This is a genomic window from Pseudomonas sp. FG86, from assembly GCF_057808775.1.
The window spans coordinates 1-56560 of sequence record NZ_JBMDIS010000032.1 but is presented as its reverse complement, the minus strand read 5'-3'; the positions used below and the strand labels follow the sequence as shown (position 1 = coordinate 56560).

Genomic DNA, 56560 nt, shown 5'->3' with positions numbered 1-56560 from the left:
GCTGTCGAGGTCGGCGTCGGCAAAGATGATATTCGGTGATTTACCGCCCAGCTCCAGCGATAACTTGGCGAAGTTCTCGGCACTGCTGCGCACCACATGGCGCGCCGTGGCTGCACCGCCGGTAAAGGCGATCTTGCGCACCAGCGGATGGCGGGTGAGGGCGGCCCCGGTGCTTGGGCCGTAGCCGGTCACCACGTTGACCACGCCCGGCGGAATCCCGGCTTCAAGGGCCAGGCGCGCGAGTTCGAGGATGGTCGCCGAGGCATGTTCCGACGGCTTGATCACGATGGTGTTGCCCGCCGCCAGGGCCGGCGCCAGCTTGATCGCCGTGAGGTACAGCGGGCTGTTCCAGGGAATGATCGCGGCGACCACGCCCATGGGTTCATGCACGGTGTAGGCAAACAGGTCGGGCTTGTCCAGGGGCAGGGTGCCGCCTTCGAGTTTGTCGGCCAGGCCTGCGGTGTAATGGAAGAACTCCGGCAGGTAACTGACCTGGCCACGGGTCTCGCGGATCAGCTTGCCGTTGTCGCGGCTTTCCAGCTGCGCCAGGCGTTCCTTGTTGTCGGCGATCAGGTCACCCAGGCGGCGCAGCAGTTTGCCCCGCGCGGTGGCGGTGAGGCCGCGCCAGGCCGGGCTGTCGAAGGCCTGTTGCGCAGCCTGCACCGCGCGTTCCACGTCGGCTTCATCGGCATCGGGCAACTGTGCCCAAGGTTCGGCCAGGGCCGGGTTGAGGCTGTCAAAGGTCTTGCCGGACAAGGCATCGACCCATTCTGCGCCGATGCACATCTGGAAGCGTTCAAGCGTCATGCCACGATCCCCTTTATCGGGTGTTGTTGGGAGTGCGCCGTCTGGAGGAAGTCCAGCAGCAGCTGGTTGACCAGGCGCGGCGATTCAACCGGCATCATATGCCGTTGCTCGGGCAATACCGCCACGGTTGCGCCGGGAATACGCTCCGCCAGTTGGCGGGCCATCTGCGGTGTCGAGCCGGGGTCCAGCTCGCCGGTGGCCACCAGGGTCGGCACCTGGATGCTGCCCAGGTCGTCGGCGCGGTACATGTCCTGGGTCGCGAACAGCTCGTAGGTGGTCAGGTAGCCCTGGGGGTCGTTACCGGCCAGGGTCTGGCGCAACGCGGCGATCTGCGCCGGGTTGGCCGCCTGGTATTCACGGCTGAACCAGCGCGAGAGGGCCGCTTCGGCATTGGCATCCGGCCCATGCTCGGCGGCCTGGGCGGTGCGCGCAATCACCCCGGCGCGCTGTTCGGGGCTGCGGTTGAACACGCTGTTGAGCACCACCAGGCTGTTGAGGCGTTCCGGGTAGTGCAGGGCAAAGGCGCGCGCCACCAGGCCGCCCATGGAGAAACCGATCACCGTCGCCAGGGGCAATTGCAGGTGATCGAGCAGCTCCAGCAGTTGGTCGGCATAACCGAGCAGCGGTGTGCCGCTGTCCGGGCGCGGGCTGGCGCCATGGCCGAGCATGTCATAGGTGATCACGCGGTAATTGGTGGCCAGGCCAACCACCTGGCCGCCCCACATCTCTTTATTCAGGCCCACGCCGTGGATCAAAACCACAGGCTGGCCTTGGCCGGTCGCCAGGTAACTGGTGCCAGCCGGGGTACGTTCAGCGGTGAGCCGAATCATGGAGCGCTCCTGCATGCCTTTTTGTTGGAGTGACGGTCTTGGCTTACTGGGCTTTTTCCGCCGCCAGCTCTTCGAGGTCGATGTAACGGTTGCCGATGCGCGGGTGCAGGCGGCCACCGTCTGCGCAGCCCAGCACCACCACGATTTCATCGGCGCGCGGCGCGTCTTCGATCTGCATTTCCAGGGTGATGTAGTGCGAGCGCAGGCCTTCGTCGTCCTTGTGCATCATCGGGATCTGGATCGACGTGCCCGGGCCGCCGCGCTTGTTGGTGAAGCTCAGGTAGCTCTTGGCCTTGACCGCTTCGCGATAGTGGTTGCCGAAGCGCAGGGTATGGATGATCGCCGACGCGTGTTCGATCTCGCCGTCAGCCCCGACCACGGCGGCCTTGCCATAGGCTTCGATCTTCTGCGCGCCACCGATGATGCCCACCAGGCGCTCTACCATCAGTGCACCGAGGTCCGAGCAGTTGGCACGGATCTCCGGTTTCAGGTCTTCGACAAACCCGCGACCCAGCCAGGGGTTTTTCAACACGACCGCCAGGCCAACCATGGTGACGGGAGTGTCAGAGGCCTTGCCGCCTTCAATAAAGGTTTCTTCTACGTAGCTGACGATCTTGCGGATTTCGAAACTCATGAGCTGCTCCGTCGGGTGTGAGTGGGTCCGTGTATGATGGTATACCATAATACCTTAAGTGCAAGAGCCAGCGATGGGCCGTCGATAAATACCGCGACAAAAGGTCAGGTGGTACACCTTTTCAGGGGGGGGGCGAGGCGTGTGCTCGGGACGCCTGGCTCAGCAGGGCGAGGGAGCGCCAATGAGCGCGGACCGCCCAGCGATGATCACTGGGCTTGCGGGTGGGCTGGAGGCGTGCGTCAGGGCTGCGCGCGCGAGGCCGGCATGGCCGTGGCGCGGATATAACGTGCCGGCGACGTGCCCAGGGTCTTGCGGAACATGCTGATGAATGAGCTGACCGACTCATAGCCAAGCGCTTCAGCGGTGCGCTGTACCGACTCGCCTTCGGCCAGGCTTTGCAGCGCTACGATAATTTGCCATTGCTTGCGCCACTGACCGAAGGTCAGCCCGGTTTCACGTTTGACCAGGCGGGCCAGGGAGCGCTCGCTCATGGCCACTTGGCGCGCCCACTGGGCCATGGTGCAGCGGTTGGACGGGTCCTGGGCCAACCCGCGCGCGATCACGCGCAACTGCGCCGTCGCGGGCAGCGGCAGGTACAACTGTTCCGTCGGGGCAAGTTCCAGCTGTTCGAGCAGCACACTGGCCAAGCGCGCGTTGGCACATGCTGGCGGGTAGTCCTGCGCCTGGGCGCTGAGGTGCAGGATCAGTTCCAGGATCAGCGGTGACAGCACCAACGTACAGCACTGTTGCGGTAGCGCCGCCGCGCCGGGCTCCACAAAAACAAAGCCGACTTTACCGTTGGCCGTGACCCGGTTGCTGTGGGCCACGCCACCTGGAATCCACACGCCGAACCCGGACGGCACCATCCACACCCCATCCTCCACCGTGCACACGATGCCGCCGTGATAAGCCACTACCAGCTGGCCTTTGCGGTGGGTGTGTACGGGAAACTCGGTGTCGTTGCGCTGGGCGCCCAGCATCAATGCCACGGCAGGTTGGTCGAGGCGATCGAGTTCGAACTGTTCAATCGTGGCGTGATTTGTCTCGTGCATGCCCCATCACCGCAATATGGCTGAATTTGATTATATTCTGGCAGCATACTCAATATCGGCAAAGGTGCGTATTACCTAACATCGTCAGCAAGGCCATCGCGTTGATGGTCGACGGCGAGACCCACCGATGCTCAGCGAAATCACGATTGCCAACCTCTATATCCCGCCTTTGCTGGTTTACCTGGGGGTTTCAGCCTTGGTCTACGGGCTGCTGGAACGCACCATCCGCCGCTGGCTGGAGTGGGCCTGGCACCCGAGCCTGGCGCGTTTTTTTGTCTCGCTCATCATCCTTTCGACGTTAGTCCTGATGGTCTAAGCGAGGCGCCATGTCTATCAATAACCTCTTCAAGACGCTCGCCACGCTGGTACTGGGGCTGGTTGCGCTGCTGTTCTGTACGCAGTTGTGGCGAGCCTACGTATTGGCGCCCTGGACGCGCGACGGACGTGTCAGTGCGCATGTCATCCGGATGGCCCCGGAGGTGTCCGGCCAGGTCGAACACGTCCTCGTGGGGGATAACCAGTGGGTCGCCAAGGGCGCGTTGCTGTATCGGATCGATCAGCGCGCCTATCTGCTGGCCCAGCAACAGCGCGCCGCAGAGCTGGCAGAGGCACGTAGCGTGTTCGCGCAACGTACGGCACAGCTCCAGCGTCGCAGCCAACTCGGCGATGCGATTGCACGGGAAGAAACCGATAACGCGGCGCGGGACCTGGCAGTGGCCAAGGCCCGCCTAGGGGCGGCCCAGAGCCAGTTGGCCCAAGCCCAGCTGGACCTCGAGCGTACGACCATTCGTTCGCCGGTCGATGGTTACGTGACTCAACTGCGCCTGCAGCCAGGTGACTACGCCGTCGCCGGCACGACCAATGTGTTTGTGGTCGATGCGCACAGCTTCTGGGTCACTGCTTACTTTGAAGAAACCAAGCTCCCCGGTGTGCGACTGGGGGCCGCCACGTCGATCAAACTCATGGGGTTTGCGCCTTTGCTTGAAGGCCATGTCGCCAGTATCGGGCGGGGCATCGCCGATGGTAACGAGCTGCGCAGCGAGGGCGGTTTACCCCAGGTGGCCCCGACGTTCAGTTGGATACGACTCGCCCAGCGGGTGCCCGTACGGATTGAATTGGACAGCGTGCCCCCAGGCGTGGAGTTGGCGGCGGGGATGACGGCCAGTGTCGAAGTGAGTGAGGCCGGCGCCGAGCGACATTGGCGGCTGTCACGCTGGCTTCAGGCATTTATGTGATGAAGGGCCGCGTGTTGAGTGGGCTGCCGCTGCCATGTACGCCGCAGACGCTGGGCTACGTGTCGCGCAGTGTCGCGGCGGCCACCCTGGCCCTGTGGCTGGGCTTGCAACTGCACCTGGATGCGCCGTTCTCGGCGGCGTCGACGGTGTTGCTGCTGATTCACCCGATCCAGGGCGCCGTGGTCGGCAAGGGTTTCCATCGTGTGCTGGGCACGCTGGTGGGGATCGTCGCGGCCTTCGTGCTGACCGCCCTGTTCGCCCAGAAAATGCTGCTGTTTATCCTTGGGGTCGGTGTGTGGCTCGGTCTCTGCGTCGGTGCCATGACGGTGCTGCGGCACTATCACGCTACCGCGGCCGTGGTCGCCGGTTACACCGTATGCCTTGCCCTGGGCCCGGCGATTGTCGCCCCCGAGCAAAGCTTCGAGCATATCGTGACACGCGGGACGGCGGTGGTACTCGGGGTCTTCAGCCTGAGCTTGGTGGCGACGCTGTTCAGCCGCAAGACCGTCGAGCAGAAGCTCAATCGGCTGCTCATCAGCGTGACGTCCCGCACGATGCGCTGGCTGGCGATTCGGTTGAGTGGCGAGCAGGACGCGCACCCGAGCCTTGCCGCTCGGCCACTCTCGCTTGAGATCAGCCAGGTAGATGATCTGCTCGGCATCGGCCGGGGCGAGTCCGCGCTGATCCGCTCCCGGCTGCCGACGCTGCAGGCGGGGCTTGCGTACCTGCAGGGCGTGGTCCTGGCCGAGAGTACGTCCCAGCGGTCTGCATTACCCGCCATTGCCCGCATTGGCCGGGAGCTGCAACCGCTGGGCGAAGGGCTGGCCGACGCCACGCAGGATTTTTCCACGGCAGCTGAGCGCGTCAGGGCCATGCAACATTGGCTGGCGGGTGATCTTGAGCGGCACGCGAGCGATGCAGAGTACCTGCATGAATCCTTGGCAGACCTGTGCAGCGCCTTGTTGAGCTTTGCCAGCCTGCAACGCAATACCCAAGTGCCTGCCCGTGCAGTGGGCTTTCACCGACACTATGGGGACGCGCTGCGCAACGGCCTGCGAGCGTTGCTGGCGATTTTGGCGACGGCGGCCATCTGGTACCTCACCGGCTGGGACCAAGGGCCAACGCTGTTGGCGGTCGTGGGGCCATGTTGCACATTGCTGGCTACCAGCGCCGCACCCACCCAGGGCATGCGCGGTTTTATCAAGGGCACGCTCTACGGCATCCTGGCGGCTGCGGCCTGCAAGTTTCTACTGCTGCCTCACATCAGTGGGTTTGCGCTGCTCAGCGTAGTGCTCGCCGCGTTCTGGATATTCGGCATGCATGCCACGACCCGACCGCGCCATGCGCTGCAAGGCATTGCCTACCTGATCGCGTTCAATACCCTGGTCAGCACCGGGGAGACGGCGCACTACGACTTTGTCGAGTTCGCCAATCAAGCACTGGCCTGGATGGTGGCGCTTGCCGTTTGCCTGCTGGCTTTCCAACTGTTTCCGAAGAAATCCGCCAGCCCCATACGGGCACTCAGGCAGGCGCTGGAGAGGGACACACGACGCTTGCTGCGTCAGGGCAGCCGATTGGATAGGCTCGGATGGCAGGCGAAGCAACAACATCGAGTGGTGTCCTTGCAGGCCTTGTTGGGCGCAGATCAGCCACAGGCTGACCCAGCCGGCTATGTGTCGTTGCAATTGAGCCGGAGCCTGGGGCGGCTGCAACGCAAGACCGGCCAATTGGCGCCGGGGTCGGCGATTGCCGAATGCGCGCAAAGGGGCGCTCGGCGACTGTCCAGGTATGCCTTGAACACCGCAGTGAGCGCGGCCCAGGCCCGGCGAGCGGCGAAATCGATGCGCAGGCTGGGTGCCCCGCATCTCGCTGCGTGCTACGAGGAACTGGCTGGGTTGTTGGAACAGTACGGGCGCTTGAAACGAGGGAGGCCCTGATCAATGTCGACCGCCGCGTCATAACGCGCTGATGACATGCCCTACCTGCTGACAGTCAACTTGCGGCAAACGATAGCCGTTCTTTGAACCAGGTGACGGCCTGGTGCTTGAACGCCTCGGCCGGTGGCGTCAACGGGTAGCGCTGGTCGTAGGCTAATACGATGCGTTGGGCAGGCAGTTCTTCACGGACGGGGCGGCAGACCAGCGGTTGGCCGTCGTAGCTGTGGTCACCGAAGGGGCGGGTATAGGTCAGCGCCACGCCGAAACCATTTGCAACCAGGCTGCGCTGGAACTCGAAGCTGTGGGTACGCTGGACGCTGGCGGGGGTGAGCCCATAGAAGTTGAACAGGTCCAGCACGTGCTGCCAGCTGTGGATCTGATCGGTCACCACCAGGTTGCATTCGCTGAGCGCCTTGAGGCTCACATCGGCCTCGTTTGCCAGCGGGTGATCAGCGGCCAACAGGGCGTGGGCCTTCAATTGGCGCAGCTCGATGCAACCCATGTGTGCCGGCAGGCCCAAGTCGTAGGTCAATGCCAATTCCAGGCTGCCTTCGGCGAGGCGCTTGCCGAGGTACTCGAACCCGCCTTCGCGCATATCCACCGTGACCTGAGGATGTTCCAGTTGCAGGCGCCTGAGTATCTGCGGCAAGCAATAGGGCGCCAGGTCCTCATAGCACCCCAGCACCAACTCTCCGGAAAAGTCGCTGTCATCCGTCCCGATGGCGGAAAACGCCCTGGCCTCGGCCAGCACTCGCTTGGCCTGGGCCATGACCGTGCGCCCGAAAGGGGTCAGAGCGACGCCGAGCCCGCGTTGGCGAACGAACAGGGGCTGGTCGAACAACTGCTCCAGTTCGGTAATCGCCGTAGAAACCGAGGGCTGGGACACGTGCAACTCCTCGGCCGCCAGCGTGAGGTTGCCGTGTTTGGCCGCGGCGAGTGCATAACGTAATTGGCGCAGGCTGAACTTCATAAGATTTTCTTGGGTGATAAATCAATACATATTATTTTATCTTGGTTGGATGTCATGGAATATTTGCCCTGCGCCCCACCTTTATTTCTTGCTTGAGGGAGTTTCAGGTCATGACACACGGTTCATTCACCATCACTGAACAAGACATCGAGGCCTTTCAGCGCGATGGAGCGGTTTGCCTGCGGGGCATCTTCAGTGAGTGGGTCGAGACCATTGCCGCCGGCATCGAGCGCAACCTTGCCGAGCCGGGTACCTACGCCAGCCGCTACATCGACAAGGATGACAAACCGGGCGGTTTCTTCGATGACTATTGCAACTGGCAACGCATTCCCGAGTTTCGCGCGATGGTCGAAGAGTCGCCTGCGGCCTCTGTTGCTGCGGCTGTCATGCGCTCGCAGTCGGCACAGTTCTTCCATGACCATGTTCTCGTCAAGGAGCCGGGCGCGCAGAAGGCCACCCCCTGGCACCAGGATATTCCCTACTACTTTGTCGAAGGCAACCAGCACGTCAGCTTCTGGATACCCGTCGACCCGGTACGCGAGTCGACGCTGCGCCTGCTTGCTGGTTCACACCGTTGGGAGAAAGGCATAAAGCCGGTGCATTGGGCCGATCAAAGCGATTTCTACCGCGACGCCGATGGCTACCGCGACGCCCCCGATCCGGACTCGGAGCAAGGCATGCAAGTGCTCGAGTGGCAGATGCAGCCGGGTGACGCGGTACTGTTCGATTTCCGCACGGTCCATGGCGCCCGGGGCAATGCGTCGGCGCAGCGGCGACGCGTCTTGTCGCTGCGTTGGCTTGGCGACGATATACGTTACATCGAGCGTCCAGGGAGGACCTCTCCACCGTATCCAGGGCATGCGATGCAGACCGGTCAGAGACTGCGCGAAGATTGGTTCCCGACGATACATCAAGGCGCTTGAGCTTCATCTTGTTAACCACTGTTTGCCACAGTTGTGGCAACGACTTGCACTGCCATAACCCTGTTGACTGTGTTGGAGCGTGCGATTGTGAACATCCAAAAAAATAGCCTGGCCGCCACCCTGATTTCCCTTGGCCTGTTGGCCGCCAGTGGCGCGAGCCAGGCGGCCGGTTGGTGCGAGTCCGGCAAACCGGTGAAGTTCGCCGGGCTCAATTGGGAAAGCGGTATGTTGCTCACCGAGGTATTGGAGATTGTGCTCAAGGACGGCTATGGCTGTCAGATCGATACGTTGCCGGGTAACTCCATCACCATGGAGAGCGCCCTGGGCAGCAACGATATCCAGGTGCTGGCGGAAGAGTGGGTGGGACGCAGTGAAGTCTGGAACAAGGCCGAGCAGAGTCGGAAGGTCGTGGGCGTGGGCGCACCGATCATCGGTGCGACGGAAGGCTGGTACGTGCCGCGTTATGTGGTCGAGGGCGATGCCAGGCGTAATCTCAAGGCCAAGGCACCCGACTTGAAAAAGATCACGGATCTGCCCCAGTACGCCGCGCTGTTCAAGGACCCGGAAGAACCGAGCAAAGGGCGTTTTTACAATTGCCCGGCTGGTTGGACCTGCGAGCTGGAAAACAGCGAGATGCTCAAAAGCTACGGCCTGGAGGCCAACTACACCAACTTCCGCCCGGGGACCGGTCCTGCCCTGGATGCGGCCGTCCTGTCGAGCTACAAGCGCGGCGAGCCGATACTGTTCTACTACTGGTCACCGACCCCGTTAATGGGCCAGGTCGACCTGGTCAAGCTGGAAGAGAAACCGGGCGTCGACAAGAAGATCAGCATCAAGGTGGGGCTCTCCAGCGTGTTCCATGAGCAGGCACCCGAGTTGGTCGGTGTGCTGGAGAAGGTCAATCTGCCGATTGATCTGTTGAACCAGAACCTGGCCCGTATGAGCAAGGAACACATTGACTCGCCCAAACTGGCCCGGATGTTCTTTAAGGAACATCCAGAAATCTGGCACACCTGGGTCAGTGAGGCAGCGGCGAAAAAGATCGACGCCACGCTCTAGGACCGCCTGAATCAGGGCGGTGGTTGTATCAGGGGGCAATGATGCGCGTTGCCCCCTTTTTTTCGCCGGCAGCGTCTACAGAATATTCAACGGGTAACTCACAATCACCCGATGCTCATCGCTGTCACGCTGGGTGGAAACTTCGGTACGCAACGACGCATGGCGCAGGGCGATGCTCAAATCCTTGAACGGCCCCTGCTGCACCACATAGCTCACGGTCAAATTGCGCTCCCACTCGGTTTTATCGCCTGTCGGGGTGCGGATATTCGAGCCGCTTTCGTACATGCCCAGGAAACTCAGGCCAGGCACGCCCAGGTTTGCAAAGTCATAACCGTAACGCACTTGCCAGGTGGTTTCGCCGGCGCGCTGGAACTTGCCGATCATCGATTCGGTCATGAAGTAGGCCGTGGAGCCGTCGCCCTGGTTCAACCATACGGCGTCACTGTCGCCGCTGACTTGTTGCAGGCCGGCGGCGATCGTATGGCCGTTGACCAGGTAGGTGAATTGCGCGCTGCTCAGGCGGCTGTCGACTTTGCCCTTGGTGACGCCGTTACCGTAATAGCCGAAGGTGTAGAACGCCGGGTCATTGCCATTGGCGCCGTCAGAGCGGTTGTCGAAGTGGCGCAGGTCGGTGCGCAGGATGCCGGGGCCGACTTTCCAGTCGTATTTGAGGCCGAGGAAGTTCTGTTTGTAGAAGTCCTGCAGGTTGCCGTAGTAGTACTGCAATGTCAGGTCTTTGCTGGCTTTGTAGTCGACGCCGCCATAGTAGAACTTGTTCACGAACTCGCCAGTCTGCGCGTTGTTCGCGCCGGGGATCGACATGCCCATCTGGTTGCTCGAGCCGCGGCCCTTGACGTGTTCCAACTGGCCGAGGGTGAAGGTGAAGTTGTCGAGGTCCTTGGACTGGATCTGCCCACCGTTGAACGTCTGCTGCAACATGCGATCGGTCGACATCACCACCGGCAACATCGGCACCAGCGTGCCGTATTTCAACTCGGTGTTCGAGAATTTCGCCTTGGCCGTGAGGCCCAGGCTGCCGAACTCATCCACGGCGCGACCATCACTGTCGGTGGGGAAGATGTTGCCGTTGAACGCCGTGTGCTGAGGGTTGTAGTGCCGGCCCTTGCCCGAGTCCAATCGGACACCGAACATGCCAATCGCATCCACCCCAAAGCCGACCGTGCCCTGGGTATAGCCGGACTGAAAGTTGGCGATGAAGCCCTGGCCCCATTCCTGGGTGTAGTTGGGGTCGGCGGCGCCGCTACGGTTGTCGGCGTTACTGAAAAAGTTGCGCGCCAGCACATTGAGCTTGCTGTCTTCCACCAGACCTGCGGCGTAACCCTGTTGAGCGATGAGCAGGCCGCAAATGCCGGCCATTACTTTAGGTGCGCGATTGAAAAGCTCCATCGGAATCATCCCCATGAGTTGTGAAGTGTTGTAAGAGGCAGTCAAAAGCGGCAGTTAAGGTTTTTATTGTTTTTCAGGAGCAACGGTGGCCGGTAAGGCGTTCAGCTTTACCGGCGGCAAGCGGTACAGGATGAGCAGCGCGAATACGCCGAGTGCGGCGCACAGCAGCAGGCCGACGCCCACCGATTGGGCCAGGGCGTCACGGGCCAGGTTCAGCCATTGCGGGTGTTCGAGCAGCGCGGCGGCGGGGTGCAACAGCACTTGCGGGTCGGCGTATAACGCCAGGCCGTCCGCGTGGCCCTGGGCGACAAACACCCGTTGCAGGTTGGCGCTGTACAGCAGGTTGACCAGCGCGCCCATTGAAGCGGTGCCGAGCAGGCCGCCGACCAGGCGCAGGGATTGGGTCAACGCGGTGGCGATCCCGAGGAACTGCCGTTCAGCGAGTGTCTGGGTGAACACGGTCAGGTTGAGCAGGATAAACCCCAAGCCCAGGCCGGCGAGCAGGATCAAGCCGAGCAGGGTGTTGAACGAGGCAGCGCGCCCGGCGAGGGCTAGCCCGAGACATGCCAGCAGCAGCGCGACGAAACCACCCAGTGGCAACAGGTTGGGGTTGCGCAAGCGGGTTACGATGCGGCTGTTGACGATGGCGCCCAGGGTGATGCTCAACGCCAGCGGGGTAATCAGCAGCCCGGCGTCCTGGGGCGAGTAGCCATAACTGCCTTGCAGCAGCAGCGGCAGGTAGAACAACAACGAAAACATGATCGCCCCGGCCGCCATCGACAGCACGAACAGCAGGCGCATGCTCGGCAACCCGAGCAACGCCGCGGGCAGCAGCGCATGCCGGCAGCGGCGTTCCCAGCGCCACAGCGCCAGTGTCGCCAGCCCGCAACCCACGCCGAGGGCTGCACTGAGCATCAGGCTGGCATGCCCCAGCCATTCGACAAACAGTTGCAGGCTGCCCAGGGCCAGCGCGATCAGCAGGGCGCCGGGCCAGTCGAGGCTGATCTTCGTTTGTTGCAGCGGGCGGTAATACGGCAAGTAGCGCCAGGCGAAGAACAGCGCCAGGCAACCCAGCGGCAAGTTGATGTAGAACACCGAGCGCCAACCGTAGGCTCCGGTCAGATACCCGCCCAGTCCCGGCCCGATGGCGTTGACCACGCTGAACAGCGCACTGAGCAGCATCTGCCAGCGCAGGCGTTGGCGCGTATCGGGGAACAGCTCGGGGATGCAGGCGAAGGCGGTGCCGATCAACATGCCGCCGCCGACACCCTGCAACGCTCGGCCAAGTACCAGCCACAGCATGTCCGTGGCCAGCGCGCAGGCCAGGGAGGCCAGGGTGAAGATCAGCGTTGCCGCCAGCACAAAGGGCTTGCGCCCGTAGTAATCACCCAACCGGCCGAAAATCGGGATGGTGACGATCGAGGCCAGCAAGTAGCCTGTAGCCACCCACGCATACAACTCGAACCCGTTCAACTCGGCGACGATGCTCGGCAACGCATTACCGATCACGGTCTGGTCGAGGGCCGAGAGCATCAGCACCAGCGAGATGCCAAGCATCGCCAGCAAGGCTTGGCGGAAGCCCAGGGCAGGGTGGGTGGCCACGGTCATCATCGAGTCCTCAGCGCAACGCGGCAACGGCGGCGGCGATGCGCGAGCAGCCTTCATCGAGGGTGGTGATATCCGTGGCGATCGACATGCGAAAGAACGGCGCCAGGCCATACGCCGTGCCCGCCACCACCGCCACGCCTTGGCTTTCGAGCAGGTACATGACCACGTCGTAATCGCTGTCCAGGTGCTTGCCTTCAGGCGTTGAGCGGCCCAGCAACCCGGAGCAGTTCACATACAGGTAGAACGCCCCGTCGGGCTTACGGCAACTGAGGCCGTCGATCGCATTGAGCAGCCCCAGGCAGCGGTCGCGGCGTTGTTGGTAGACCTCCACACTGGTCTGGACGAAGGACTGGTCGCCATTGAGTGCTTCAACGGCGGCGGCCTGGCTGATGGAGCAGGCGTTGCTGGTCGATTGCGATTGCAGGGTCGCCATGGCGCCGATCAAGTCGGCCGGGCCGGCGGCGTAGCCGATGCGCCAGCCGGTCATGGCGTAGGTTTTGGACACACCGTTGACCACCACGCTGCGCTCGCCCAGGGCCGGTTCGATGGCGAGGATGTGCGGGTTTTCCAGGCCCTCGTAACGGATGTGTTCGTAGATGTCGTCGGTCATCAGCAACACATGGGGAAAGTCGAGCAGCACATCGGCCAGGGCGCGCAGTTCGGCGGCGCTGTAGCTGGCGCCGGTCGGGTTGCTCGGCGAATTGAGCAGTAACCAGCGGGTGCGTTCGGTGATCGCGGCGCGCAACTGATCCGGGGTCAGTTTGAAGGCGTGTTCCTCCAGGCAGGCGAGGATCACGGGTTCGCCTTCGCAGGCCAGCACCATGTCAGGGTACGACACCCAGTACGGCGCCGGGATCAGCACTTCATCACCCGCGCCCAGCGTCGCGGCGAAGGCATTGAAGATCGCGCTTTTGGCGCCGCTGGTGACCAGTACCTGGTTCGCGGTGTAAGCCAGGCCGTTTTCCCGTGCCAGCTTGTCGACGATCGCCTGGCGCAATTGGGGCGTGCCGGCGTTTTGCGTGTAGCGCGTTTCGCCACGCTCGATGGCCGCATTGGCGGCGTGCCGGATATGCGCCGGGGTATCGAAGTCCGGCTCGCCCACCACCAGGTTGATGATCGACTGGCCTTGCCGGCGAAGCTCGTTCGCACGGTCGGAAGCGGCGCTGCTGGGGGACGGCTTGATACGGTGCACACGGGCGGCGATGCGGGAGGCGGTCACGTGTCGTTCCTCGGTAATGACATTGACGAGGCCCTACAGTACGAGTCGCTCGCGCAGCCGCCATAAGACGATATCGTTCTGGTCGGATAGGAATCGCTTATGGCTGGAACTGAACACGCCCCGCACCCTGTTGGTGCGTCCAGGCCCGCATGCGTGGAACCGGTGTCGGTCACGCTCGGCATGATCGAGCCATAGCAAAGGCTTATGGGTAGGCCCCTGCGCACCTGGCGCATCGGCAGGCGTAAGGCTGGCCTGGCTCTTGCTAACCCCAGGGGGTCGTCTCCCTTTTTCGAGCAAGAGCACCGCCACCGTGAACCTGCGCCGTCTGAAGTACTTCGTGAAACTCGTCGATATCGGCAGCATGACCCAGGCCGCCGATGTGCTGCATGTGGCACAACCGGCCCTGAGCCAGCAACTGGCGACCCTGGAGGCCGAATTGCAGCAACAGTTGTTGATCCGCACCAAGCGCGGTGTCACGCCGACGGAGGCGGGCAAGGTGTTGTACGGGCATGCGCAAATCATCTTGCGCCAGTGCGAGCAGGCCCAGAGCGACATCAATGCCACCGGGCACGCGTTGTCCGGCCAGGTATCCGTCGGCCTGGCACCGGGCACGGCGGCGTCAACGCTGTCGTTGCCGTTATTGCGCCGGGTGCGCGAGCGGCACCCGGGCATCCTGCTGTACCTCAATGAAAACTTCGGCACCACCTTGAGTGAATTGATCATGAACGGCCGCATGGACATGGCCGTGCTGTATGGCGGCCGTGAAGTGCACGGCCTGAGCTTTGTGTCGCTGCTGCACGAGCACCTCTACCTGGTGAGCGCCGACCCCGCCATCAGCGCGCTGGAGCAGATTGCGCTGGCTGACCTGGCCGACATGGACATGCTGCTGCCGCGTCCCTACAACGTCATGCGTCGCTTGGTGGACGAGGCGTTCCAGCGTATCGGCCTGAGCGCGCGGGTGGTGGCGGAGATCGAATCATCGATCACCCTGACCGCCGCCGTGGCCGAGCACTTCGGTTCCACCATCCTGCCCGAGTCATCGGCGCGGGTGATGGTGGCGGCGACCTCGGTGCATATGTGCCGCATTGTCGAGCCCGAGGTGGATGCGCCCCTGGCCTTGTGCCTGTCCGGTCACCTGCCGCTCTCCGTGCCGGCCCAGGCGGTCAAGGCGATCCTGCTGGAGCTGGTCGCGGAGATGCGCGGCAGCCTGCTCTGAGGGGTCATAAGCACGGCTTATCACCCCAAAGCCAAAGCGTCTTGGTCGTTGGCGAACCGGCTCGCTACATTGGCTTCATCCACTCAGACACGCAGGGCAGGCAGGGGGCCAAGCATGGATTCCGAACGCATCAAGGGGCTGATCGATTTGCTCGCCGAATCCGATCTGCTCGAACTGAGTTTTACCGAAGGCGATAGCACGATTCGCCTTTTCAAGCAGGCCGGGCAAGCCGTGGTGCGCGAGTTACCTGGCGAGTCTGCCGAGCCTGCGCCGAGGGTGGTCGTGGCACCCGCCCAGGCCGTCACCGGGGTGGAAGTCAAGGCCAGCCTGTATGGCGTGCTGCACTTGACGCCCGCAGCCGGTGAAGCACCGTTCGTGGCGGTGGGCGATGCGGTCGAAGCCGGGCAAACCCTGGCGGTCCTCGAAGCGATGAAAATGTTCCACCCAGTCAAGGCCAAGGCCGCAGGCCACGTCATCGCGATCCTTGCCCAGAGTGGCACCGAAGTCGAAGCCGGCCAGGCGCTGTTTCGTCTCGGTTGATCCCCAGCCGCTTTTTTTAAGGTGAATTCAATGTTCGACAAAGTGCTGATCGCCAACCGTGGCGAAATCGCCCTGCGCATTCAGCGTGCCTGCCACGGCCTGGGGCTCAAGACCGTGGTCGTGCACTCCGAGGCGGACCGGCATGCGCAGTATGTGCAACAGGCCGACCAGGCGTTGTGCATCGGGCCGGCCTCGCCCACTCACAGTTACCTGAACCAGTCGGCGCTCTTGTTTGCGGCCAAGGTCAGCGGTGCCCAGGCGATCCATCCGGGTTATGGCTTTTTGTCGGAGAACGCGGGGTTTGCCGAGCGCATCGAAGCGGCTGGCCTGACCTTTATCGGGCCGAGCGCCGCGTGCATCCGCACCATGGGCGACAAAGTCGCGGCCAAGCGGGCCATGCGTGAGGCCGGGGTGCCGTGCGTACCGGGGCCGGATAGCGTGATGCCGAGCGACGACGCCAGCATCCAGGCAATTGCCCACGACATCGGCTACCCGGTGATCGTCAAGGCCGCCGGCGGTGGCGGTGGCCGTGGCATGCGCGTGGTGAACGAAGCCGGCGCGCTGCTCGACGCCATCGCCCTGACCCGTGAAGAAGCGCGCTTGGCCTTTGGCAATCCGGAACTCTACATCGAGAAATTCCTCGGCCATCCACGCCATGTGGAAATCCAGGTGCTGTGCGATGCCCACGGCCATGCGATCTGGCTCGGTTGCCGCGATTGCTCCCTGCAACGCCGCCACCAGAAGGTGTTGGAGGAAGCGCCGGCGCCGGGGATCGATCCGGCGCTGATCGCCCAGGTCGGCGAACGTTGCGCCGCTGCTTGCCGGCAGATGGGCTATCGCGGCGTCGGCACCTTCGAGTTTCTGTATGAGGACGGTGAGTTCTTCTTCATCGAGATGAACACCCGGCTGCAAGTCGAACACCCGGTCACGGAGATGACGACCGGCATCGATATTGTCCAGCAGCAAGTGCGCATGGCGCGCGGCGAAGTGCTGGAGCTGCGCCAGCAAGACGTGCAGCTCAACGGCCATTCACTGGAGTGCCGGATCAACGCCGAAGACCCGATCACCTTTATGCCGACACCGGGGTTGATCCAGCGTTGGGACGTTCCAGGTGGTTTTGGCGTACGGGTCGACTCCCATGTCACCACGGGCTACCGGGTACCGCCGTATTACGACTCGATGGTGGCCAAGGTCATCACCCATGGCGCGACGCGCGATGAAGCCATAGCGCGCATGCGCCTGGCCTTGAGCGAACTGTGCGTGGAAGGCATCAGCACCAATATCCCGTTGCACCGCGAGATTCTTGACGACCCGGCCTTTTGTGCCGGGGGCGTGGACATTCATCACCTGGAGCGCTGGTTGCAGCAACGGAGCCCGACATGAGTACTGCTTCTGAACCCCGTATCAGCCTGCTCGGCTCCACGGCGCTGTTGTTCGAAGCGCCGGGCGAGCTCGACCTGGCACCGCAGCAACGCATCTGGAGCCTGGCCTTGCAGGCCGGTACATGGCCCGAGATCCAGGAGGCGGTGCCCGGCATGAACAACCTGATGCTTACGTTCCTCCAGCCGCCGCGCAACCTTGAGCGAGTGTGCGAACGTTTGCTGCACGCCTGGGACAACTGTCCGCCATTGCCCCTCGAAGGGCGCATCGTCGAGTTGCCGGTGGTGTACGGCGGCGAGTTCGGCCCGCACATGGCGGACGTGGTGGCGCACACCGGGCTGGACATCGAAACCATCGCCAACCTGCATTGCGAACCGCTGTACCCGGTGTACGCCTTGGGCAGCCACCCGGGTTATTGCTACCTGGGCGGCATGGATGCGCGCCTCGCTACACCACGGCGCCAGGTGCCGGTGATCAGCATCGCTGCTGGCTCCGTGTCGATTGGTGGGGTGCAGACCGGGGTATCCGCCTCGGCCGGCCCCAGCGGTTGGAACACCATCGGCCGCACCGAGATGGTCTTTTTCGACCCGACCCAAAACCCGCCGGCGATGCTGCGGCCGGGTGACATGTTGCGCTTGCGTATCGAGAGGATCATTCGATGATCGAGATTGTATCGACTACCGCCCTGGCCACCGTGCAGGACTTCGGGCGCTTCGGCAGCCTGGGTTACGGCGTGGGCACTTCCGGTGCCATGGACCCTTTGGCGCTGGCGCTGGGCAACCTGTTGCTGGGTAATCCCGAGGACGCCGCGGCCATCGAGATTCCGATGTTCGCGTTCGACGTGCGGTTTATCCAGGACTGTGCCTTCGCCGTGACCGGCGCCGCCTGCGAAGCCAGTCTCGACGGCCAGCCCTTGCCGCCGAACTGGGTGGCGCAGGCGCGGGAAGGCCAAGTGTTGAGCCTGGGTTACCCGAGTTCCGGCAGTCGCGCCTACCTGTGCCTGGCCGGAGGCGTCGACGTGCCCTCGGTGCTCGGCTCGCGCAGCACCCAATTGCGCGGCGAATTTGGTGGTTTGCACGGCCGGGCCTTGCAACAGGGCGACCGCCTGGCTGTGTTGCGCCCTGGGGTGAGCACGCAGCCAACGGATTTCGGTGTTGTTTCACCGAGCCAGGCGCTGCCCTTGCAGTGCGACGGCTTGCCGGCCATGCGCGTGCTGCCGGCGGCGGAGTATGCGGGCTTTACGGATGAGTCTCGCGCGGCGTTTTGGGCCGGCGAGTGGAAGGTCACCCCCCAGAGCAACCGCTACGGCTACCGCCTCGAGGGCGCACCGATCCTGCCCAAGGTGCCGATGGAAATCCGCTCCCACGGCATCGTCCCCGGCGTGATCCAGGTGCCCCATGGCGGCCAGCCGATTATCCAGATGCGTGATGCGCAACCCAGCGGCGGCTACCCCAAATTCGGCACGGTGATCGAGGCCGACCTGTGGCGACTCGGCCAGGCGCCCATCGGCAGCAACGTGCGGTTTATCGAGTGCAGCTACGCCGAGGCCATTGCGGCCCTGGCAGACAATCAGCGCTATCTCGTGGAGGTCCGCCGTCTGGTCGACCTGCACGGGCTGGCTTCGCGTTAAGGACATCGACCATGACCAATCAAGACATCCGCCAGTTGGCGGCGTGGCTCAAGGAGACCCATCTGGCGGGGGCGGAACTGCGCCGGCCGGGCATGCACCTGGTGCTCAAGCGCGGCGACGATGCCGCGGTCGCGGTTGTTGCCGCCCCGGAGCCGGTGAAGGCAGTGGATGAGCGGTTGCTCAAGACGCCGGGACTGGGCCGCCTGCTGCTGACCCATCCCGATCAACAAGACGTGCTGGTCGCCGTCGGCAGCCCCGTGGAACAAGGTCAACTGGTGGCCTTCCTGCAAGTGGGCGAGTTGCTGTTGCCGGTGCGTAGCCAACTGGCCGGGCGGCTGGCGGCAGTGTTGACCCCGTGTGGCAGCACCGTCGGTTATGGCGAGGCGTTCATGCGCCTGGCCACGGCATAAAGGAAGAGGGCTGGTGATGAAGATCGATTTGAATGCGGACCTGGGAGAGGGCTTCGGGCCTTGGCGCATGGGCGAGGATGGGGCATTGATGAGCCTGATTTCCTCGGCCAACGTGGCCTGCGGTTTCCATGCCGGTGACCCGCTGATCATGGACACCACGGTGCGCCAGGCCAAGGCTGGCGGCATCGACCTCGGTGCGCATGTGGGTTTCCCCGACCTGATGGGCTTCGGTCGGCGGCAGATGAACATCGAGCTCAAGGAACTGACCACCTACGTGATCTACCAACTTGGTGCGCTGGCCGGGATGGCGGCGGTCAATGGCCACCGCATGACGCACATGAGCTTTCACGGCGCGCTCGGCAACCGGGTTGCGGCCGATGCGGCGCTGGCCGGGCCGTTGGTACGGGCCGTGGCGGCGTTCGACCCGACGCTGATCATCAGTTCCTCCAGCAGCCGCGCCATCGAAGACGCCGCCGAACACTGCGGGCTGCGCGTGGCCACGACCTTCCTGGCCGACCGGGCCTATGACGATGACTGCCTGCTGGTGCCGCGCGCTGTGGCCGGGTCCGTGATCAAGGAGCCGGCGGCGGTCTTGCAACGGGTTCGCCAATTGCTGGAGGAGGGCACCGTGACCAGCCTCAATGGCAAGCGGATCGCGGTGCCGGCCCATTCGATCCTGCTGCACGGCGATACCCCCGGCGCAGTGGAACTGGCGCGCACCATACGGCGTGAAATCGAACAGGCAGGTGGTTGCATCACGCCGATTTCGCAGCTGCTGGCGGCGTCATAAGCAGGGCTTATTGCCACACAGCCATTCCGTCTTGGTCGCCGACGCCCAGGCTGGATAGAGTCAAAGACATCGCGATCACGGGAGTGATCAGCACACGTACATGAGGACACCGACATGCCATTTTCAGACTACCAAACCGCGTTGGTCACCGGCGCTTCTTCCGGGATTGGCGCCGCTGTGGTCGAACGCCTGTGCCAGGAAGGCGTGCAGGTACATGCCCTGGCCCGCAGTGCCGACAAGCTCGAAGCTCTCGCCGCCAGGACCGGCTGCATCGCCCACGCCATCGACGTCACTGACCTGGCCGGGCTGACCCGTTTGTTCGCCACCCAACGCTTCGACATCCTGGTCAACAATGCCGGTGTCGATAAACCAGGCTCGATCCTCAAGGCCGACGCCGACGGCATCGACCTGCTGATCGACGTCAACCTGCGCGCGGTGCTGCACCTGGCGCGCCTGGCGTTGCCGGGGATGGTCGAGCGCGATTGCGGGCACATCATCAACATCAGCTCGATTGCCGCAGCCTACAACTTTGGCGGCAACTCGACATACCACGCGACCAAAGCGGCGGTGAGCATGCTCTCGCGCCAGTTGCGCATCGATGCGTTCGGCAAGCGCGTGCGGGTCACCGAGATCTGCCCCGGCCGCGTTGCCACCGACATCTTTGCCCATGTGCACGGCGATTCCGAAGAGACCTACAAACGCTTTGTCGAGGGCTTCGAATTGCCGCTGGCCAAGGATATTGCCGACGCCATTGCCTTTGCGATCGCTGCGCCGATCGCGGTGAACATCGGCCACATGGAAATCACCCCGACCTTGCAAGTACCGGGCGGGCTCTCCACCGCACGGCCCCAAGACTACCTGGGCTGAAACCCGCCCGTTAAAAACAGAACGGACCTATCCGTCGTCGCGTCACTCCACCACGGCCACGCCGGGTGTTTTTCAGTTCTGCCCTAGCCCAATGCCGATAGGGATTGACCATGAAGCATGACTTCGATTTGGCCGCGATTCTGCAAGGCGAGTACGCCGAGCTGATCGTCAAGGGCATCGAAATGACCTTGCAGCTGGCGGTGTTCGCCTGGCTGCTGGCGATGGTCCTGGCGCTGTTGCTGGTGACCGTGCGCCTGACTGGCCACGCGCTGGCCGACCGCCTGGTGGCGGGGTACGTGTCGTATCACCGCAATGTGCCGACCCTGGTGCAACTGATGTTGTGGTACTTCGGCGTGCCGACCTTGCTCAATGAGTCCACGCAACTGTGGCTGGCCAACCACAACACCGAATACCTGTTCTCGGTGATCGCCCTGGGGCTGTGCCAGGCCGCGTATTTCTGTGAAGACATCCGCAGTGGCCTGCGTGCGATTCCCGCCGGGCAGACAGAAGCTTCCAGGGCCCTGGGCCTGGGCTACGTGCGCTCGATGCGCTACGTCATCCTGCCCCAAGGCGTGCGCAACTGCCTGCCGTCGTTGATCAACCACACGGTGCTGCTGTTCAAGAACACCAGCCTGGCCATGGCCATCGGCGTGATGGAACTGACCTACGCCACCCGCGAAGTGGAGAACTACACGTTCCGTACCTTCGAGTCGTACCTGGTGGCCACGCTGTTTTACCTGGTGTTTTCCCTGCTGCTGATGGGCGCCGGAGCATTGCTTGCCCGGCACTTCAGCAAAGCCCTGGCGAGGTAGACGGCGATGTTCGATATCTTCTCGATCGTGCAGCAAAACTGGACGCTATTCCTCATCGGCCAGTACCCCCACGGCCCCTTGGGCGGGCTGGCGAGCACCCTGATCCTGGCGGCGCTGGCGCTGTTGCTGGCGTTCCCGTTCGGCCTGTTGCTGGCGCTGGCGCGGGTCTCGCCATGGAAAGGCCTGCGCCTGGTCGCCACGGTGTGGGTCTACGTGTTGCGCGGCATTCCACTGCTGATGGTGATCTTCTGGACTTACTTCCTGGTGCCCTTGTTGATCGGGCATAACATCACCGGGTTCATGACCATGCTGTGCACCCTGGTGATCTACCAGAGCGCCTACCTGTGCGAAATCATTCGTGGCGGCATCCAGGCGCTGCCGGCCGGGCAGTACGAAGCCTCCCGCGCCCTGGGCCTGGGCTATGTGCGCACCACGGTGTGGGTGATCCTGCCACAGGCGCTGTACAACGCGCTGCCCAGCCTGATCAGCCAGTTCATCTCGATCATCAAGGAAACCTCCCTGGGCTATGTGATCAACGTCCAGGAAGTGACCTTCGCCGCCAACCAGGTCAACAACCAACTGCTGACCAAGCCGTTCCAGGTGTTTTTCATCCTGGCGATCATCTACTACCTGCTCTGTTTCGGCCTGACCCACCTGGCCGGTTGGGTCGAGCGCCGCATCGCGCGCAAGCGCCTGGGCAATGGCGGGCAAACCGTGTCGAGCGGGCCGTTGCTGGCCACTGATAATTGAAGAGGGCTGCGTCCATGCATCCAATGATCATGTTTTCGAAAATCAATAAATGGTACGGCGAGTACCAGGCGCTCACCGACATCACCGCCGAGGTTCAGCCTGGGGAAGTGGTGGTGCTGTGTGGCCCCTCGGGTTCGGGCAAGTCGACCTTGATTCGCACGGTCAATCGCCTGGAAGACATCCAGAACGGCCAGATCCTGTTCGATGGCCAGGACGTGCATGGCACCGACGCGCAGATCAACCGCCTGCGCAGCCGGGTCGGCTTTGTGTTCCAGAGCTTCAACCTGTTTCCGCACCTTTCGGTGCTGGAAAACATCACCCTCGCACCGAACAAGCTGCGCAACCTCAAGGGCGCGGCGGCCAAGCAAAAAGCCATGGAGTTGCTCGACCGTGTTGGCCTGGCCCACAAGGCTGGGGCGTATCCGGCACAGCTCTCCGGCGGCCAGCAGCAGCGCGTGGCGATTGCTCGCGCGCTGGCCATGGAACCACCGGTGATGCTGTTCGACGAGCCCACCAGCGCCCTCGACCCGGAAATGGTCGGTGAAGTGTTGAATGTGATGAAGGGCCTGGCCAAGGACGGCATGACCATGATGTGCGTGACCCACGAGATGAACTTCGCCCGTGAAGTCGCCGACACCATCTGGTTCATGGACGCCGGTCAGATTCTGGAAAAGAGCAAGCCCGAAGCGTTTTTCGTGCAGCCCTCGCACCCGCGAGCCCAACGTTTTATCGCCGACCTGCGGGCCCACTGAGCCGCGGCGGCTTTGCGTCCTCTGCCATTTCGATTGACCACGTTCAGGAGTTTTTCCATGGGTATGAAGCATCTGTTTATTGCACTGGCCTTGGCCCCTTTGGCTGTCGCGGTGGCGCAGGCCGACCAATTGAGCGACATCATGGCCAAGAAGTCGTTGAGCTGCGGCGTGTACGCCGACGTGCCACCGTTCTCCGCACCCGACCCGACAACCCGCGAACTGGTGGGCATGGACGTCGATCTGTGCAAGGCATTGGCCAAGACCATGGGCGTGGCGCTGGAGCTCAAGCCGCTGTCCGTGGAAGCGCGGATCCCGGAAGTGAAGATGGGGCGTGTCGACGTGATTTTCGCCAACCTGGCCTACACCAAGACCCGCGCCGAACAGATCCAGTTCAGCGACCCGTACTACATCGCCAAGGAAACCCTGGTGGTGCGCGCGGCCAACGCCGACCAGCCGAAAAGCTTCTTCAAGGACAAGCGCATCAGCTCCACCAAGGGGTCCACGTCCGAGCAGTCGATCCGCATCGCCGGCGCCACGCCGGTCACGTTCCAGGACACCGGTTCGGCCTACATGGCCCTGCAACAGAACAAGGTAGTGGGGCTGGTGACCAACACCATGACCGCGCTCAAACTGGTCAACCAGGCCAAGGCCAGTGGTGTCGAGTTGGCGTTGGCCAAGGAGCCGATGGCCCTCGAGCCGATTGGCGCCGGCATGCGCCGCGACGAACCGGCCTTCCTGGCCAAGGTCAACGCATCGCTGATGGCAATGGAGAAAGCTGGAGAGATCGACGCGATCTGGGATCGCTGGATCGGGCCGAACACGGAGTACAAGATGGTGCGTGAAGAAAAGGTGCAAAGCCTGAGCGCACTGAAATTCGACCCGCTGCCGTAGGCGCAACTCCGGCGATCAAACGCCGCAGCAGTGGGCCCCGCTGCTGCTGGAGGTTTCATCGCCTGCCAGTACATTACCACCGCTTCGCTGACGTTCGCCGGCTCCCACAGGGCGCCGGTAGTGTTTGATCAATCCCTGGGCCGGCGCGTCGATCAAGTGCGCATCGCGCGCCTGATTCGCATCCACTCTCGATAGGCGGCGGTACGCTGGGCATCAGCGATTTGCTTGGCTTGGACAAAGTGCGCCCAGGTCGTCGAGTCGCCGTTGTAGGACTCGATAAGTGCGTAAGCCTTGGCCTCCAGGCGATCGGCTTCGAAGAACATTGCGGTGTTCTCGGCGATGGTGTCATCCCAGGTCTGTGTTGCCGTGTCGCTAAGCGCATGTCCATTCATTGTGTGACTCCTTGCGTTTATTGGAAGCCTCCTGAGGCCCCTGAACTCAATGAGTTTGAGTGCTCAAGAAGATTCAAAAAAAATCCCTGACCATTCGATGAACGAGCGGGCACGCCCTGCGCGCAAGATTATTTAAACCTTCTCACTGAGCGACAGGTCGATAGCTGGAGATACTTCGCCAGGTGAGGGAACGTCAATGATAGGGGTTGTGATACCTGCCCATAACGAAGAACGGCATATCAGCGAGTGCCTTGCTTCTGTGCGACTTGCCAGTGAGCATCCGGCGTTGCGGGGCCAGCGGGTTGAGATACTGGTGGTGCTGGACGCCTGCTCGGACGGCACGGTCGAGCAGGTGGCGGCGCGCGGGGCGAGCATGCTCGAGGTGTGCTTTCAGAACGTCGGCAAGGCCAGGGCCGTGGGCGCTGAGCACTTGCTGGAGGCGGGTGTGCAATGGCTTGCCTTCACGGATGCGGACACACGGGTGCCCTGTGATTGGCTGGTGCGCCAGATCGAATGTGGCGCTGACGCGGTGTGTGGCACCGTCGAAGTGGACAGTTGGAGCGAGCATGATGAAAGCGTGCGCTCGCGCTACCTGGAGCTGTACCAATTCATCGAAAACCATCGCCACATCCACGGTGCAAACCTGGGCCTGAGTGCCGATGCCTACCGCAACGCCGGTGGCTTTCAACACCTGGTCACTCATGAAGACGTGCGGCTTGTGGCCGACCTTGAGCGGACCGGCGCGCGAATCGCCTGGACCGCCACCAACCCGGTGATCACCAGCGCGCGCCGCGACTACAAGTGCCGTGGCGGCTTTGGCGAATACCTGATGTCCATGCTTGCGCCCCACGGCCCGGAGTTGCCTGCCGGCGGCCCGCCGCTGGTTACTCTTTGACGTCCATGAATTCCTTGGCCCATGCCACATAGCTTTCCGGCAGGGTGTAGGTATGCGTCAGCTCCGTGGCGCTCAGGTTCGAGGTGCTGTGGGTCAGCTGACGCTGGGCGCGCAGGCTGTCGTAGGTCGCCTTGATCGACGCAAAGTAGGCGCCATGGCCGGCCACGATCACGCGCACACCCAAGCGGGCCAGGCGCTCGGCGTCATTGAGCTTGGGGTTGCCATAGGTCACCAGCATCAACGGTACCGTGAGGTTTTCCGCGATTTTCTCCAGGTGCTCGAAGTCGCTGATACCCACCATGCAGATGCCGTCGGCACCGGCTTTTTCGTAGGCCTTGGTACGTTCAATCACGGCTTCGGTGGGCAGCACGCCGGCGTTGGTTCGCGCGATGATCGACAGCTCGGGGTCGACCCGGGCTTCGAGGGCGGCCTTGACCTTGCCGATACCTTCCTCGACGGAAATCAGGTCGGTCGATTTGCGCCCGAATTGCGCCGGCAGCAGGGTGTCTTCAATGGTCAACGCCGCGACGCCGGCACGTTCCAATTCTTCGACGGTGCGCATCACGTTCAAGGCGTTGCCGTAGCCGTGGTCGGCGTCTGCGATGAACGGTAACTGGGCGACACGGCCGATGCGGGTGGCCTGTTCGACGAATTCGCTCAGGGTGATCAACGCAAAGTCGGGCGCCGCCAGTACCTGCAACGAGGCGACGGAGCCGCCGAGGATACCGACTTCGAAACCCAGGTCCGCCGCGATTCGCGCGGACATCGGATCGAAAACAGATGCTGTCTCCACGCATTTTTGTGCGTCGAGCAGTTCACGGAAATTACGACGAAGAGCGGAGTGGGACATTTTTGGCATGATCTATCCTGGTGCTGGTCATCGTCGAAGTACGATCAATGCCTATTCATAAACCAGCGAGACTACCACGCGCCAAAATACAGAGTCATGACGTTTGAGAATAGGGTATGCGCCACGCACATACTGATGCACCGTTATAAAGCACGCCTGTTTTCCTGATGCCTGTCAGGCCCCTGCACTGCGCCCCGAAAGAGCGCACCGCGCTTTTTTCACTGATGATTTTTTGCCTGCCCCTGCGATGCTTCGCGACCTTGTCATGGGCGCGTGGGCGGTCGTGTGATGCCTGGAAATGGATGGCGATGAAGTGTTTGCGTGTGGATTGACGTGAAATACACAAAAGTCCATTATGGAATTATAAGTACAAAAAATGCTCGCCGGCGTCACCTTTTCTTCACTCTTGCCAAACCAACAACAACTTGCGAGAACACGATCATGAAGAAGCGCTCCCTTATCACCGCCCTGGCCCTGAGCCTGCTCGCTTCCAGCCATGTGCTGGGCGCCGAGAAAACCCTGCGCATTGGCATCGAGGCGGCTTACCCGCCGTTTGCCTCGAAGACCGAGGACGGCAAGATCGTCGGGTTCGACTACGACATCGGCAATGCGCTGTGCGCGCAGATGAAAGCCAAATGCGTGTGGGTTGAAGGCGAGTTCGACGGGCTGATTCCGTCGCTGAAAGTGAAGAAGATCGACATGGCCTTGTCGTCCATGACCATCAACGAGGACCGTAAGAAGTCGGTGGATTTCAGCCACAAGTATTACTTCACCTCATCGCGCCTGGTGATGAAGCAGGGCGCGGTGGTGGATGACCAGTACGCCAGCCTCAAGGGCAAGACGGTCGGCGTGCAACGCGCCACCACCACCGATCGTTATGCCACCGAGGTGTTTGAACCGCAGGGCATCAACGTCAAGCGCTACGGCAATAATGAAGAAATCTACATGGACCTGGCGGCAGGGCGCCTGGACGCGATCTTTGCCGACACCATCCCCCTGAGCGACTTCCTGTCCATGCCGCGCGGTCAGGGCTACGCCTTTGTCGGCCCGGAGCTCAAGGACCCGAAATACGTGGGCGAGGGTGCCGGGATCGCAGTGCGCAAGGGCAATACTGCGTTGGTCAGCGAGTTGAATGCGGCCATCGATGGCATTCGTGCCAGTGGCGAGTACCAGAAGATTTCCCAGCACTATTTCAAGTCGGATATCTACGGCGATTGAGCGTCTTAGGCGGGCAAAATGCGGGAGCAAGCTTGCTCCCGATAACCATAGGCATCTACACAACTTCTCCGCCCCTGACCAATCTCCCTGTGGCCAGCGAGCTTACTGTGGCGAGCGGGCTTGTGGCGAGCGGGCTTGTCCCGCGTTGGGCTGCGAAGCAGCCCCAGACAAGAAAAACGCGGTATATCAGACACCCTGTAGAGGCTGATTTTAGGGCTGCTACGCAGCCCAACGCGGGACAAGCCCGCTCGCCACAGTAAGCCCGCTCCACAGCAAGCCAGCCCGATCACCACACCAGCGCTATTTTCCGGGCGTTCAGCCCTTGAGTTCCTTCAAGTGCTTGTAGACCGTCGCCCGCCCCATCCCCAATACATTGGCCACATAGTTCGAGGCGCTCTTGCCCTTGAAGGCGCCTTCGGCATGCAGCGCCAGTACCAGCTCGCGCTTATGATCTCGGGTCAGCAGGTTCAGGCTCAATTGGCGTTCGCGCATCCACGCATGCAGGAAGGTGTTGATGCGTTCCTGCCAGTCATCGCGAAACAGCGAATCCGGTTGCGGGATCAGCTTGCTCGGTGACAGGAACAGGTCGAGCGCGGCCTTGGCATTTTCAAACAGCGAGATATTCAGGTTGATGCACAGCACCGCCAGCGGGCGACCTTTGTGGTCGTGCAGCACGGTGCTCAGGCTGCGAATTTTCTGGCCGTCCCAGTTGAGCTTTTCGTAGGGACCGATATTCACTTCGCGCACATCGTCGGACAGCATGTCTTCCAGCGCCGAGTCGTCGCCAATGGCGCGTTTCGACAGGTTGTTGGCGATGTAGTCGACCTTTTGCGTGCGCAAGTCGTGCAGCACGGCCTCGGCATGGGGAAAGAACAGCGTGGCGATCGCATCGGCGATCGCACGGAAGTTCTGCAGGACCTTGTCTTGTTCAGCGGTGTTCATCAATGGGGCTCCAGGCGCTCGGGGGAGAGCATACCAGCGTCCAGGCCGAACCGCGCCAGTGGCTCCGGCAACGCCGCGCCGCGCACCAGGGCCGCGCTGGCCTGGCCCATGGCGGGCGAGGTCTGGATGCCATAACCGCCTTGCGCCGCGACCCAGAACAGGCCGGGCACCCGAGGATCGAAGCCGGACAGCAAGTCACCGTCGTGCACAAAACTGCGCAGGCCGGCCCAGGTGCGGGTCGGGCGTCGGATGGTCAGGGTGGTGGCTTCTTCGATCTGGTAGATCCCCATGGCGATGTCCAGCTCTTCGGGCTGGATGTCCTGGGGTTCCACCGGGTCGGCGTTGGCCGGTGAGCCGAGGAACATGCCGGCGTCGGGTTTCATGTAGAAGGCTTCGTCGAGCGCAACCAGCATCGGCCAGGCGTGGCTGTCCACGCCCTCGGGGCCGGCGAAGATAAACGCTGAACGGCGCTTGGGTTGCAGGCCGATGGAAGCCGCACCGGCCAACCCGCCGATATGGTCGGCCCAGGCCCCGGCGGCGTTGATGATAATTGGCGCGGTGAAGGTTTCCTGTTGGGTTTGTACGTGCCACAGGCCGTCGGCGTCACGGCTCAGGCCCAGCACGTGGTGGTCGGTTCGCACCTCGCCCTGGTGGCGGCGGATACCGCGCAGGTAGCCCTGGTGCAGGGCGTCGGTGTCGATATCGCTGGCGGTCGGGTCATAGATCGCCCCGTGGACTTTTTCGCGACGCAGGATCGGCAGCCGCGCGCAGGCTTGGTCGGCACTCAGCTGTTCGACCTGCGGCACGGTGGCCTTGGCGCTGAGGTATTGGCGGTTCAACTCGGCCGGGTCGCCGATGAAGTCCACCGTCATCTCGCCCCGTGGCGTCAGCAGCGGGTGCTCGCAGAACCCGGCGGGCGGATTGTCGAAAAACTCACGGCTGGCCAGGGTCAGCGCCCGTACTTGCGGGGTGCCGTAGGCGGCGGAGTAGAGCGCTGCCGAACGCCCGGTGGAGTGATAGGCCGGGTGCGATTCACGTTCCAGCACCAGCACTTTGCCGTGGGGCGCCAGCCAGAAACCCGTGGAAGCGCCGGCGATGCCGCCACCGATGATGATGAAGTCTGCGTGGCTCATGCTCGTCTCCTGATAGGTGGGGTCAGCGCTGCAACTGATAGAGCGCATTGGCCAGTGCGATGTCTTCCAGGCCCAACCCGATAGAGCGGAAGAATACGTGGCGGTCATTGTTCGGGCGCTGCGCCATTTCCGTCAGCAGCTCGGGCAGGTCGCCCATGACGGCGCTGGCGTCCCAGCCGTGCTGTTCGCTGGCGATCAGCATGTCGCCCGCAGCGCCGGGTGTGGTCTGGCGGTAGTCGCAGAATACCTGCATGTCGTTAAGGGCGTGGGGCGGTACTTCATGGGCGCGAGGGGCGTTGGTGCTGATCGAGGTGATCAGTGCCGGTTTGCTCAAGCGCGCCGGGTCGAGCACCGGGCCGGCCGATGAGGTGCAGAGCAGGATCACGTCGGCATCCTCCACCGCGGCTGCGCAACTGCTGGCGATGACCAGGCGCGGATCGAGGCTGCCGAGCTGCGCGAGGGTCGTGGGGGAGGCGTTGGCCAGGCTTGGCGAAAACAGGCTGATGTGCTGCCAGTCGCGCAGGTTCTGCACGTAGCGCAGGTGCGCCTGGGCGACTTTGCCGCTGCCGATGATTGCCAGGCGCCGTACCGCCAATGGCGCCAGTGCCTCCACCGCCAGGGCCGTGGTGGCGGCGGTGCGAGCGGTGGTCAACTCACCGGCATCACACAGCAGCAACGGTTGGCCGGTGTGCATCGACATCAACAGCGTCCATGCGGTCACCAGCGGCCCTTGCTCGCGCACGATGTAGGGCGAGGTCTTGACCCCGTACACCCCGTCTTCGGCCAGCACGCCCAGGTAGTTGATAAAGTCGCCGGCGCCCTGGGGAAACTCCACCCGTTGTTGTGCGGGCTGCACCGCCTGCCCGGCGGCGAGGTCGTGAAACAACTTGCGCAGGATCTGCGGTACATCGACTTGAGCGAGTAACTCGCGGGCCTGGGCCTGGTTGATCACATAAGGCGTGCTGGACATGGGTTTGCTCCGCATTAAACTATTTTGTCCATTATGGACTTTTAGTTATGCGGAGCAATATCCCGGTGAAAAAAAGCTGTCAGGCCAGTTGCACCCGCCGCAGCCGGCCGCTCAGTGCCACCACGCTGTTATCCGGCGCCGGTATCGGCCGCCCCGTCAGCCCCATGCCTTCACTGATCACCACCGCATCCTGGACCCGGCACAGGTTGGACGGCGTATCCAGCCCGCGCGCCAGTACGGCGACTTGCCCGGTGTCCAGGTTGCAGCTCAACAGCCGCCCGCTGAAGCGGGTGAAGCCGCCGTGGAGGACGGCACCGTTCCAGTCCGGCGGCAAGGGTTGTTGCAGGTGGCTGCACAATTCCAGCACCAGCAGGTTGCCGTCCGGGCACCACGCCAACCCGGTGGGCAGTTGCAGCCCGTCAATCAGCACCTCGATCCGACCGCTGGCCGGGTGTACCCGAATCACCTGGCCGGCCCTGTCGGCAAAGTCGATGCCCTGGCGCGTCGGGTCGCCCCGCAATTCACCGGAGAACAGGCTGATCAGCACCGCGTCGGTCTGCGGTTCGTAGACCAGGGTCACCGGTACGGCCTCCTGGCCTTGTTCCAGTTCGGGCAGTTGCACCCGCACCTGCTCGTCCTGGCCGTCGCTGAACTCCACCAGTTGGTTGGTATCGGGCTTGACCGCCAGCCAACTGCGTCGGGTTGGGTGCCAGCACAGCGCATTCAGGTTGCCACGGCTGTGGAACACCGGTTCGGGCGGGCTGTATTGCAGGTCCAGCAACTTGGAGCCACTGACATAGTCGGTCTGGCTGACCATGCAGTGCCCGTCACCGCAGGCGATGTCTGACAGGCCCATGATTTCATCGCGCAGCATGCGTGCCTGCATGTTCATCGCGCGAAACCCTTGGGCAAGGCATTCACCGGGCAGGTAGGCGCCGGGTCGTTGCGGGTCTGGTTGCAGCAGGCTGATACGCCCGCTGAAGGGTTGGTCCGCCAGGCCCGAACCGGCCTCGGCCAGTAACAGGCTGCCATCGGCCCGCAGGCAGACGCCGCGCGGGTTGAGCAGCCCCTCGGCGATCAGTGTGCTGGGGCGCAGGGTTTCGTCGGGGTGGGCGGGGATATGCCAGGTCATGGGATCGCTCTCCTATTGGGGTGGCTGCCACGGTTCGCCGGTGAGATAGGCGCGCAACAGGGCGCGTTGGCAGGGCGACATCGAGCGCACCACCGGCATGAACAACGTGGTGCCTTTGTAGGTGTCGGCGGTGCGGGCGAGGATCGCGTTCTTGGCGCCCATCACCGCATCCGGTTGGTTCAATGCCACATAGCGCGACATGGCCGGGAAGGCCAGGTAGTGAAAGCGCAGGACATTTGGGTACATGAGTTCCCAGGTAATGGCTGTGCCCTTGGGAATGCCGAAGTCGGTCTGGGCGTACTTGCGGAAATTGGTGAAGTAGCCGCTGCTGTCAAGGCCATTGGCGGTGCAGGTCAAGGCGGCGAAACCCGCCTGGGCCGCGGTGCCGGGCTTGACGCTGACCGGTACGCTGACAGCCAGTTGCCCGGCCTTCACCGTCAGCGTGGTGGGGACATCGAGGAAGTCGTAGTTTTGCGGGTCGGTGTAGAGCGCCGGAGGCGTGACCGTCAGGCCGATATCGGTGGTGTCGGGCACCGGGCCACCCAGATAGCGGACCTGCAAGGTGATCGACAGGCCATCGGGGTAGTCCTCCAGGTAGACATTGCGCTGATCACCGTACACCCGGTAGGTCGATTCGATCGCGTTCAGCGTGGTCCCGGCCACCGTGCCCGGTGCGGTGATGGACAAGGGCGAGACCTGGGTCGCCTGTTGTTGGCTGGGGCTCAGGGGCACGTCGACGATACCGCCATACACGTAGTAGTCGACCAACGGGCTGCTGGTGGGGTCGAGGGTGGTCAGCAGGGTGGTGCCGGCGCTGATACTGACGGTGCCGTAATTGGCGTTCGGCCCGATCGCGCTGGTGATGTCGTCCCTGACCGCCCGGAAGGTTTCCTTGGGGATGACGTTCACCATGTCCAGGCTCAGCAGGCCATTGCTGGCCAACTCGGCATAGGCTGCATTGGACGTGCACTGGTTGACCAACTGCCGCCCCGGCTGGCAGGTCAGCGGCTCGTCGGCGAATGCCGGGGCCAGGGTGCCGATGACCCGGCCAATACTGGGGTTGGGCGTGTATTGGCCCAAGGCGTAATCGGCGTTCAGTTGTTCGGTGGTCATCAAGGGGCACATCTCGAACATCACGAAACGCAGCACGATGCCCGTCGCGCCCGGTGCCTGGATGATCGATTGCAGGCCAGGGCTGCTGGTGTTCCAGCTGACGATACTGCTCAGCGGGAAGGTCAGCTGGAACGTGCCACTGGCGTGGAACGAGCCCGGTGCGTCCATGGTGCCCGGCAGCAGCACGCGGCCCTGCACGTCGAAACTGCTGCACACGGTATCGCAGTGGATCAGCAATTGGACGTTGTCGCTGGCGCCGATCTGCAGGCCACCGACGAAGATCTGGGTGGTGGTGGACGCCGTCGGGTCCAGGTCCACCATCATCGGCCCGGAGTGAGGACCCTGGCCGGTCACCGGGTCTACCGAACCGAGCAGGTAGACCGCCTGGCCCACCAGGTCGCCGGTGGTGCTGATGCTGCCCGGGCTGCCTTGGGAACTGATCAAGGCGTCCTGGGTTTCCACCAGGTGCTGCCCGTAGTGGTTCCAGCCGCCGAGGGTGTAGCGTGTTCCGCCGGGGGTATTGAGCATGTCGTTCAACTGGTCGTCGCTGAAAGCCTCGGCTTGCGGCGCCAGGGTCGAGGTGGCCAGGTCAAACACCGGCCAGCTGTGTTCCGTGCCTTGGGGCAGGCATGGGGTGTTGTTCGACACGCTGACATCCGTGCTGATGCCGCCCCAGAAATTCAGGCGAGGTCCATTCAGAATACTCATGGTCTATTCCTTTTCCTTGGACGGGCGGGTACCCGGGGCATTGGCGAATTTGAACAGGTAGGAGAAATCGGAGGTGAACAGGCTCTTGGCCGGTGTGGCCATGGAGTGGCACGTCATGCAACTGCTGTTGGGCTGGATGTAGCTTTCCATGGTCACGTTGGCCGACAGCGCGGGCGTTGGCGTGCCCAAGGGGTTGCTCGGGTCGTTCGGCCGCAGCGGGCGCTGGGTGGTGATCAGTTGGTAGTACTTGAGCACGCTGTTTTGCAGGCCCGGCTCGGCGCGGTAGCGTTTGTTGACGTCGTCGGTCAGCGCGGCAATCGGGGTGAACCGGCTCAGCGGGTCGGGCGTCTGGAACGTGGTGCCCGGCAGCGGTACGCAGACCAGTTGGGCGCCCTGGGGCTGCCAGGTGCAGGGCGACTGGTTGACGTGGGCGGCGCTGGGGTTGAAGTAGCTGTAGGGCGGGCTGGTGGTCGCATTGGACGGCACGTTGTCGATCTGCTCGAACGTCGACCAGACCCACTGCGGGTAGCCGGCCGGCTTGGTGATGATGTGCAGGCCCACCAGCCCCAGGTACGCCTGCTGGGTACCGATGCGCTGGCCCTGCTCGTTGAACGTGGCAACCTGCGCCAGTTGGGTCAGGTAGCGGCTGGCATTGTCAGTGGGGGTCAGGATGCGCCAGCTGGATTTGATCTCGATGACCCCGTTGGGGAACTGGATGTTGTTGGCCTTGGACACCACATCGGCGTTGTAGAAGCGGTTGGCGACGATGTAGTTGTAGGAGGTCTCGTTGGCCGCGATGTCGTAGTAGGTCGGGTTGCCGGCCTGGTCGATCAGCCAGCCGCCGACGGCCTGGTCAATAAAGGTCTCCTGTCGCGTGTTTTTCAACGCGGCAATGTTGATGATGCCCAGGGTTCTGGCCGCCAGCGGGGTGTTCCATGGGCCAGGGTCGGCCGCATTCGGCAAGAAAATTTCCTCGACGGTCTTGTAGGTCTGCCACACGGTATAGCCCGCATCGCCGGGCTGTTGACTGCAATTGGGCGTGCCGCGTTGGCCGTCCTGGGCCGGCCAGTTCAAAGCGATGAACATCTGCCAGCTGTATTGATCGAACTGGTCCTGGCTGGCGGTGGCGACCGGTGCACTGCTGGGCGGCTGGCAGTTGAGTGGGGTGGCCAGCGCCGACGCCGCAGGCGTTTCCCTGGCCAGCGCCGGCGGGCTGGCCAGGCCGATGACTATCACGGCACAACAAACGAGGCTTTTCATGGCGATCCTTCCTTGGGGGTCAGGGTTTGCGCTGCATCAGCTGGTTCCACTGCGCCTTATGCCCGTTACTCTGCGCCGCCGGCGGCTCGAACAGTTGGCAAGGCGGCGGGTTCGACGGGCACATGGCGGCCACTTGTGCCCAGGTCTGGGCCGGGTCGGGGCGGGCGATGCGAAAGTTCGTGTAGTTCTGGCTCACGATGGGCGCATTGGCCACGGTGGTGTCCCCCGAAAAGAAGAACGACTGCGGCGAGCGGTAGGGCGGTTGTCCCGTCGACACTTTGTTGAAGGCATAGCCGAACAGGATCGGCCCGGCAGGTGAGTCGAGATCCAGCGCATAGGCCTGCACACGGCCGCCCAGGTTTTTGCTGCGCTCGGCGCTGTAGGGCAGGTGCTCGATAAAATCCTGGCGCGGCGGATGATTCAGCGGCGAAAACATGCAGCAGGCCGGCATGTCTTTGGGGCGGTCCTGCGGGTAGGTGAGGAAGTACGCCTTGTTGCCCAGGGACACGAAGGTGCAGGTGTAGTGGTTGTCCTTGATCGGGAAGATCGGCAGGCAGTACTGCTCGTAGTGCTCCATCATCGCGCCAAAGCCGTCGCCATCCGGCGGGATGTAGGTGGTGTCGTAGTAGCTGGTGCCCCTGGACACGGTGTAGTCCGCCGGGGTCAGGGTCGAGGGCGGGTTGCTGTAGGGCGGCGGGTTTTTCTCGTAGTTGTGCATCACCCGGTACATCGTCCAGTCGCTGATCCAGTACGCCGGGAAAAACGGGTCGGTAGGGTCGCTCGGGGCTCGTTTGGCGATGCAATTACCATTCTGCGCGTTGCACCCTGCGTTGTTGTGTACCCCATTGGTGAAGTACACGGCGCCGCTGTCTTGCCCGCCAAACGCCGCGGGGCTGAGCAGCAGCAGGAGCAGAAACAGTCGACTCAAGAGGCTGGTGTTCATATGACACTCCTTTGAAGTCCGGGTGACAGGTGCGTCACCCGGTGGTCCTGTCCGAGGCTTACGAGTAGTCGCTCATACTGAGCGGGACGGGTGGGTAATTGCGCTTCACCAGGGCCTGCGCCCACAGCTCCAGCACGGCGCGCCGGCTTTGCGGCATGTCGCGGGTGATGGGCATCGCCAGGGTGCTTTCCTCCTGGTACTCCTTGCTGATCAACACAATCAGCTGGTCGACGGCACCTTCGATGCGCGTCAGGGAATTGAGCGGCATGTACTTGCTCATGATCGGGTACAGGTAATAGAACGGTTGCAGGATGAAGGGGTAGATAAAGCTCTCCCAGATCAGTTGGCCGGCGTCTTCACGCTGGTAGACCTGGTTCCATGCGTTGACAAAGTCCTGCTGCATCTGCGGCTCCAGCGGCAACACGCGCAGTGGCGCGAGGAAGTCGGTGAAGGCCTGGTTGAGCGGGAAACTGAACGGGATCACCGGTGCCTGCTGGCCTTCCTGCACAAAGAAACGCAGGGTCGGAAAGCCAGGGGCCTGGGCGGTGACCGTCAGGTTGGCAATGCCGTTGGCGTCGGTCTGGATCTGGGTCACGCTGTACTGCACCGTGTTGCTGAGCGGGTCTTGCAACGTGCCTTGCCGGGGGATCGGGTTGGCGAACGACAGGCACGGGCTGAGGGCGACCGAGGCGGGTGTCGGCAGGAATTGCTGGTAGGTCACCGGCACCGTTTGATCGTCTGATTCGACGATCCGCGTGGCCATGAGCTGGCGACCGGTGCCCTCGGTGACTTCGGCGAGCAGTGTCGACGTGCCGTTGAATTGCGGGAGGTTGGCGCTGTTCTTGATCGGGTTTTGCGGGTCGTTGTTGAACAGCGTGAAGTCGGCCGCGTTGCTGAACGCCAGGTAGTAATCGGTGGTGCACAGCATGTAGGCATTGCTGTACTCCGCCACCCATAACACGGTCCCGGCCGGCGCTGGCAGGCCATCGTATTGCACCATGATCTGCAATGTCTTGGTGTCGCCCACGTCGATGAAGCTGGCGCTCTGCACCACTTCGGCTGTCCACATTTGCTGGGTGGCGGCGGGGGGCGTGGTGGCGCCTTGCAGTTGCAGTTCCAGCGTGCCGGTTTGCAGCTGCGCCTGGGCCTGGGCGGTGAGGGGCAGGTCGAGGATACCCGCACGTTGGTCGAACGCCGCCTGCTGGTAATCGTCATAGCCGAAGCTGGCCAACGGGCTGAATTGCTCGCCCTGACGGATACCGATCTGGTAGTTGCCGGCCTGGAACTTGGCCGCCACCGGGATGGGCGCGGTCTTGTCGACCGGGTAGAACGGAAAGGCGTTGCCCAGGTCCAGCGACAACGTATCGCCATGGGCCTGCGCCGAGATCACGCCGAGCTTGGCCGAGGTGGTTTGCGTGGGTGAGGTGATCGGCACCGGGTTGGCCGGGATCAGGCGCCGACCGGCCGGGGCGGTGGGGAATTCACCGTCCAGCCACAGGCCCAGGGTGCCGACCGTGCGGCTGTAGGCCGGGTTGAAGAAAATATCACCGACGTTATCCAGCCCTTGTTGATACATCGCCGTCACCTTGGCCAGGGCTTCGGGGCTGGAGGAGTGGGTGTCGATGGGTGGGTAGTTATTGAAAATACCGTTCCTGTCGTAGCACGTCAGGTAGGTGGAAAAGCGAAACATCAGCCCCTTGGCTTTTTGTTGTTCCATCTGCGCCTGCAGGTTTTGCAGCAAGGCCGAGTTGCCGATGACCCAGGCCAGGTTCTCTTTCGGGAAACAGGTCTGCCAGGTGGTGGTGACGTAGCTCAGCCCGCCAAGGTTGGCCCAGTTGAAGTTCAGGAAGCGGTCGAGCATGCGGTGCTCGCGCTTGAGCGTCAGGCCACATTGGTCGGTGCCCAGCACCAGTTTGTCGAAGTACAGCGCAGTGAAGGTGTTCTGCCAGGGGCTCACGTCGACAAAGCGCGCCGGTGTGGGCGCGTTGCTGCCAAACGGGTTGCCGAGCAATTGGAAGCTCTGGTTGATCAGCGGGTCCTGGCTCACATACCCCCCGGTGGGCAACTCGCCGCCGGTGACCACGGACTGGATCTGGTTGTAGCTCACGGTGCCGCAGGCGTTGTCCCCGAACAGGTTCCATTCGCCGGGGATCATCGGCGTGGTCAACTGCGAGGCGTTGCCCGGTACTTGCAGGACATAGCCGGGGATCTGGCTGTGTGGCAGTGGCGCGATCGTCCACGGCAGCAAGGTGCTGGCGGCGTTCTGCGGGGTGACGTTGAAGCTGTCCAGGAACCGCCAGTTCATCTGCATCTTCACCGCATCGTAGAGCGGGTACATGTCGTTGTTGTTAGCGGTCGGCGGGTTCCAGAACAGATGGCCGCCCAGGTAGATACGCGGGAAATTCAATACGCTCATGTCAGGCTCCTTAGCGTTGCCACTGGGCGCGTTTGAGCGACCAGACAAAGTCCAGTTTGTGGTAACCGACAAAGTCGGTGGCCGGCAGTAGGGCGGTGGGGTACACGATGCCGCCCTGTTCCTTGAGGGCGAAATTGAAGTAGCCCTGTTTCGCCGAGTACGCGGCTGTAGCGTGGCAGGCGAAACACGACGATTGGCTCTGGAAGGCCGACTCCAGCTGGGAATTGGCGAGCAGGGTGGGCGTGGTGTTGGACTGCACGCCAATCAACTCGTACTGCGCCAGTTCGGCGTACTGGGCCTGGAAGAGCGTGTTGACCGGCTGTGCCGCCGGTGTCGGCCCGGTGCTGTTGGTCATCGGCGTGGGCGGCACCGCATTGGTCACGGTGTACTGGCTGTTGTGGCGGTTTTCGAAGGTGGTCCAGACCCAGTCGGGGTTCAGCTTGTTGATCACATGCAAGCCGCTCAAGGCGGCATAGCCCACCTGGTACTGTTCACCTTGCTGGTAGTAGGCCTGGGCGATGTAGTAGCCATCGTTGGCCAGTTGCTGCTGGTAGCTGGGGTTGTTGCCGATCCACAGCCACGCGGCTTTCAGTTCCCAGGCGGTGGCGGGGAAGTTGAGATCGCTGGTCAAGGCGGCCTGGCCGTTCACGTTGTAGACCTTCTGCTGCACGATGTAGTCGAACGTGTCCGCGCCCATCAACAGCTGGAAGCGCACCGCCTGGCCTTGCTGGTCCTTGGGGACCTGGCCGCCCATTTCCAGGATCAGCCCGTCCACCTGCTGCGTGGCATTGAGGTTGTGAAAGGTGCGACTGAGGTTCATGCCCAGCGCCTTGGCCTGTTGCAGCACGGCGTCTGGCGGCGGCGTATTTTGGTTGTACGGCTGGGGCGGGGCGCCGTTGGCCAGGTACACCTGGTCCGAGGGTTTCAGGGTTTCCCAGACCCGGTCGGGGCTCTGCGCGCTGGCGGGCTGGTTCAGGCAGGCAAACCAGTTCCAGGCCAGGGTGTCCGGGCTTTGCACAAAGGCCGCCCGGGTCTTGTCGAGGTTGCCTCCAAATTGCAGGAAGTTGCTGCAATCGAAGGGGTTGGTGTCCTGTGCCTGGGCCAACCCGGCCAATGCACTGAGGACCGTTATAGAGAAGGCTCGCCGCATGAAAGCTCCTTGGCAATGGCCAGTTCGGTGTGTGGGCGCCCCAGGAAGTGTTCCAGGAGCAGTTGCTTCACTGCCGTCGCCGCAAGCTGCTGCGGTATCGGCAGATCACAATTGGTGATCAGCAGGGGGCCGGTCTGCACGCTGGTCGGTAGGCGCCCGTGGCTGCCGCGGACCAGGGAGGTGTCCAGCGGGATCAGGTCCATGTAGTAGCGAAAGCCGAGCTTTTTTTGCAGCAGGCGGCGCGCCACTTTCAGCATGGGGAACCGAATCGCCGGGTCGATAAACAGCTCGACCGGGTCGTAGCCAGGCTTGCGATGGATGTCCACGGTGCGGGCAAAGTCGGGGGCCTTGCGGTCGTCGAACCAGTAGTAGTAATCAAACCAGCTGCCGGCGGCGGCCACGGCCACCAGCTCGCCGCTGCGCGGGTGATCCAGTTGCCAGGCGCGTTGCTCGGTTTTGTCCAGCACTAGCTCGATGCCAGGCTGGCGCTGCAACAGGGCTTTGACTCGAGGGATGTCCTGCGCCTGCTTCACGTAGACATGCGCAACCTGATGATCAGCCACCGCGAAGGCCGCGCTGGCGCCGGGGTCGAGCAGCTCCCAGCTCAGGGATTGGCGCACCTGCAACCAGCCTTCGGTGCGCAATACACGGTTGATCGACACCGATTGCTCGACGGCCTCGATGCCATATTCCGACAGCAGCATCACCGCGGCGCCCTGCACCTTGGCGAAGGCCAGCAGCCGGCCGACTTCACGGTCGATGGCCCGCACTTCGTCGGCGATCGACGGGTGATCCGGGCCCAGGCGCTGCAAGCTGTAGTCGAGATGGGGCAGGTAGACCAATTGCAGGTGGGGACGGTTGATCTGGAACTCGGCAATGGCGCAATCGACGATCCAGCGGCTCGACGCGATGCCGGCCGCCGGGCCCCAGAACCCGGGAAACGGGAACTCGCCAATCTGCTGTTCGATCTGTTCATGCAGCCCGGGCGGTGACGAGTACAGGCCGAACTGTTTACGCCCGTCCGCCGGGTAATGCGGGCGCGGGGTGATGGCGGCGTCCACGTCGGCGTACATGTTGTACCACCAGAACAATTGGCTGCAGCGAAAAGCCGGGAACTCGCGCTTGAGCGTGTGCCAGACCTTTTCGCCCTGGACCAGCGCATTGGGTTGCAGCCAGAAGCGCACTTCGGCCTGGTCGCGAAAGTACCAGCCATTGCCGACGATACCGTGTTGCGACGGCGGTGCCCCGGTCAGGATCGACGCCTGTACCGTCGACGTCACCGCCGGGAACACCGGTTGCAGGTGGGCCAGCTTGGCAGTCTTGAGCAGGGCATTGATCTGCGGCGTGGCTTCGCCCAACAACGAGGGCGTCAAGCCCACCACATTGATCAACAGCAGCGGTTGCTCAGAGGGCATGGGCGTAGGCCTCCCGGACCGCAGAGTGCAACAGGTTGCGCTGGCGCAGTTGGTCTTCGACCCAGCGCAGTTCAGCGGCGATGCCCTCCAGTTGCGCCGGCTCGGTGGCCGGGCGCAGTTGGGCGGGCAACACGCCCCAGCTGTAGGTCTCGACTTCCAGCACCGGCCGACAGTCCACATGGCCCGCCAGGTAGTCGAAGGTCTGCGCCAGGGCGACCTGGCTGCCCGTCAGCTCCGGCAACAGCAGGTGTTCACTGAACAGCGGGATGTGGAAATGAATGCGCAGCTCCGTGAACTGCGCGCAGTCACTGAGGGCCGCGGGCAAGTCGGCCCAGGCAACCAGGCGACCTTGCGCATCGAGTGCCTTGACCTGATGCAGGTAGGTCGCCTCGGCAAAATGCCCCAGGGTCTTGAGCACGTGGTCGCGGCGCTGATCGCCTTGAGGCGGCAAGCGGCAAATCATCGCGTTGGACAGCTGGATCTTGCCCACCGGCACCCGCGCGTGGTGCAGCCGCGTCAACGACTCATAACAGTCTTCGAACATCACGGCCTGGTGGCATACATCAAAACACAGCGCCAGGTACTCATGGTGTGGGTCGAAGGTTTGCCGTTGCTGGAAGAAGGCGATGGCCTGCGCGGTGTTTTCCAGCACGCAGTCCGGTTCCATTTCCAGGCAGAACAGGATTTTCTTGCCGGTTTGCCGATGCAGCGCGGCGAGTGCGCGGGTGAGTTGGCTGAGGTGCGCATCGGCGCGTGCCTGCCTTGCTGGGGTCCAAGTGGCGGCGTAGCCCAGGGGCACCGTGGAAATCACCCCCTGCGCGCAATCGGCTGGCAAGGCCTGGGCGAGGATTCGCGCCAGGTCCAGGCTGTACGCCAGGCGTTGTGGGTCGGCCCAGTCGGGCAGGTACACCTCGGCTTTCACCGCGCCCTGATGGAATTCGCCATAGGGGAAGCCGTTCAGCGAGGTCAGGCGCAGGCCGCTGTGTTGCAGCAATTGCAGGAACGACTCACGCGCCGACGCCTGTTGCAGTTCGGCCGCCGCGCGCGCGCAAATCCACAAGCCGCTGTCCTGTTCGTCGAGCCCGCGCAAGCGCCGCACGCCCTGGAAGTGCCGCGCGATCGAGGCCCGCAGCCCGGCGAGGTCACGGGTGGGGTGGACGTTGCTGCAGTAGCCGACCTGGGGGGCTGTCCAGCCGCTGACGGCGTTCATTTGATCACCGGGTCCTGGCCGCGCAGGGCCGAGTTTTCCTGCCATTGCTTGCGCTGGTCGATGGGCAGCGGGGTGCTGACGAGGGCCTTGTCCAGTTGCCCGCTTTGGGCAAAGAAGTCCACCGGGTTATGGAACAGCACCTGTTCGACCTGGGCCTGGGTGAACCCGGCCGCCAGCATCGCTTCGCCGGTCTTGGGCACTTTCAGCGGGTCGCTGATGCCCCAGTCGGCAGCGCTGTTGACCACCATTTTTTCGGTGCCGTATTCCTGGAGCAGGGCGACCATGCGCTGCTCGGACATCTTGGTATTGGGGTAGATGGAGTGCCCGCGCCAACAGTCGCTGTCCAGTACCAGCGGCAAGGTCAGCTCGTTGAGGTGGTCAATGATGACCAGGTGTTCGGCAATCCCCACCTCACGGATTACCGCCAGGGTGCGTTTAGTGCCGCCGATCTTGTCGCGGTGCGGTGTATGCACCAGTACCGGCAGGTTGAATTGCTTGGCCAGCTCCAGCTGCGCGGCGAGAAAGCGATCCTCTTCGGGGGTGATGTCGTCATAGCCGATTTCGCCGACGGCCACTACGCCGTCCTTGACCAGGTAGCGCGGCAAAATCCCCAGCACTTCATTGGCGATCGACAGGTCATTGGCCTCCTTGGGGTTCAGGCCGATGGTGCAGAAATGGTGGATGCCGAACATGCTGGCGCGAAAGCGCTCCCAGCCCAGCAGGGTGTCGAAGTAGTCGACGAAACTGCCGACACTGGTGCGCGCCTGGCCCTGCCAGAAGGCCGGCTCGATCACCCCGGTGATCCCGGCGGCGGCCATGTTCTGGTAGTCGTCGGTGGTGCGGCTGACCATATGAATGTGCGGGTCGAAATACTTGAGCATGGTGGATCCTCGTCAAGGGAAAAGGGGCGGCACTGGGCGTCAATTCAGGTACGTGTGCCATTCCGGCGGCAGGCACAGGCCGCGCAGGCGTTGCAGTTGTGCCGGGCTGAGCAGGTTGAAGGCGATCACCCGGGGCAGGCCGGGGGACACGCTGCGCCCGGCGGCGAGCTGTTCGTCCAGCAGGTCGAGGGCCAGCTGGTTGAGGCTGACGCTGTGGCGCTGCGCCAGGCCGACCAGGCGCGTGATGTCCAGGTCCATGCCGAGGGCTTTGAGCACCAGTTGGTGAAAGGCGTGCTCCGGGTAGTGACGCGACGGGTAGGCGGAGTCGAGGGCGAGGGCGGCAAACACCTGGGGGTTGCTGGTGCGCCCGGCCTGCAGCGCCAGCGCCAGGCACTGCCCGTCGCTGTCGAGCCAGTCGAGAGCGTTGAGCAAGGCGATTTTTTCCAGGTCGTCGCCCCACAGGAACAGCTGGCGCAGCAGTGCCAATCGCTCGGCAGCGGCGCAGGTCTCCAGCACCTGGGCCAACAGCAAGGCCCGCGCCAGCGCGACCACGGGGGCTTTCAACTGGCGCTTGCACTGGCCGCTCAACAGTGCGGCGGTGTTGGCGTCTGGCTGTTGTACGAGCCGTTGCTGCGCCTGCTGCCACCACTGTTGCTCGGTGTTATCCAGCTGCTGGCTCAAGTTTTGGCGATGTTCGGTGAGGCAATCCTGGCGCATGTTCATGTCGGCTTGATCCAGCGTTGAAAGTGGGGCAGCAGGAAAAACACCAGCACACATAACAGGCTGCCAACCGGCTGGTCGGCCACGGCCAGTACCAGTGCATCGAACAACGGCAGGGCGGCCAGGCCTGCACCGATAAACGCGCGAACCTGGCGCTGTCGCGGGTTGGCCAGGTGCTGGTGGTAGTGCCAGCCCAACCAACCGAGCCACAACAGCAGCACCGGCCAGAACCACAGGTTGTTGGAGTAGATCGCCAGGGCCAGCGGGCTGAGCATCAGCAGCAACGGCAGGCGGCTGATCAGCTGGTTGCGGTGTTCCTGGCGTGCCAGGTAGGTGAGGCCGCTGATGTACACGCCGAGCAGGATCGCGCAGAGCCAGATCGGTTCCGGTGGCACCGCCAGGCTGGCGGCGGCGGTGAGGTACAGCGCCGAGCGACAGGCCCCCATCAGCCACACGCTGTGGGCGTACTTCTTGTGCAGCAGGTTGTAGCCGAAGATGCAGCCCACCAGCAGCAGTACGCCGCCGAGCAACCAATGCGGCTCATCGATCAAGCGGCTCAGGCCCAACACGGCGGCAGCGGCCAGGCTCAGCAACAGTGCGGTCGCCACGCCGACTTGCTGGCGGCTGGCCAGGCCCAGGGTGATCGGGCGCGGGTTGTGATGTTGCCGGTCCCAGTCGGCATCGAGCAGGTCATTGAGCAGCATGCCCGCCAGGTACAACAGCGACAGGGTGATCAACAGCAGCCCCCACACCAGCCATGACGGCGGCGCCAGGGCGCCGGCACTGCTGGCGAGCAGGGCGGCGGCCAGGGTGTTGGTCCACACCGTGGGCAGGTTGGAGACGCGGCCAAGGGTCATCCAGGTTTTCATCGGGCTCATTGTGCGTAGCCCTCACCCAGCGGCAGCGCGGCATCGCTGCGACTCAGCAGGCGTTGCAGGGCAGCTTCCATCTTCGCGTTGTCGATTTCGTGCAGGTCCACCGACTCACCGATGCGGCAGAGCATCGGGATCGACAGTTGCCCGCCCAGGTGCTGACGGAATTCCTCCAGCCCGAGCAATACCGGCGAACGACCTTGCGCGTCCCGCAAGGCCAGCTCCGGTGGGCACAGGTTGAAACCGAGCGTGAGCAACAACTGCATGATCCGTTCGATGTCGGCATCGCCCAGCAGCCCCAGGGCATTGGCGTACACCCCATCCAGGGCCATGCCCACCGCCACCGCCTCGCCATGGCGCAGGCGGTGATGGCTGAGGTTTTCCAGTTTGTGCGCGGCCCAGTGCCCGTAATCCAGGGGCCGGCCGTTACCGCGTTCGAAGGGGTCGCCGGCCCCGGTGATGTGGTGCAGGTGCAGTTCGGCGCAGCGGCGAATGGCGTAGCGGCTGGCAGCGTGATCGAAATGGGCGAGGGCGTCGGCGTGCTGTTCCATCCATTCGAAAAAAGTCCGGTCCTTGATCAACGCCACCTTCACCGCCTCGGCCAGCCCGGCGATCTGGTCGCGGCGGGTGAGGCTGGTCAGCAGTTGAAAGTCATTGAGCACCGCCGTGGCGGGGTAGAAGGCGCCCAACAGGTTCTTCTGGCCGAAGGCATTGATGCCGTTCTTCACGCCGATACCGGCATCGTTCTGCGCCAGCACGGTGCTCGGGATACGGATCAGGCGAATGCCACGATGGAAGGTGGCGCAGGCGTAGCCCACTGCATCCAGCACCGCACCGCCGCCCAGGGCCAGCACGTAGCAATGCCGGTCCAGGCCGTGTTGCAGCATGTCGCTGTACAGCCGTTCCAGTACCTGCGCGTGCTTGCTCAGTTCACCGGCCGGCAGCGCAATCGGTGCCGCCTGCAGATGCAAGTCGGGATACGCGGCAAAGTAGCTGTCGATCTCTTCCAGCAGGTGCGGTGTGCTGAGCAACAGTTGTTCATCGGCGAACACCAGTACCGTCACCGGGCCGCTGTGCTGGGCGGTGAGTTGGCGATGCAGGCAAGGGTTGAGCGGGGCGAACAGGTGGTCGGTGAACACCACCGGGTAGTCATAACGGACTTCGAAGCGCCCGTGCAGCGCTTGCTCGGCGTGCGGCTTGCGCGCGGCCTTGAACAGGCTGTAGCCCGCCACAAACACCACCGGCAACACCATGCTGGCGAGGATCGTCACCAGCAGCGCGTTTTGCTCGATCAGGAACGTACCGATAGCCGTGTAGGCCAGGGCCAGGCCCGCGTTGGCCAGGGTGGTGATGACTGTAAATGCCCGCAGCGGATAGCGCTGCATGCCGGCGGCCACCACCGAGGTTTCCGCCAGTACCGGTACGCCACGCAGGCAAATCAGCGAGAGTGTGCCCAAGCGATACGCCAACTGCCCCGGTTGGCGCTGATGCAGGCCCAGGCGGCCTGACAGCAGGCGAAAATACCCGGCCCCCAGGGCGTACCCCAACCCGGCACCGAGGCACAGGCCAATGAAAATCACCAGGTAACCGCCCAGGCTGCCCAGCATCGCCACCGCCAGCAGCGCGACCAGGCTCGACGGCACGGGCAGCACCACGTCCAGCGCGAGCAGGGCAATCAGCAGCAGCGCCAGGTTGAATGTTTGCGTGGGGGTCGTCGGCTGATAGAGGTTGAGGTGTATCAGGACGTCTTGGATCTGTTGTTCGAACAACAGGAAGCTGGCGATGACCAGCCCCGAAAAGCACAGCAATGACAGCCAGAAATGTTCAACTGGCCCCTTTTTCGAGAACGCACGATACCACTGGCTGCGCTTCATCAAAGCATCCCTTTTGAGTGTTAAGACTTAAATTCCGTGTCTTGTGTTAACGCTGCGTCTGGTCGGTTTTCAGAGCAATAAAATTCCTCGCCTGGATGGCTGTTTATACGGGCAATGGCTGATTGCCTTCATGGTATGGATGAACTTAGTCGGTTGTGGTTTTTTTGCAAGTTTGTCGGGCGGCAGCGTTTAAAACGGCACTGAAAGCAGGTCGATATTGACCTTTTTTAATTTAATTTATTGATTAATTACAATGAATTACATGGTGTTTTTGAATGACGCCAATAACCCGTCACGCATGTTTATCTTGAATGAGTCATTGATGTTCAAGTGCGCGAAGCGTGTTGTTTTCGGGGATGAATTATTGCCGTTCGCTATATAGCGTTGTTCCATGTTGTATTTGTCGAGAATGATTCCGTTTAATGCAGGCATGCTCACGCCGTGGAATTGTTTCGGGAACGTCCTGCAACTAAGGGGACATACGTTGTTGAGCCTTTAAACCCATGACGACTGGCTACCCACGACCCGTGCAAGGCGCTACCGCTGTGACACCTATCTATATAGGCCCTCTACCCGCAACCCCTCGCGTACGTTCGGCCTCACCCACTTGCCACATGGAGGCCTTATGGTGCTTACCCGCTGCGTGTTCCCCTTACTTTTACTGGTGCTGCCTTGTCTTGCGGCTCACAGCCACACCAGGGACCTGGCCGAAGGGCTGGTTGAAACCCGCTCATCCATCCCCTTGCAGAACCACGATCAACGTTACGCGCTGTGGTCCGGCATCGGTCTGTTGAAAAACGCTATTGGCCAGACCTGCAATGCCGTGCTGCTCGATACGCGCAACCGACAGAACAAGGCGACCGGCCCCGCCTATGTCGTGACCAGCGGGCATTGCGTGTACTTCAGCTATGGCTCGGCCCGGATCAACCAGGGTATTTCGGCGAACATCACCTTCAACTATTTCCACGATACCCAGGCGCAGCACCGGACCTATCGGATCAAGACTGCCCATTGGAGCAGCATGGTCGGCACCGACCTCGCGCTGCTTGAAGTCGATTCGTCATTGGCCGCCTTGATCACGGAGGGCGTCATGCCGCTCAAGCTCGCCACGCATCAGAGTGCCGGGGAGCGTGACGTGATCAATGTCAGCTCGCCGAGCGGGTTTCGCCAGAAGGGCTTGCGCATGAGCGCCTGCAAGGAGACGGTCACCCACAGTTTTGTCGAGCACCCCGGCGTGTTTCCCAGCGCCCTGAAAAACCGCTGCAATGACCTGCAGTACGGCAGCTCCGGCAGCCCGATGCTGGACCGGCAGAGCAACGAAATCACCAGCATTGTCAGCAAGGTCGCGGCGGTGATCCAAAAAGACATTCTCAACAACTGCCAGAACGTCTCCGCCTGTGAAGCGGCCAAGTTCAACTACAGCTATCCGGCCAACGACTTGCACCGCTGTTTTGTCGACGGCGTGTTCTTGAACAACACGGTGGGCTGCCAGCTCAAGGCGATCGATATCGTCCTGGAGGAGCCTTGGAAACTGAACCCCTATGTGCATATGCGCCAGGGCGAGAACGGGCATAACGTCCGGCCAACCTGGAACATCCAGTTCTCGATCCAGGAGCCGTTTTATCGGTTCAAGGCCGTGCGCCACGTCAATGACTGTCGGCTTGCCAACGATTATCACAGCGCCACGACCTCAACCGATGGCTACGTCAACCACGCCATCGGGCCGGCACTGGGGGCTCATGTGTTGTGCATCATTGGCGTCCAGACCCGCAACGAGGTATTGACGCCGGCCTTGCTGCAAAATGCCTATACGCACTCGGTGTTCTTGACCGATCCGGCCCCGGTCCCGCGGATCAACCTGAACTACAGCGTCAACTGGGACGCGCCGCACAACGGCTTCAGCCATCACTATTTTTATGTGGACGCGTCGGATGTGGCGACCTGCCCGGACTACGACGACGACCGCTATACACTGGCCAACAGCGGCATGAGCTACCCAGCCTCGCAGTTGCCCGTCACTGTGTGCAGCTTTGCCCGCAACGCCGCGGGCCAGCCGTCGGCGGTGCGCACGGATGTGATCGAGTGGGCGAAGTCTCTTTCACCCCTCCAGGGCACTGAAGCGGCGTCTTCACGACGCTAGGGTGCGCTAACCGAGGAAACGAAAGCCGCTAGAGAGTTTTTCCTTCAGGTAACCCACCAGCGCACTCACCGACTTGGGTACATGGGGCGAGTAGGGCCGAATCAGGTAGATCTCATCGGCAAACGCGCCCTTGAGCGTCCAGTCCTTGAGCACCTGCACCAGTTTGCCACCGGCCAGGGCGGCGTGGGCGCTGAAGTCCGGGAGCAGGGCGATGCCCAGGTGGTTGAGCGCCGCGTCGCGCAGAGCTTCGCTGTTGTTGGTGGAGAAGCTGCCGGCAATGGGCACGGTGACCCGTTCGACTTTCCTGCTGCCGCGCTCGAAGGTCCAGGCCGGTTGGTCGGTGCCGCGCGGGTAATAGAGGCAGTTGTGTGCGCTGAGGTCGGCGGGCGCGCGCGGTTCACCGTGGCGTTGCAGGTAGTCACGGCTGGCAACCAGCACTGAGGTGGTGTCGCACAGCTTCCAGGCCACATGGGTTTCCGGTACCTGGAAACCGTGGCGCACCGCCAGGTCGTAGCCTTCGGCGGCCAGCGAGCTCAAGGCGTCCGACACGTCCAGCTGGATACGCACCTGCGGGTAGTGCTGGAGGAACTCCGACAGGTGCGGCACCAGCTGTTGCCGGGCGAATGCCACGGGGGCGGTCAAGCGCACCAGGCCACGAATCTCGCCGGCGGAATCGCGCACGGACGAGAAGCTGCGGGCGATTTGCTCATAGGCACCGCGCACTTCACGGGTCAACGACAACCCGGCATCGGTCAACCGCACGCTGCGCGTGGTGCGCGTCACCAGCCGTGTGCCGGTGGCTTTCTCCAGGTCGGAAATACGCTGGCTGACCGCGGATTTACTCACCCCCAGGCGCGCGGCGGCAGCGGTGTAGGTGCCGTGTTCCTCCAGCACTGAGAGCCAGTGAATGTGGGTCCACAGCCCTTCGATCTCGGATTTTTCCATGGGTTTATTGTTCGCTTATGAGGACAATCAGTTCTGGATTCTGCTCTGGTTTGGAACAAACCGAAAGCCTATCGTGTGTCCCAACGCAACCCACCTGGGATCTACTGCCATGACTACAACAATCGAGCACTACATCAACGACCAGCGCGTCAGCCGCGATGATCGCTATCAGGACGTCTACAACCCGGCCACCGGCGAAGTGACCGGCCGCGTCGCCCTGGCCAGCCGGCAGACGGTCGATGAGGCCGTCGCCGCCGCGCAAGCCGCGTTCACCCGTTGGGCTGACACCCCACCGATCCGCCGCGCCCGCGTATTGTTCGAATACCTGCACCTGCTGCGTGAGCGCAAGGACGACCTGGCGCGCATCATCGTTGCTGAACACGGCAAGGTCTTCACCGATGCCCAGGGCGAAGTCGACCGTGGTATCGACATCCTCGAATTCGCCTGTGGCATTCCCCACCTGCTCAAGGGCGAACACTCCGACCAGGTTTCCCGTGGCATGGACAATTGGACGATGCGCCAGCCCCTGGGCGTGGTCGCCGGCGTCACACCGTTCAACTTCCCGGTGATGGTGCCGATGTGGATGTACCCGATCGCCATCGCGGCGGGTAACACCTTCATCCTCAAGCCAAGCCCGACCGACCCGAGCGCCTCGCTGTTCATGGCCGAGCTGCTGCATGAAGCCGGCTTGCCCAAAGGCGTATTCAACGTGGTGCAGGGCGACAAGGAAGCGGTGGACGCGCTGATCGCACACCCGGACGTCAAGGCCGTGAGCTTTGTTGGCTCCACGCCGATCGCCCAATACATCTACGAAACCGGCGCGCGCAACGGCAAGCGCGTCCAGGGCTTGGGCGGCGCAAAAAACCATATGGTGGTAATGCCTGACGCAGATATCGAGAAAACCGTCGACGCCTTGATGGGCGCCGCCTACGGCAGTGCCGGCGAACGCTGCATGGCCATCTCCGTAGCGGTGCTGGTCGGCGATGTGGGCGACAAAGTCATCGCCGCCCTGACCGAACGTGCCAAGCAACTGCGCATCACCGACGGCCGCGACCTCAAGGCCGAAATGGGCCCGATCGTCTCGCGCGCCGCCCTGGAGCGCATCAGCGGCTACATCGAACAAGGCGTGCAGGCCGGCGCGCAACTGCTGCTCGACGGGCGTGACTATGTGCCTACCGAAGCGGGCCTGGAAAACGGCTTCTGGCTCGGCGCGACCTTGTTCGACCACGTGACCAAAGAGATGAGCATCTACCGCGAAGAAATCTTCGGCCCGGTGCTGGCCTGTGTGCGCGTGAATGAGTTTGCCGAGGCGGTGAAGCTGGTCAACGACCATGAGTTCGGCAACGGCGTCAGCTGCTTTACCCGCGACGGCAACATTGCCCGCGAGTTTGCGCGGCGTATCGAAGTGGGCATGGTCGGCATCAACGTACCGATCCCGGTGCCGATGGCCTGGCACGGGTTTGGTGGCTGGAAGAAGAGCCTGTTTGGCGACATGCATGCCTACGGCACCGAAGGCGTGCGCTTCTACACCAAGCAGAAGTCGATCATGCAGCGCTGGTCGGAAAGCATCGAGCAGGGCGCGGAGTTTGCGATGCCTGTGTCCAAATAACGCTTGGAAGAACACCGCAGGGCAAATGTGGGAGGGGGCTTGCCCCCGATGGCGGTGAATCAGTCGTAGAGATGTCGACTGACCCACCGCCATCGGGACCAAGCCCCCTCCCATTTTTTTTTGACCGCGTAAGGGTTGACGATTCAGTGATTCAAGAATACTGTACATAAACACAGTGTTTAAGCGCTGATCGACCAACGCTCGGCAACTTCAGCCATGCCAAACACTGTGTGCAAGTTAACGGATTAACTTGATGCACTGGCTCGTCATACCGAGCCGTTTTTGTTTATAGAGAGGGAACTCATGTCGTATCCAGAAAGCAAACTCACCGGCTTGACCGGTTTCGCCCTCGCGGCAAAAGTGACGGGCGGCTGGTCCGGCCCGGTGGTCAGTATCACCACCCTGGATCAACTCAAGGCCAATATTGGCGACACCACCCCGCAGGTACTGGTGATCAACAGTAATATCTCGGCGTCGAGCCTGACCAAAGTCAACATGGGCGCCAACAAGACCCTGATCGGCTCGTTCCAGAACCGCACCCTGGAGAATATTCACCTGCGCGCAACAGCGCAGTCGCAGAACATCATTCTGCAGAATATTATCTTCAAGCATTCGGCGAGTATTAAGGCCAATGACGATATTCAGGTCTACCTGAACTACGGCAGCAAGTACTGGATTGACCATTGCTCTTTCGTCGGGCACAGCTGGTCAACCACTGACGGCAGTGAAGACAAACTGCTGTATATCGGTGAAAAGGCCGATTATGCCACCATCAGCAACTGCTTCTTTGGCAGCCATAAGTACGGCCTGATCTTCGGTCACCCGGCGGATGACAATAAAACGGCGTTCAACGGTTACCCGCGCCTGACGCTGTGCCATAACCGCTTCGACAACATGGAAGTGCGTGCGCCCGGCTTGATGCGCTATGGTTATTTCCATGTGTACAACAACTACATTAATAACTTCCACCTCGGTTTCACCCTGGCGCAGAATGCCAATATCCTGTCTGAAAGTAATTATTTTGGCGAGGGTAGCCAAAACAACGGCATGTTGGATGACAAAGGCACCGGGACGTTCACTGATACAAACAGTGTGCCGCCGATCACCAACCAGAAATCGCCCAAAGCACAATGGACTGCAACTTCCAACTACGCCTATACCTTGAAGACGGCGGCGCAAGCCAAAGACTTTACCCAGAAAAACGCCGGGGCCCAGGCTGCGGCGCTGGTGTTCGGTAGTTGATTAGCTAGCTTTCTACTGAGCTGTCATTTATTGCAAGTGCCACTGTATTTATATCAAGGATATAAATACAGTGATGGCCTTTGTAATCTAAATAATCCCTCATGTTGTGATATTCAGGCTTCCATGTTAAACCTGTTTTCGCACTTGCAGATGCAACTATCATATGCTCTTTCAGTCGCCATTAAGTTGCGGGCTGTCAGGTGCTATTTAATCTTCGCTTGTCACTTAAGCGTCAGCAAAAGGACATCATCATGAAACATGCGAATCACACACCCACTCGCTGGACACGGGCCGATGCGCTGAAAGTTAATGAAAATGACCCGACGACGACACAGCCGTTAGTGAGTCCTGACTTTCCTGTCATGAGTGACACGGTCTTTATCTGGGACACCATGCCATTGCGTGAACTGGATGGCACGGTGGTATCGGTGGATGGCTGGTCAGTGATCTTCACCCTGACCGCCGACCGTCGCCCCCATGATCCACAATTCATCAACGCCGATGGCCGCTACGACATCAAGCGCGATTGGGAAGACCGCCATGGTCATGCGCGTATCTGCTACTGGTATTCGCGTACCGGCAAGGACTGGATCTTCGGCGGCCGTGTCATGGCCGAAGGGGTTTCGCCGACCACCCGTGAATGGGCAGGCACGCCGATCCTGTTGAATAACAACGGTGATATCGACCTGTACTACACCTGCGTCACGCCGGGTGCCACGATTGCCAAGGTCAGGGGCCAGGTTGTCACCTCGGACACCGGTGTCACCCTCCAGGGCTTTGATCAGGTCAAGTCGTTGTTCGAGGCCGATGGCACCTACTACCAAACCGAAGCACAGAACGCGACCTGGAACTTTCGCGATCCCAGCCCCTTTATCGACCCCGTCGATGGCAAGTTGTACATGGTGTTCGAAGGCAATGTGGCCGGCGAGCGCGGGACTCACGAAGTGGGTCCGAACGAGCTGGGACTGGTGCCACCGGGGCATGAGGACGTGGGCGGCGCCCGCTACCAGGTGGGTTGCATCGGCATCGCCGTGGCCAAGGACCTCAACGGTGACGAGTGGGAAATCCTGCCGCCGCTGGTGACTGCCGTCGGGGTGAATGACCAGACCGAGCGGCCGCACTATGTGTTCCAGGACAACAAGTACTACCTGTTCACCATCAGCCACAAGTTCACCTACGCGGATGGCGTGACGGGTCCGGATGGCGTCTATGGCTTTGTCAGCGATCATCTGTTCGGCCCCTATGCACCGATGAATGCGTCGGGGCTGGTACTCGGCAACCCGCCTTCGCAGCCGTTCCAGACGTACTCTCACTGCGTGATGCCCAACGGCCTGGTGACGTCGTTCATCGACAGCGTACCCACCACCGGCGATGACTACCGCATCGGCGGGACCGAAGCGCCGACGGTCAGGATCGTGTTGAAGGGCGCTCGATCGTTTGTGCAGGAGTCTTACGACTACGGCTACATTCCGGCGATGCGGGATGTGGTGTTGAGCCAGTAACCCCAGTGCAAAAGCCAGCCTGATTTCATCAGGTAGGTGGGAGGGGGCTTGCCCCCGATGGCGGTGTATCAGGCACATATACAGTGACTGTCACTCCGCTATCGGGGGCAAGCCCCCTCCCACATTTTTTTGAGCGCGTTACAGCCTGTCTTCACCGCTCAAGTCCCAGCCCACCCGGCCGATACAGGCACTAGCACCACGAGTGATCCCGAACTCGTAGGGGCACGCCTGGTCGTCGCTCAGGTCAACGAATAAAAATCAAAAGGGGTGGCCATGACCATATTGCAGCGTGTGATCGGCGGGTTTGCGGTGTTGGTGCTGTTACTGCTGATCATGGCGGGGATCAGCTATCAGAACACGCAGTCCATCAGCAGTCGCTTGACCATTATTACCGGCCAGTCTGCGCCCTTGAGCCGGGCCGCCAGTGAGCTGTATGTGCATATCCTGCGCGCCAACCAGGCATTGCTGGCCATTCAGATCAGCACCGACCCCAAGCAGATCGAGGACGGCAAGCGACCGTTTACCGAGAGCATCGCCCAGTTCAATCAGTTACTCGACAGCACCGTTGCCTACACAGGCGAGCATGAAGCGCTGCGGGCGAACCTGGCGCAGCAGCGCCAAGAGGTAGCGGCCTACGCCGAACAGGCGCAGGCGTTGATGACGTCCCACTTGCAACATGTGCAGCAGTTGGCGCTGACGCGCAAATTGCAAGGCTACAGCAGCGCGCAGGCCATGCAGTTGACCAGCTATTTGCGTGACTACATCGCGCATGCGCGCAGTGTCGGCGAGCCGCAACAGGTTGCCGCAGCGGAAAAGCTGCTGCTGGAAGTCAACAAATCCTACGATGGCTTCGCGGCCCATGCTGTCACGCCCGCCATTGATAAATTACAGCGTGTGCTCAATCTGCAAGACGAAGTGATCAGCACCCGGGCCCAGGCCCTGACGGCGATTGACCCGCGGGTCGGGCGGATTGCCGGGGTCATGGTCAACCGACTGCTGACGGATCTGACCGCCCCTGACGGCTTGTTCCAGGCCTATCAGGTGGAGGCGAAACTGGCCGCGCAGGTGCAGCAGCAACGCAATGCGGTGGAGGCGGCGCTGAAAGCCACCCTGGACAGGATTGGCGAGTTTGGCAGCCAGTCCCTGGAGGTGGCCAACCAGGCCAGTCAGTCTGCCAATGCCACCATCGGCACCAGCCGCAGCTTGCTGTTGATCGCGTGTGTGCTTGCGGTGCTGGCGGCGGTGTTGATTGGCACCTGGGTCGCCTTCAGCTTGCGGCGTCCGCTGGCGGCGTTTCGCGAAGTCCTCAAGACGCTCACTGCGGGCGACATGCGGGTCAGTTTCGATGTCAGCCGTAAAGATGAGTTCGGTGAGTTGGGGGGGTACCTGAACGAACTGACCAAGGCCCTGCAGAAAACCTTCCGTGAATTGATCAGCTCTGCCGATGCACTGGCCGTGACCGCCGGCAGCAACGCCTTGAACAGCGAACAGACCACCCGTGTGGTGGATGAGCAGAAGGACCGGTTGCAATCGGCAGCCTCGGCCATGACGCAGATGGAAAGCACGGTCGAAGAGGTGGCCCGGCGCGCGCAGGACACCCGCCAGGCCGTGGACGACACGAGTGAGCTTACGCACAAGGTGCAGGCGCGCGTGGCCGAGACCATCGTCAATATCCGCCAGCAGGCTGACCAGGTGAACAAAGCCACGCAGGTGACCGATGAGTTGCAGAAGTACGGGCAGAACATCGAGGGCATAGTGGTCGCCATTCGCACCATTGCCGAACAGACCAACCTGCTCGCCCTGAATGCGGCGATCGAAGCGGCCCGTGCCGGCGAGCAGGGACGTGGTTTTGCGGTAGTGGCCGATGAAGTGCGTTCCCTGGCCAGCCGTACCCAGACCTCGACCAGCGAAATCCAGGACATGATCGGGCTCATGCAGGAAAAAATTCACTCGGTGGTGCACGTGATGAACGAAAGCCAGGCGCAGTCCAGCCAGTGCGTGTCCCTGGCCTCGGGTGCCGGTGACTTGCTGCTGTCGATGAGCGATTCGGTCGACAGTATCCGCGACATGAATATTCAGATTGCCGCCGCCACCGAGCAGCAGAGCGCTACGGTGCAGGAAACCAGTCGGATGGTCATCCAGATCAACGATTCGGCCCAGCAGACGGCAGACGGTGCCGAGCAGTCCGCCATCAGCAGCCACGAGCTGTCGGACATGGCCAAGGTGCAGCGCGAGCTGCTCCATCATTTCAGCGTTTGAGCCGCGGGAGTCAGAACATGAAAGCATGGTTAATGCTCGCCTTGGGGGCGACGCTGTTCATTCCGGGCCCAACCCAGGCCGCCACGCCCTTGCTGGGTGTGGGCATGGCAAAATACGACGACAACTTCCAGACCCTGCTGCGCAATGGGGTGCAGCAACAGGCCAGCGTCATGAACGTCGACATCTTTATGGAGAACGGGCAGGACAGCATCGATTTGCAGATGCGCCAATTCCGCAACCTGGTCAACGCCAAGGTGGACGCGATTATCGTCGCGATGGTTGACGGCAAAAGTGCGGCGCAAATGATGCAGTTGGCCACGGACGCAAAGATCCCGCTGGTATTCGTCAACCGCAATCCGAACCCGGAAAAGTGGCCGGCGCAGACCGCGTTTGTCGGCTCCAACGAGCTGGAGTCGGGGACGTTGCAGATGGAAGAGCTGGCGCGCCGCGCCGGTTACAAGGGCAACGTGGTGATTCTGGTGGGCGACCCGGCCAACGCGTCCTCCTTGATGCGCACCGAAGACGTGGAAAAAGTCGTCGCCAAATACCCGGATATGAAAGTCGTCCAGAAAAAAGTCGGTAACTGGGAGCGTAGCCAGGCTGCCACGATTGTCATTGACTGGATCAAGCAGGGCGTCGATTTTTCGATCATCGCGGCCAATAACGATGAAATGGCGATCGGCGCGATCATGGGGCTGGAAAAGGCCGGCAAGCAGGCCAAGGACTACTGGGTGGGCGGCATCGACGGCACCCCGGACGGTTTGAAATTGATGGCTGAGGGCAAGATGGCGGTCAGCGTGTTTCAGGACGCCGCAGGCCAGGCCGGCGGTGCAGTGGACACCGCGCTGCGCCTGGTACGCGGCGAGGTGCTGGAGTCGACGGTGGTCTGGGTGCCGTTCAAGTTGATCACACCGGAGAATCGCCAGGCGTTTGAATAGGGGCGGGGCCTAGACTGACCCCCCTCGATCCAGCCTTGGAACGCCCGGCAGATAGGGTTGTTGTGGGGGGGGGGGGGGGGGGGGGGGGGGGGGGGGGGGGGGGGGGGGGGGG

General features: G+C 62.3%; 51 protein-coding genes and 1 pseudogene (1 of these 52 cut by a window edge). 26 read left to right on the top strand and 26 right to left on the bottom strand.

Annotation, left to right across the window (positions count from 1 at the left end):
* From ACODSV_RS20225 to ACODSV_RS20210, 4 genes are all read right to left on the bottom strand, one after another.
* Positions 1–807: the 5' portion of an aldehyde dehydrogenase gene (locus ACODSV_RS20225; RefSeq protein ID WP_024074703.1), read on the bottom strand. It extends 675 nt beyond the left edge of the window; the window shows 807 of its 1482 coding nt (coding positions 1–807); its start codon is at positions 805–807; its stop codon lies off the left edge, out of view.
* Entirely contained in the window at positions 804–1637 is an 834-nt protein-coding gene (locus ACODSV_RS20220) for an alpha/beta fold hydrolase (protein WP_150054298.1), read from the bottom strand. Before ACODSV_RS20220 ends, ACODSV_RS20225 begins: the two co-directional genes overlap by 4 nt.
* Positions 1638–1680: 43 nt before the next feature.
* A complete protein-coding gene (locus ACODSV_RS20215; RefSeq protein ID WP_150054297.1) occupies positions 1681–2271 on the bottom strand; it encodes an amino acid synthesis family protein in 591 nt (196 codons plus the stop codon).
* Positions 2272–2510: 239 nt separating this feature from the next.
* The gene (locus ACODSV_RS20210) at positions 2511–3323 is read right to left on the bottom strand and encodes an AraC family transcriptional regulator (RefSeq protein WP_069075695.1); all 813 of its coding nucleotides are present in this window, start codon (positions 3321–3323) and stop codon (positions 2511–2513) included.
* A gap of 127 nt (positions 3324–3450) precedes the next feature.
* On the opposite strand from ACODSV_RS20210, the gene ACODSV_RS20205 reads away from it, so the two are divergent.
* The 3 genes from ACODSV_RS20205 to ACODSV_RS20195 are packed head-to-tail and all read left to right on the top strand — an operon-like array spanning position 3451 to position 6495.
* Positions 3451–3639, top strand: a complete 189-nt coding sequence (locus ACODSV_RS20205) for a DUF1656 domain-containing protein (protein ID WP_041160899.1) — start codon at positions 3451–3453, stop codon at positions 3637–3639.
* A 10-nt stretch (positions 3640–3649) separates the two neighbouring features.
* Positions 3650–4558 (top strand): efflux RND transporter periplasmic adaptor subunit, encoded by a 909-nt coding sequence (locus tag ACODSV_RS20200; protein WP_150054296.1) that lies wholly within the window; start codon positions 3650–3652, stop codon positions 4556–4558.
* Positions 4558–6495, top strand: coding sequence for an FUSC family protein (locus ACODSV_RS20195; RefSeq protein ID WP_150054295.1), 1938 nt, complete (start codon positions 4558–4560; stop codon positions 6493–6495). Before ACODSV_RS20200 ends, ACODSV_RS20195 begins: the two co-directional genes overlap by 1 nt.
* 55 nt (positions 6496–6550) lie before the next feature.
* On the opposite strand, the gene ACODSV_RS20190 is transcribed toward ACODSV_RS20195, so the two are convergent.
* Entirely contained in the window at positions 6551–7465 is a 915-nt protein-coding gene (locus ACODSV_RS20190) for a LysR family transcriptional regulator (RefSeq protein ID WP_150054294.1), read from the bottom strand.
* Between the two features lie 110 nt (positions 7466–7575).
* Between ACODSV_RS20190 and ACODSV_RS20185 the strand changes: the two genes are divergently transcribed.
* Both ACODSV_RS20185 and ACODSV_RS20180 read left to right on the top strand, forming a co-directional pair.
* Complete coding sequence (locus ACODSV_RS20185; protein ID WP_069075699.1) at positions 7576–8388, top strand: phytanoyl-CoA dioxygenase family protein; 813 nt, start codon at positions 7576–7578, stop codon at positions 8386–8388.
* A gap of 87 nt (positions 8389–8475) precedes the next feature.
* Positions 8476–9447 carry an ABC transporter substrate-binding protein gene (locus tag ACODSV_RS20180; protein ID WP_370531099.1) on the top strand — a complete coding sequence of 324 codons (972 nt, stop codon included), beginning with the start codon at positions 8476–8478 and terminating at the stop codon, positions 9445–9447.
* A 75-nt stretch (positions 9448–9522) separates the two neighbouring features.
* Here the strand turns inward: ACODSV_RS20180 and ACODSV_RS20175 are convergent, their stop codons facing one another.
* The 3 genes from ACODSV_RS20175 to ACODSV_RS20165 form a co-directional block, all read right to left on the bottom strand.
* Positions 9523–10854, bottom strand: a complete 1332-nt coding sequence (locus ACODSV_RS20175) for an OprD family porin (RefSeq protein ID WP_069075700.1) — start codon at positions 10852–10854, stop codon at positions 9523–9525.
* Between the two features lie 63 nt (positions 10855–10917).
* The gene (locus ACODSV_RS20170) at positions 10918–12462 is read right to left on the bottom strand and encodes an MFS transporter (protein ID WP_069075701.1); all 1545 of its coding nucleotides are present in this window, start codon (positions 12460–12462) and stop codon (positions 10918–10920) included.
* 10 nt (positions 12463–12472) lie between these two features.
* Positions 12473–13681, bottom strand: coding sequence for an aspartate transaminase (locus ACODSV_RS20165; protein ID WP_150095273.1), 1209 nt, complete (start codon positions 13679–13681; stop codon positions 12473–12475).
* 310 nt (positions 13682–13991) lie between these two features.
* Between ACODSV_RS20165 and nac the strand changes: the two genes are divergently transcribed.
* The 12 genes from nac (at position 13992) to ACODSV_RS20105 (ending at position 23719) form a co-directional block, all read left to right on the top strand.
* Positions 13992–14897, top strand: coding sequence for a nitrogen assimilation transcriptional regulator NAC (gene nac, locus ACODSV_RS20160; protein WP_069075703.1), 906 nt, complete (start codon positions 13992–13994; stop codon positions 14895–14897).
* A 114-nt stretch (positions 14898–15011) separates the two neighbouring features.
* A complete protein-coding gene (locus ACODSV_RS20155) occupies positions 15012–15437 on the top strand; it encodes an acetyl-CoA carboxylase biotin carboxyl carrier protein (protein WP_069075704.1) in 426 nt (141 codons plus the stop codon).
* Positions 15438–15467: 30 nt separating this feature from the next.
* Entirely contained in the window at positions 15468–16820 is a 1353-nt protein-coding gene (accC, locus tag ACODSV_RS20150; protein WP_454843860.1) for an acetyl-CoA carboxylase biotin carboxylase subunit, read from the top strand.
* Positions 16817–17479, top strand: a complete 663-nt coding sequence (gene pxpB / locus ACODSV_RS20145; RefSeq protein WP_069075706.1) for a 5-oxoprolinase subunit PxpB — start codon at positions 16817–16819, stop codon at positions 17477–17479. Before accC ends, pxpB begins: the two co-directional genes overlap by 4 nt.
* The gene (locus tag ACODSV_RS20140; RefSeq protein ID WP_150054774.1) at positions 17476–18447 is read left to right on the top strand and encodes a 5-oxoprolinase subunit C family protein; all 972 of its coding nucleotides are present in this window, start codon (positions 17476–17478) and stop codon (positions 18445–18447) included. Before pxpB ends, ACODSV_RS20140 begins: the two co-directional genes overlap by 4 nt.
* Positions 18448–18458: 11 nt before the next feature.
* Positions 18459–18857, top strand: coding sequence for a biotin/lipoyl-containing protein (locus ACODSV_RS20135; RefSeq protein WP_069075708.1), 399 nt, complete (start codon positions 18459–18461; stop codon positions 18855–18857).
* A 16-nt stretch (positions 18858–18873) separates the two neighbouring features.
* Positions 18874–19647, top strand: a complete 774-nt coding sequence (locus tag ACODSV_RS20130; protein ID WP_150054777.1) for a LamB/YcsF family protein — start codon at positions 18874–18876, stop codon at positions 19645–19647.
* Positions 19648–19761: 114 nt separating this feature from the next.
* Positions 19762–20514, top strand: a complete 753-nt coding sequence (locus ACODSV_RS20125) for an SDR family oxidoreductase (RefSeq protein WP_102624624.1) — start codon at positions 19762–19764, stop codon at positions 20512–20514.
* A gap of 110 nt (positions 20515–20624) precedes the next feature.
* Complete coding sequence (locus tag ACODSV_RS20120; protein ID WP_069075711.1) at positions 20625–21326, top strand: amino acid ABC transporter permease; 702 nt, start codon at positions 20625–20627, stop codon at positions 21324–21326.
* A 6-nt stretch (positions 21327–21332) separates the two neighbouring features.
* Positions 21333–22076 carry an amino acid ABC transporter permease gene (locus tag ACODSV_RS20115; RefSeq protein ID WP_069075712.1) on the top strand — a complete coding sequence of 248 codons (744 nt, stop codon included), beginning with the start codon at positions 21333–21335 and terminating at the stop codon, positions 22074–22076.
* A 23-nt stretch (positions 22077–22099) separates the two neighbouring features.
* Positions 22100–22828, top strand: coding sequence for an amino acid ABC transporter ATP-binding protein (locus tag ACODSV_RS20110; RefSeq protein WP_172831380.1), 729 nt, complete (start codon positions 22100–22102; stop codon positions 22826–22828).
* Between the two features lie 57 nt (positions 22829–22885).
* Positions 22886–23719: an ABC transporter substrate-binding protein gene (locus tag ACODSV_RS20105; protein ID WP_150054775.1), complete on the top strand. Its 834-nt coding sequence runs from the start codon at positions 22886–22888 to the stop codon at positions 23717–23719.
* Between the two features lie 152 nt (positions 23720–23871).
* On the opposite strand, the gene ACODSV_RS20100 is transcribed toward ACODSV_RS20105, so the two are convergent.
* Entirely contained in the window at positions 23872–24111 is a 240-nt protein-coding gene (locus ACODSV_RS20100) for a hypothetical protein (RefSeq protein ID WP_069075715.1), read from the bottom strand.
* 196 nt (positions 24112–24307) lie between these two features.
* On the opposite strand from ACODSV_RS20100, the gene ACODSV_RS20095 reads away from it, so the two are divergent.
* Positions 24308–25006: a glycosyltransferase family 2 protein gene (locus ACODSV_RS20095; protein WP_024074709.1), complete on the top strand. Its 699-nt coding sequence runs from the start codon at positions 24308–24310 to the stop codon at positions 25004–25006.
* On the opposite strand, the gene ACODSV_RS20090 is transcribed toward ACODSV_RS20095, so the two are convergent.
* Positions 24996–25865: an isocitrate lyase/PEP mutase family protein gene (locus ACODSV_RS20090; RefSeq protein ID WP_150054776.1), complete on the bottom strand. Its 870-nt coding sequence runs from the start codon at positions 25863–25865 to the stop codon at positions 24996–24998. The two genes, ACODSV_RS20095 and ACODSV_RS20090, sit on opposite strands and share 11 nt — an antisense overlap.
* Before the next feature lie 432 nt (positions 25866–26297).
* Between ACODSV_RS20090 and ACODSV_RS20085 the strand changes: the two genes are divergently transcribed.
* Positions 26298–27074, top strand: coding sequence for an ABC transporter substrate-binding protein (locus ACODSV_RS20085; protein WP_069075658.1), 777 nt, complete (start codon positions 26298–26300; stop codon positions 27072–27074).
* Positions 27075–27389: 315 nt separating this feature from the next.
* On the opposite strand, the gene ACODSV_RS20080 is transcribed toward ACODSV_RS20085, so the two are convergent.
* The 15 genes from ACODSV_RS20080 to ACODSV_RS20010 form a co-directional block, all read right to left on the bottom strand.
* The gene (locus tag ACODSV_RS20080) at positions 27390–28016 is read right to left on the bottom strand and encodes a helix-turn-helix transcriptional regulator (RefSeq protein WP_024074712.1); all 627 of its coding nucleotides are present in this window, start codon (positions 28014–28016) and stop codon (positions 27390–27392) included.
* Positions 28016–29149: an NAD(P)/FAD-dependent oxidoreductase gene (locus tag ACODSV_RS20075; protein WP_150054891.1), complete on the bottom strand. Its 1134-nt coding sequence runs from the start codon at positions 29147–29149 to the stop codon at positions 28016–28018. The genes ACODSV_RS20080 and ACODSV_RS20075 overlap by 1 nt, the downstream gene beginning before the upstream one ends.
* Before the next feature lie 22 nt (positions 29150–29171).
* On the bottom strand, positions 29172–30119 hold the full coding sequence (locus ACODSV_RS20070; RefSeq protein WP_024074714.1) for an ornithine cyclodeaminase family protein: 948 nt from the start codon (positions 30117–30119) through the stop codon (positions 29172–29174).
* Positions 30120–30198: 79 nt separating this feature from the next.
* Complete coding sequence (locus ACODSV_RS20065) at positions 30199–31251, bottom strand: SMP-30/gluconolactonase/LRE family protein (RefSeq protein ID WP_150054890.1); 1053 nt, start codon at positions 31249–31251, stop codon at positions 30199–30201.
* Between the two features lie 12 nt (positions 31252–31263).
* Positions 31264–33072: a hypothetical protein gene (locus ACODSV_RS20060; protein ID WP_150054889.1), complete on the bottom strand. Its 1809-nt coding sequence runs from the start codon at positions 33070–33072 to the stop codon at positions 31264–31266.
* A 3-nt stretch (positions 33073–33075) separates the two neighbouring features.
* Positions 33076–34332, bottom strand: a complete 1257-nt coding sequence (locus ACODSV_RS20055) for a hypothetical protein (RefSeq protein ID WP_150054888.1) — start codon at positions 34330–34332, stop codon at positions 33076–33078.
* Between the two features lie 19 nt (positions 34333–34351).
* Positions 34352–35275, bottom strand: a complete 924-nt coding sequence (locus tag ACODSV_RS20050; protein WP_150054887.1) for a hypothetical protein — start codon at positions 35273–35275, stop codon at positions 34352–34354.
* A 58-nt stretch (positions 35276–35333) separates the two neighbouring features.
* Entirely contained in the window at positions 35334–37691 is a 2358-nt protein-coding gene (locus ACODSV_RS20045) for a hypothetical protein (RefSeq protein WP_150054886.1), read from the bottom strand.
* 10 nt (positions 37692–37701) lie between these two features.
* The gene (locus tag ACODSV_RS20040) at positions 37702–38841 is read right to left on the bottom strand and encodes a hypothetical protein (protein WP_150095151.1); all 1140 of its coding nucleotides are present in this window, start codon (positions 38839–38841) and stop codon (positions 37702–37704) included.
* Complete coding sequence (locus ACODSV_RS20035) at positions 38820–40256, bottom strand: alkaline phosphatase family protein (protein WP_150054884.1); 1437 nt, start codon at positions 40254–40256, stop codon at positions 38820–38822. The genes ACODSV_RS20040 and ACODSV_RS20035 overlap by 22 nt, the downstream gene beginning before the upstream one ends.
* Positions 40246–41466: a metabolite traffic protein EboE gene (eboE, locus tag ACODSV_RS20030; protein WP_150054883.1), complete on the bottom strand. Its 1221-nt coding sequence runs from the start codon at positions 41464–41466 to the stop codon at positions 40246–40248. Before eboE ends, ACODSV_RS20035 begins: the two co-directional genes overlap by 11 nt.
* Positions 41463–42347, bottom strand: a complete 885-nt coding sequence (locus ACODSV_RS20025; protein ID WP_024074723.1) for a TatD family hydrolase — start codon at positions 42345–42347, stop codon at positions 41463–41465. The genes eboE and ACODSV_RS20025 overlap by 4 nt, the downstream gene beginning before the upstream one ends.
* Positions 42348–42386: 39 nt before the next feature.
* Positions 42387–43070 carry an EboA domain-containing protein gene (locus ACODSV_RS20020; protein WP_150054881.1) on the bottom strand — a complete coding sequence of 228 codons (684 nt, stop codon included), beginning with the start codon at positions 43068–43070 and terminating at the stop codon, positions 42387–42389.
* On the bottom strand, positions 43067–43936 hold the full coding sequence (locus tag ACODSV_RS20015; RefSeq protein WP_150054893.1) for a UbiA family prenyltransferase: 870 nt from the start codon (positions 43934–43936) through the stop codon (positions 43067–43069). The genes ACODSV_RS20020 and ACODSV_RS20015 overlap by 4 nt, the downstream gene beginning before the upstream one ends.
* A gap of 5 nt (positions 43937–43941) precedes the next feature.
* Complete coding sequence (locus ACODSV_RS20010; RefSeq protein WP_150054880.1) at positions 43942–45813, bottom strand: 3-dehydroquinate synthase; 1872 nt, start codon at positions 45811–45813, stop codon at positions 43942–43944.
* A 625-nt stretch (positions 45814–46438) separates the two neighbouring features.
* On the opposite strand from ACODSV_RS20010, the gene ACODSV_RS20005 reads away from it, so the two are divergent.
* The gene (locus tag ACODSV_RS20005) at positions 46439–47953 is read left to right on the top strand and encodes a trypsin-like serine peptidase (RefSeq protein WP_190300913.1); all 1515 of its coding nucleotides are present in this window, start codon (positions 46439–46441) and stop codon (positions 47951–47953) included.
* Between the two features lie 6 nt (positions 47954–47959).
* On the opposite strand, the gene ACODSV_RS20000 is transcribed toward ACODSV_RS20005, so the two are convergent.
* Complete coding sequence (locus tag ACODSV_RS20000; RefSeq protein ID WP_024074727.1) at positions 47960–48898, bottom strand: LysR family transcriptional regulator; 939 nt, start codon at positions 48896–48898, stop codon at positions 47960–47962.
* Positions 48899–49007: 109 nt separating this feature from the next.
* Here ACODSV_RS20000 and ACODSV_RS19995 point away from each other — a divergent pair, with 109 nt between their 5' ends.
* From ACODSV_RS19995 to ACODSV_RS19970, 6 genes and pseudogenes are all read left to right on the top strand, one after another.
* Complete coding sequence (locus ACODSV_RS19995) at positions 49008–50507, top strand: CoA-acylating methylmalonate-semialdehyde dehydrogenase (RefSeq protein ID WP_150054879.1); 1500 nt, start codon at positions 49008–49010, stop codon at positions 50505–50507.
* Positions 50508–50810: 303 nt separating this feature from the next.
* The gene (locus ACODSV_RS19990) at positions 50811–51749 is read left to right on the top strand and encodes a pectate lyase family protein (protein ID WP_150056383.1); all 939 of its coding nucleotides are present in this window, start codon (positions 50811–50813) and stop codon (positions 51747–51749) included.
* Between the two features lie 251 nt (positions 51750–52000).
* Positions 52001–53251 carry a glycoside hydrolase family 68 protein gene (locus ACODSV_RS19985; RefSeq protein WP_024074730.1) on the top strand — a complete coding sequence of 417 codons (1251 nt, stop codon included), beginning with the start codon at positions 52001–52003 and terminating at the stop codon, positions 53249–53251.
* A 273-nt stretch (positions 53252–53524) separates the two neighbouring features.
* Positions 53525–54652 (top strand): annotated as a pseudogene (locus ACODSV_RS19980) (HAMP domain-containing protein); the annotation flags it as partial.
* Between the two features lie 144 nt (positions 54653–54796).
* Positions 54797–55510, top strand: coding sequence for a methyl-accepting chemotaxis protein (locus ACODSV_RS19975; RefSeq protein ID WP_371128923.1), 714 nt, complete (start codon positions 54797–54799; stop codon positions 55508–55510).
* Positions 55511–55527: 17 nt separating this feature from the next.
* The gene (locus tag ACODSV_RS19970) at positions 55528–56448 is read left to right on the top strand and encodes a substrate-binding domain-containing protein (protein WP_024074732.1); all 921 of its coding nucleotides are present in this window, start codon (positions 55528–55530) and stop codon (positions 56446–56448) included.
* Positions 56449–56560: the final 112 nt, after the last annotated feature.

Coding starts and splice junctions, on each gene's coding strand:
- ACODSV_RS20015 (WP_150054893.1), bottom strand. CDS start 43,936: ATGAAAACCTGGATGACCCTTGGCCGCGTCTCCAACCTGCCCACGGTG.
- ACODSV_RS20170 (WP_069075701.1), bottom strand. CDS start 12,462: ATGACCGTGGCCACCCACCCTGCCCTGGGCTTCCGCCAAGCCTTGCTG.
- ACODSV_RS20155 (WP_069075704.1), top strand. CDS start 15,012: ATGGATTCCGAACGCATCAAGGGGCTGATCGATTTGCTCGCCGAATCC.
- ACODSV_RS20130 (WP_150054777.1), top strand. CDS start 18,874: ATGAAGATCGATTTGAATGCGGACCTGGGAGAGGGCTTCGGGCCTTGG.
- ACODSV_RS20095 (WP_024074709.1), top strand. CDS start 24,308: ATGATAGGGGTTGTGATACCTGCCCATAACGAAGAACGGCATATCAGC.
- ACODSV_RS20065 (WP_150054890.1), bottom strand. CDS start 31,251: ATGACCTGGCATATCCCCGCCCACCCCGACGAAACCCTGCGCCCCAGC.
- ACODSV_RS20190 (WP_150054294.1), bottom strand. CDS start 7,465: ATGAAGTTCAGCCTGCGCCAATTACGTTATGCACTCGCCGCGGCCAAA.
- ACODSV_RS20140 (WP_150054774.1), top strand. CDS start 17,476: ATGATCGAGATTGTATCGACTACCGCCCTGGCCACCGTGCAGGACTTC.
- ACODSV_RS20105 (WP_150054775.1), top strand. CDS start 22,886: ATGGGTATGAAGCATCTGTTTATTGCACTGGCCTTGGCCCCTTTGGCT.
- ACODSV_RS20070 (WP_024074714.1), bottom strand. CDS start 30,119: ATGTCCAGCACGCCTTATGTGATCAACCAGGCCCAGGCCCGCGAGTTA.
- ACODSV_RS20005 (WP_190300913.1), top strand. CDS start 46,439: ATGGTGCTTACCCGCTGCGTGTTCCCCTTACTTTTACTGGTGCTGCCT.
- ACODSV_RS20055 (WP_150054888.1), bottom strand. CDS start 34,332: ATGAAAAGCCTCGTTTGTTGTGCCGTGATAGTCATCGGCCTGGCCAGC.
- pxpB (WP_069075706.1), top strand. CDS start 16,817: ATGAGTACTGCTTCTGAACCCCGTATCAGCCTGCTCGGCTCCACGGCG.
- ACODSV_RS20175 (WP_069075700.1), bottom strand. CDS start 10,854: ATGGAGCTTTTCAATCGCGCACCTAAAGTAATGGCCGGCATTTGCGGC.
- ACODSV_RS20080 (WP_024074712.1), bottom strand. CDS start 28,016: ATGAACACCGCTGAACAAGACAAGGTCCTGCAGAACTTCCGTGCGATC.
- ACODSV_RS19975 (WP_371128923.1), top strand. CDS start 54,797: ATGACGCAGATGGAAAGCACGGTCGAAGAGGTGGCCCGGCGCGCGCAG.
- ACODSV_RS19985 (WP_024074730.1), top strand. CDS start 52,001: ATGAAACATGCGAATCACACACCCACTCGCTGGACACGGGCCGATGCG.
- ACODSV_RS20205 (WP_041160899.1), top strand. CDS start 3,451: ATGCTCAGCGAAATCACGATTGCCAACCTCTATATCCCGCCTTTGCTG.
- eboE (WP_150054883.1), bottom strand. CDS start 41,466: ATGAACGCCGTCAGCGGCTGGACAGCCCCCCAGGTCGGCTACTGCAGC.
- ACODSV_RS20035 (WP_150054884.1), bottom strand. CDS start 40,256: ATGCCCTCTGAGCAACCGCTGCTGTTGATCAATGTGGTGGGCTTGACG.
- ACODSV_RS20125 (WP_102624624.1), top strand. CDS start 19,762: ATGCCATTTTCAGACTACCAAACCGCGTTGGTCACCGGCGCTTCTTCC.
- ACODSV_RS20110 (WP_172831380.1), top strand. CDS start 22,100: ATGATCATGTTTTCGAAAATCAATAAATGGTACGGCGAGTACCAGGCG.
- ACODSV_RS19995 (WP_150054879.1), top strand. CDS start 49,008: ATGACTACAACAATCGAGCACTACATCAACGACCAGCGCGTCAGCCGC.
- ACODSV_RS20115 (WP_069075712.1), top strand. CDS start 21,333: ATGTTCGATATCTTCTCGATCGTGCAGCAAAACTGGACGCTATTCCTC.
- ACODSV_RS20020 (WP_150054881.1), bottom strand. CDS start 43,070: ATGAACATGCGCCAGGATTGCCTCACCGAACATCGCCAAAACTTGAGC.
- ACODSV_RS20025 (WP_024074723.1), bottom strand. CDS start 42,347: ATGCTCAAGTATTTCGACCCGCACATTCATATGGTCAGCCGCACCACC.
- ACODSV_RS20195 (WP_150054295.1), top strand. CDS start 4,558: ATGAAGGGCCGCGTGTTGAGTGGGCTGCCGCTGCCATGTACGCCGCAG.
- ACODSV_RS20000 (WP_024074727.1), bottom strand. CDS start 48,898: ATGGAAAAATCCGAGATCGAAGGGCTGTGGACCCACATTCACTGGCTC.
- ACODSV_RS20060 (WP_150054889.1), bottom strand. CDS start 33,072: ATGAGTATTCTGAATGGACCTCGCCTGAATTTCTGGGGCGGCATCAGC.
- ACODSV_RS19970 (WP_024074732.1), top strand. CDS start 55,528: ATGAAAGCATGGTTAATGCTCGCCTTGGGGGCGACGCTGTTCATTCCG.
- ACODSV_RS20075 (WP_150054891.1), bottom strand. CDS start 29,149: ATGAGCCACGCAGACTTCATCATCATCGGTGGCGGCATCGCCGGCGCT.
- ACODSV_RS20010 (WP_150054880.1), bottom strand. CDS start 45,813: ATGAAGCGCAGCCAGTGGTATCGTGCGTTCTCGAAAAAGGGGCCAGTT.
- ACODSV_RS20210 (WP_069075695.1), bottom strand. CDS start 3,323: ATGCACGAGACAAATCACGCCACGATTGAACAGTTCGAACTCGATCGC.
- ACODSV_RS20120 (WP_069075711.1), top strand. CDS start 20,625: ATGAAGCATGACTTCGATTTGGCCGCGATTCTGCAAGGCGAGTACGCC.
- ACODSV_RS20085 (WP_069075658.1), top strand. CDS start 26,298: ATGAAGAAGCGCTCCCTTATCACCGCCCTGGCCCTGAGCCTGCTCGCT.
- ACODSV_RS20090 (WP_150054776.1), bottom strand. CDS start 25,865: ATGCCAAAAATGTCCCACTCCGCTCTTCGTCGTAATTTCCGTGAACTG.
- ACODSV_RS20185 (WP_069075699.1), top strand. CDS start 7,576: ATGACACACGGTTCATTCACCATCACTGAACAAGACATCGAGGCCTTT.
- ACODSV_RS19990 (WP_150056383.1), top strand. CDS start 50,811: ATGTCGTATCCAGAAAGCAAACTCACCGGCTTGACCGGTTTCGCCCTC.
- ACODSV_RS20135 (WP_069075708.1), top strand. CDS start 18,459: ATGACCAATCAAGACATCCGCCAGTTGGCGGCGTGGCTCAAGGAGACC.
- accC (WP_454843860.1), top strand. CDS start 15,468: ATGTTCGACAAAGTGCTGATCGCCAACCGTGGCGAAATCGCCCTGCGC.
- ACODSV_RS20220 (WP_150054298.1), bottom strand. CDS start 1,637: ATGATTCGGCTCACCGCTGAACGTACCCCGGCTGGCACCAGTTACCTG.
- ACODSV_RS20040 (WP_150095151.1), bottom strand. CDS start 38,841: ATGCGGCGAGCCTTCTCTATAACGGTCCTCAGTGCATTGGCCGGGTTG.
- ACODSV_RS20045 (WP_150054886.1), bottom strand. CDS start 37,691: ATGAGCGTATTGAATTTCCCGCGTATCTACCTGGGCGGCCATCTGTTC.
- ACODSV_RS20100 (WP_069075715.1), bottom strand. CDS start 24,111: ATGAATGGACATGCGCTTAGCGACACGGCAACACAGACCTGGGATGAC.
- ACODSV_RS20050 (WP_150054887.1), bottom strand. CDS start 35,275: ATGAACACCAGCCTCTTGAGTCGACTGTTTCTGCTCCTGCTGCTGCTC.
- ACODSV_RS20200 (WP_150054296.1), top strand. CDS start 3,650: ATGTCTATCAATAACCTCTTCAAGACGCTCGCCACGCTGGTACTGGGG.
- ACODSV_RS20215 (WP_150054297.1), bottom strand. CDS start 2,271: ATGAGTTTCGAAATCCGCAAGATCGTCAGCTACGTAGAAGAAACCTTT.